Source organism: Amycolatopsis sp. NPDC043885 (assembly GCF_056435685.1).
Window position 1 is genome coordinate 1 of sequence record NZ_JBWKEA010000005.1, and the last position, 55,234, is coordinate 55,234.

At 68.8% G+C, this 55,234-nt stretch carries 56 protein-coding genes and 1 pseudogene (1 of these 57 cut by a window edge); 16 read left to right on the forward strand and 41 right to left on the reverse strand.

Going from position 1 to position 55,234, the window contains the following annotated elements:
• A pseudogene (locus AC069I_RS17400) lies at positions 1-287 on the reverse strand (IS1380 family transposase); the annotation flags it as partial.
• 217 nt (positions 288-504) lie between these two features.
• On the opposite strand from AC069I_RS17400, the gene AC069I_RS17405 reads away from it, so the two are divergent.
• Together AC069I_RS17405 and AC069I_RS17410 are read left to right on the forward strand one after the other, a co-directional pair.
• Positions 505-1,482, forward strand: a complete 978-nt coding sequence (locus AC069I_RS17405; RefSeq protein ID WP_478226041.1) for a GlxA family transcriptional regulator — start codon at positions 505-507, stop codon at positions 1,480-1,482.
• A gap of 63 nt (positions 1,483-1,545) precedes the next feature.
• Complete coding sequence (locus tag AC069I_RS17410; protein ID WP_478226040.1) at positions 1,546-2,535, forward strand: alpha/beta fold hydrolase; 990 nt, start codon at positions 1,546-1,548, stop codon at positions 2,533-2,535.
• 168 nt (positions 2,536-2,703) lie between these two features.
• On the opposite strand, the gene AC069I_RS17415 is transcribed toward AC069I_RS17410, so the two are convergent.
• Both AC069I_RS17415 and AC069I_RS17420 read right to left on the reverse strand, forming a co-directional pair.
• On the reverse strand, positions 2,704-3,654 hold the full coding sequence (locus tag AC069I_RS17415; RefSeq protein ID WP_478226039.1) for a DUF6528 family protein: 951 nt from the start codon (positions 3,652-3,654) through the stop codon (positions 2,704-2,706).
• A gap of 86 nt (positions 3,655-3,740) precedes the next feature.
• Positions 3,741-4,697, reverse strand: coding sequence for an Acg family FMN-binding oxidoreductase (locus tag AC069I_RS17420; protein ID WP_478226038.1), 957 nt, complete (start codon positions 4,695-4,697; stop codon positions 3,741-3,743).
• Positions 4,698-4,853: 156 nt separating this feature from the next.
• Between AC069I_RS17420 and AC069I_RS17425 the strand changes: the two genes are divergently transcribed.
• A complete protein-coding gene (locus tag AC069I_RS17425) occupies positions 4,854-5,150 on the forward strand; it encodes a dsRBD fold-containing protein (RefSeq protein ID WP_478226037.1) in 297 nt (98 codons plus the stop codon).
• 6 nt (positions 5,151-5,156) lie between these two features.
• On the opposite strand, the gene AC069I_RS17430 is transcribed toward AC069I_RS17425, so the two are convergent.
• Positions 5,157-6,908: a sensor histidine kinase gene (locus tag AC069I_RS17430; protein ID WP_478226036.1), complete on the reverse strand. Its 1,752-nt coding sequence runs from the start codon at positions 6,906-6,908 to the stop codon at positions 5,157-5,159.
• A 130-nt stretch (positions 6,909-7,038) separates the two neighbouring features.
• Between AC069I_RS17430 and AC069I_RS17435 the strand changes: the two genes are divergently transcribed.
• The gene (locus AC069I_RS17435; RefSeq protein ID WP_478226035.1) at positions 7,039-8,016 is read left to right on the forward strand and encodes an Acg family FMN-binding oxidoreductase; all 978 of its coding nucleotides are present in this window, start codon (positions 7,039-7,041) and stop codon (positions 8,014-8,016) included.
• 15 nt (positions 8,017-8,031) lie between these two features.
• Here AC069I_RS17435 and AC069I_RS17440 read toward each other — a convergent pair whose 3' ends face one another.
• Entirely contained in the window at positions 8,032-8,664 is a 633-nt protein-coding gene (locus AC069I_RS17440) for a response regulator (protein WP_478226034.1), read from the reverse strand.
• 188 nt (positions 8,665-8,852) lie between these two features.
• Between AC069I_RS17440 and AC069I_RS17445 the strand changes: the two genes are divergently transcribed.
• The gene (locus AC069I_RS17445; RefSeq protein WP_478226033.1) at positions 8,853-9,158 is read left to right on the forward strand and encodes an ANTAR domain-containing protein; all 306 of its coding nucleotides are present in this window, start codon (positions 8,853-8,855) and stop codon (positions 9,156-9,158) included.
• Positions 9,159-9,229: 71 nt separating this feature from the next.
• Entirely contained in the window at positions 9,230-9,634 is a 405-nt protein-coding gene (locus AC069I_RS17450) for a response regulator (RefSeq protein WP_478226032.1), read from the forward strand.
• A 172-nt stretch (positions 9,635-9,806) separates the two neighbouring features.
• Here the strand turns inward: AC069I_RS17450 and AC069I_RS17455 are convergent, their stop codons facing one another.
• The 3 genes from AC069I_RS17455 to AC069I_RS17465 are packed head-to-tail and all read right to left on the reverse strand — an operon-like array spanning position 9,807 to position 15,565.
• Entirely contained in the window at positions 9,807-13,757 is a 3,951-nt protein-coding gene (locus tag AC069I_RS17455) for a HAMP domain-containing protein (RefSeq protein WP_478226031.1), read from the reverse strand.
• Between the two features lie 21 nt (positions 13,758-13,778).
• On the reverse strand, positions 13,779-14,849 hold the full coding sequence (locus tag AC069I_RS17460; protein ID WP_478226030.1) for a PAS domain-containing sensor histidine kinase: 1,071 nt from the start codon (positions 14,847-14,849) through the stop codon (positions 13,779-13,781).
• Between the two features lie 32 nt (positions 14,850-14,881).
• Positions 14,882-15,565, reverse strand: coding sequence for a response regulator (locus tag AC069I_RS17465; RefSeq protein WP_478265844.1), 684 nt, complete (start codon positions 15,563-15,565; stop codon positions 14,882-14,884).
• A gap of 419 nt (positions 15,566-15,984) precedes the next feature.
• On the opposite strand from AC069I_RS17465, the gene AC069I_RS17470 reads away from it, so the two are divergent.
• Positions 15,985-16,251 carry a hypothetical protein gene (locus tag AC069I_RS17470; protein WP_478226028.1) on the forward strand — a complete coding sequence of 89 codons (267 nt, stop codon included), beginning with the start codon at positions 15,985-15,987 and terminating at the stop codon, positions 16,249-16,251.
• Positions 16,252-16,266: 15 nt separating this feature from the next.
• On the opposite strand, the gene pspAB is transcribed toward AC069I_RS17470, so the two are convergent.
• From pspAB to AC069I_RS17505, 7 genes are all read right to left on the reverse strand, one after another.
• Positions 16,267-16,824 carry a PspA-associated protein PspAB gene (gene pspAB / locus AC069I_RS17475; RefSeq protein ID WP_478265845.1) on the reverse strand — a complete coding sequence of 186 codons (558 nt, stop codon included), beginning with the start codon at positions 16,822-16,824 and terminating at the stop codon, positions 16,267-16,269.
• 148 nt (positions 16,825-16,972) lie between these two features.
• On the reverse strand, positions 16,973-17,671 hold the full coding sequence (locus AC069I_RS17480; RefSeq protein WP_478226026.1) for a GAF and ANTAR domain-containing protein: 699 nt from the start codon (positions 17,669-17,671) through the stop codon (positions 16,973-16,975).
• Between the two features lie 119 nt (positions 17,672-17,790).
• Positions 17,791-18,651 (reverse strand): spermidine synthase, encoded by an 861-nt coding sequence (locus tag AC069I_RS17485; protein ID WP_478226025.1) that lies wholly within the window; start codon positions 18,649-18,651, stop codon positions 17,791-17,793.
• On the reverse strand, positions 18,651-19,022 hold the full coding sequence (gene speD / locus AC069I_RS17490) for an adenosylmethionine decarboxylase (protein WP_340681572.1): 372 nt from the start codon (positions 19,020-19,022) through the stop codon (positions 18,651-18,653). The genes AC069I_RS17485 and speD overlap by 1 nt, the downstream gene beginning before the upstream one ends.
• Positions 19,012-20,154, reverse strand: a complete 1,143-nt coding sequence (locus AC069I_RS17495) for a type III PLP-dependent enzyme (protein WP_478265846.1) — start codon at positions 20,152-20,154, stop codon at positions 19,012-19,014. Before AC069I_RS17495 ends, speD begins: the two co-directional genes overlap by 11 nt.
• A 43-nt stretch (positions 20,155-20,197) precedes the next feature.
• On the reverse strand, positions 20,198-20,386 hold the full coding sequence (locus AC069I_RS17500) for a hypothetical protein (RefSeq protein WP_125683248.1): 189 nt from the start codon (positions 20,384-20,386) through the stop codon (positions 20,198-20,200).
• Between the two features lie 138 nt (positions 20,387-20,524).
• Entirely contained in the window at positions 20,525-21,709 is a 1,185-nt protein-coding gene (locus tag AC069I_RS17505) for an MFS transporter (RefSeq protein ID WP_478226023.1), read from the reverse strand.
• 93 nt (positions 21,710-21,802) lie between these two features.
• Between AC069I_RS17505 and AC069I_RS17510 the strand changes: the two genes are divergently transcribed.
• The 3 genes from AC069I_RS17510 (at position 21,803) to AC069I_RS17520 (ending at position 25,365) form a co-directional block, all read left to right on the forward strand.
• Positions 21,803-22,306 (forward strand): Lrp/AsnC family transcriptional regulator, encoded by a 504-nt coding sequence (locus AC069I_RS17510; RefSeq protein WP_478226022.1) that lies wholly within the window; start codon positions 21,803-21,805, stop codon positions 22,304-22,306.
• A 12-nt stretch (positions 22,307-22,318) separates the two neighbouring features.
• The gene (locus tag AC069I_RS17515) at positions 22,319-22,882 is read left to right on the forward strand and encodes an RBBP9/YdeN family alpha/beta hydrolase (protein ID WP_478226020.1); all 564 of its coding nucleotides are present in this window, start codon (positions 22,319-22,321) and stop codon (positions 22,880-22,882) included.
• Between the two features lie 98 nt (positions 22,883-22,980).
• Positions 22,981-25,365, forward strand: a complete 2,385-nt coding sequence (locus AC069I_RS17520; RefSeq protein WP_478265847.1) for an ATP-binding cassette domain-containing protein — start codon at positions 22,981-22,983, stop codon at positions 25,363-25,365.
• 44 nt (positions 25,366-25,409) lie between these two features.
• Here the strand turns inward: AC069I_RS17520 and ligD are convergent, their stop codons facing one another.
• Positions 25,410-26,348 (reverse strand): non-homologous end-joining DNA ligase, encoded by a 939-nt coding sequence (gene ligD / locus AC069I_RS17525; RefSeq protein ID WP_478226018.1) that lies wholly within the window; start codon positions 26,346-26,348, stop codon positions 25,410-25,412.
• A gap of 112 nt (positions 26,349-26,460) precedes the next feature.
• Between ligD and AC069I_RS17530 the strand changes: the two genes are divergently transcribed.
• Positions 26,461-26,979 (forward strand): TetR/AcrR family transcriptional regulator C-terminal domain-containing protein, encoded by a 519-nt coding sequence (locus tag AC069I_RS17530; RefSeq protein WP_478265848.1) that lies wholly within the window; start codon positions 26,461-26,463, stop codon positions 26,977-26,979.
• Here the strand turns inward: AC069I_RS17530 and AC069I_RS17535 are convergent.
• Both AC069I_RS17535 and AC069I_RS17540 read right to left on the reverse strand, forming a co-directional pair.
• Positions 26,918-27,253, reverse strand: coding sequence for a sporulation protein (locus AC069I_RS17535; RefSeq protein ID WP_478233436.1), 336 nt, complete (start codon positions 27,251-27,253; stop codon positions 26,918-26,920). The two genes, AC069I_RS17530 and AC069I_RS17535, sit on opposite strands and share 62 nt — an antisense overlap.
• 5 nt (positions 27,254-27,258) lie before the next feature.
• Positions 27,259-27,918, reverse strand: a complete 660-nt coding sequence (locus AC069I_RS17540; RefSeq protein ID WP_478226015.1) for a GntR family transcriptional regulator — start codon at positions 27,916-27,918, stop codon at positions 27,259-27,261.
• A 103-nt stretch (positions 27,919-28,021) separates the two neighbouring features.
• Here AC069I_RS17540 and AC069I_RS17545 point away from each other — a divergent pair, with 103 nt between their 5' ends.
• Positions 28,022-28,822, forward strand: a complete 801-nt coding sequence (locus AC069I_RS17545) for a carbon-nitrogen hydrolase family protein (RefSeq protein ID WP_478233435.1) — start codon at positions 28,022-28,024, stop codon at positions 28,820-28,822.
• A 106-nt stretch (positions 28,823-28,928) separates the two neighbouring features.
• Here AC069I_RS17545 and AC069I_RS17550 read toward each other — a convergent pair whose 3' ends face one another.
• The 3 genes from AC069I_RS17550 to AC069I_RS17560 all read right to left on the reverse strand — a co-directional run bounded on the left by AC069I_RS17550 (position 28,929) and on the right by AC069I_RS17560 (position 33,246).
• Positions 28,929-30,254: an alpha/beta hydrolase family protein gene (locus tag AC069I_RS17550; RefSeq protein WP_478265849.1), complete on the reverse strand. Its 1,326-nt coding sequence runs from the start codon at positions 30,252-30,254 to the stop codon at positions 28,929-28,931.
• On the reverse strand, positions 30,251-32,572 hold the full coding sequence (locus AC069I_RS17555) for a penicillin acylase family protein (RefSeq protein ID WP_478265850.1): 2,322 nt from the start codon (positions 32,570-32,572) through the stop codon (positions 30,251-30,253). Before AC069I_RS17555 ends, AC069I_RS17550 begins: the two co-directional genes overlap by 4 nt.
• Before the next feature lie 95 nt (positions 32,573-32,667).
• Positions 32,668-33,246: an ArsR/SmtB family transcription factor gene (locus tag AC069I_RS17560; RefSeq protein ID WP_340681560.1), complete on the reverse strand. Its 579-nt coding sequence runs from the start codon at positions 33,244-33,246 to the stop codon at positions 32,668-32,670.
• A gap of 249 nt (positions 33,247-33,495) precedes the next feature.
• On the opposite strand from AC069I_RS17560, the gene AC069I_RS17565 reads away from it, so the two are divergent.
• Entirely contained in the window at positions 33,496-34,704 is a 1,209-nt protein-coding gene (locus AC069I_RS17565) for a lytic transglycosylase domain-containing protein (RefSeq protein ID WP_478226010.1), read from the forward strand.
• Positions 34,705-35,066: 362 nt separating this feature from the next.
• Entirely contained in the window at positions 35,067-35,495 is a 429-nt protein-coding gene (locus AC069I_RS17570; protein WP_478226009.1) for a pyridoxamine 5'-phosphate oxidase family protein, read from the forward strand.
• Between the two features lie 44 nt (positions 35,496-35,539).
• Here AC069I_RS17570 and gcl read toward each other — a convergent pair whose 3' ends face one another.
• The 6 genes from gcl to AC069I_RS17600 form a co-directional block, all read right to left on the reverse strand.
• On the reverse strand, positions 35,540-37,234 hold the full coding sequence (gcl, locus tag AC069I_RS17575) for a glyoxylate carboligase (RefSeq protein ID WP_478265851.1): 1,695 nt from the start codon (positions 37,232-37,234) through the stop codon (positions 35,540-35,542).
• Positions 37,235-37,237: 3 nt separating this feature from the next.
• Positions 37,238-38,125: a 2-hydroxy-3-oxopropionate reductase gene (locus AC069I_RS17580; protein ID WP_478265852.1), complete on the reverse strand. Its 888-nt coding sequence runs from the start codon at positions 38,123-38,125 to the stop codon at positions 37,238-37,240.
• On the reverse strand, positions 38,122-38,949 hold the full coding sequence (locus AC069I_RS17585; RefSeq protein ID WP_478265853.1) for a hydroxypyruvate isomerase family protein: 828 nt from the start codon (positions 38,947-38,949) through the stop codon (positions 38,122-38,124). Before AC069I_RS17585 ends, AC069I_RS17580 begins: the two co-directional genes overlap by 4 nt.
• A 189-nt stretch (positions 38,950-39,138) precedes the next feature.
• Entirely contained in the window at positions 39,139-39,507 is a 369-nt protein-coding gene (locus AC069I_RS17590; protein WP_478265854.1) for a 2Fe-2S iron-sulfur cluster-binding protein, read from the reverse strand.
• Positions 39,504-39,656: a hypothetical protein gene (locus AC069I_RS17595; RefSeq protein ID WP_478226003.1), complete on the reverse strand. Its 153-nt coding sequence runs from the start codon at positions 39,654-39,656 to the stop codon at positions 39,504-39,506. The genes AC069I_RS17590 and AC069I_RS17595 overlap by 4 nt, the downstream gene beginning before the upstream one ends.
• Entirely contained in the window at positions 39,653-40,090 is a 438-nt protein-coding gene (locus AC069I_RS17600) for a hypothetical protein (protein WP_478226002.1), read from the reverse strand. The genes AC069I_RS17595 and AC069I_RS17600 overlap by 4 nt, the downstream gene beginning before the upstream one ends.
• 30 nt (positions 40,091-40,120) lie before the next feature.
• On the opposite strand from AC069I_RS17600, the gene AC069I_RS17605 reads away from it, so the two are divergent.
• Positions 40,121-40,522: a hypothetical protein gene (locus tag AC069I_RS17605; RefSeq protein WP_478265855.1), complete on the forward strand. Its 402-nt coding sequence runs from the start codon at positions 40,121-40,123 to the stop codon at positions 40,520-40,522.
• 241 nt (positions 40,523-40,763) lie between these two features.
• Here the strand turns inward: AC069I_RS17605 and AC069I_RS17610 are convergent, their stop codons facing one another.
• A complete protein-coding gene (locus AC069I_RS17610; protein WP_478226000.1) occupies positions 40,764-41,030 on the reverse strand; it encodes an ATP-binding cassette domain-containing protein in 267 nt (88 codons plus the stop codon).
• A gap of 211 nt (positions 41,031-41,241) precedes the next feature.
• Here AC069I_RS17610 and AC069I_RS17615 point away from each other — a divergent pair, with 211 nt between their 5' ends.
• Complete coding sequence (locus AC069I_RS17615; protein WP_478265856.1) at positions 41,242-42,495, forward strand: glycoside hydrolase family 99 protein; 1,254 nt, start codon at positions 41,242-41,244, stop codon at positions 42,493-42,495.
• 222 nt (positions 42,496-42,717) lie between these two features.
• Here the strand turns inward: AC069I_RS17615 and AC069I_RS17620 are convergent, their stop codons facing one another.
• The 13 genes from AC069I_RS17620 to AC069I_RS17680 all read right to left on the reverse strand — a co-directional run.
• Entirely contained in the window at positions 42,718-43,017 is a 300-nt protein-coding gene (locus AC069I_RS17620; RefSeq protein WP_478225998.1) for a hypothetical protein, read from the reverse strand.
• Positions 43,011-43,760, reverse strand: a complete 750-nt coding sequence (locus tag AC069I_RS17625) for a hypothetical protein (RefSeq protein WP_478225997.1) — start codon at positions 43,758-43,760, stop codon at positions 43,011-43,013. The genes AC069I_RS17620 and AC069I_RS17625 overlap by 7 nt, the downstream gene beginning before the upstream one ends.
• Positions 43,761-43,905: 145 nt before the next feature.
• Positions 43,906-45,225: an ATP-grasp domain-containing protein gene (locus AC069I_RS17630; RefSeq protein ID WP_478225996.1), complete on the reverse strand. Its 1,320-nt coding sequence runs from the start codon at positions 45,223-45,225 to the stop codon at positions 43,906-43,908.
• A 20-nt stretch (positions 45,226-45,245) separates the two neighbouring features.
• Positions 45,246-46,382 carry a saccharopine dehydrogenase family protein gene (locus AC069I_RS17635; protein ID WP_478265857.1) on the reverse strand — a complete coding sequence of 379 codons (1,137 nt, stop codon included), beginning with the start codon at positions 46,380-46,382 and terminating at the stop codon, positions 45,246-45,248.
• Positions 46,375-47,415 (reverse strand): saccharopine dehydrogenase, encoded by a 1,041-nt coding sequence (locus tag AC069I_RS17640; protein ID WP_478225994.1) that lies wholly within the window; start codon positions 47,413-47,415, stop codon positions 46,375-46,377. The genes AC069I_RS17635 and AC069I_RS17640 overlap by 8 nt, the downstream gene beginning before the upstream one ends.
• Positions 47,412-49,622 (reverse strand): iron-containing redox enzyme family protein, encoded by a 2,211-nt coding sequence (locus AC069I_RS17645; protein ID WP_478225993.1) that lies wholly within the window; start codon positions 49,620-49,622, stop codon positions 47,412-47,414. Before AC069I_RS17645 ends, AC069I_RS17640 begins: the two co-directional genes overlap by 4 nt.
• Positions 49,612-50,535 carry a beta-ketoacyl-[acyl-carrier-protein] synthase family protein gene (locus tag AC069I_RS17650; protein ID WP_478225992.1) on the reverse strand — a complete coding sequence of 308 codons (924 nt, stop codon included), beginning with the start codon at positions 50,533-50,535 and terminating at the stop codon, positions 49,612-49,614. Before AC069I_RS17650 ends, AC069I_RS17645 begins: the two co-directional genes overlap by 11 nt.
• A complete protein-coding gene (locus AC069I_RS17655) occupies positions 50,535-51,290 on the reverse strand; it encodes a thioesterase II family protein (RefSeq protein ID WP_478225991.1) in 756 nt (251 codons plus the stop codon). Before AC069I_RS17655 ends, AC069I_RS17650 begins: the two co-directional genes overlap by 1 nt.
• 18 nt (positions 51,291-51,308) lie before the next feature.
• On the reverse strand, positions 51,309-52,334 hold the full coding sequence (locus tag AC069I_RS17660; protein ID WP_478225990.1) for a C45 family autoproteolytic acyltransferase/hydolase: 1,026 nt from the start codon (positions 52,332-52,334) through the stop codon (positions 51,309-51,311).
• Complete coding sequence (locus AC069I_RS17665; protein ID WP_478225989.1) at positions 52,331-52,948, reverse strand: GNAT family N-acetyltransferase; 618 nt, start codon at positions 52,946-52,948, stop codon at positions 52,331-52,333. Before AC069I_RS17665 ends, AC069I_RS17660 begins: the two co-directional genes overlap by 4 nt.
• A complete protein-coding gene (locus tag AC069I_RS17670; protein ID WP_478225988.1) occupies positions 52,945-53,211 on the reverse strand; it encodes a phosphopantetheine-binding protein in 267 nt (88 codons plus the stop codon). Before AC069I_RS17670 ends, AC069I_RS17665 begins: the two co-directional genes overlap by 4 nt.
• Positions 53,201-54,748, reverse strand: a complete 1,548-nt coding sequence (locus tag AC069I_RS17675) for an AMP-binding protein (RefSeq protein ID WP_478265858.1) — start codon at positions 54,746-54,748, stop codon at positions 53,201-53,203. Before AC069I_RS17675 ends, AC069I_RS17670 begins: the two co-directional genes overlap by 11 nt.
• Positions 54,748-55,234 carry the 3' portion of a non-ribosomal peptide synthetase gene (locus AC069I_RS17680; RefSeq protein ID WP_478265859.1) on the reverse strand. 2,807 nt of this gene lie beyond the right edge of the window, so only the last 487 of its 3,294 coding nucleotides appear in the window; its start codon lies off the right edge, out of view — the gene reads right to left on this strand; its stop codon occupies positions 54,748-54,750. Before AC069I_RS17680 ends, AC069I_RS17675 begins: the two co-directional genes overlap by 1 nt.

Here is a 55,234-nt window from a genome sequence, read left to right on the forward strand (position 1 = left end):
CCGTGGGTGAACCCCCGCAGCCAGGACCCGCAGGTCGAGGGCGCCCGAAGACCCGTGAACAACCGGCGCATCCCGCCGTGCCGGATCACGTCCAGGTCCTCGATCGAGCCTGCCCCGGCGGCCATGCCCGCCACGACCGACAACGCTTTCGCGTCCGGGTTCGCGCCGACAGGAATCCCCAGGTCAACCCGCTGATCAATCAACTCACCCAGGCCAACGTCCTCGGCCAGCCGCAGCACCGGCACCAGCCCCGCGCACGACACGAGACCCTCATCATCGAACCTCACCGACACCGATCCGGCAGTATGAGATGATCGCATCCAGCAGATGCCCTCTCGCTCCGTGGTTTTTGTTCCGTCGCAAGAACAATCATCCCAAGCCAGAGGGCATTTGCGTACCCGGACACACCCCAAAAACCACACAACACCGGTGGATCCAGGTTCACCGTCCCAAATCCTTCATGAACACGTCCATCACCACTCGCGAATCTCTACAATCCGCCCCATGAGACGGCTGGCCGTGGTGGTCTTCAACGGGGCATCCCTCGGCGCGATGTCCTTCGCGTTCGGCGTGTTCGAAATGGCTTCCGCCTTCGGGGAGCTGCCCGACCTCGAACTCAAGGTGGTCGGTGGCGAACCGGGGACCGCGCTGCGAGGCGGCGGGCTGACCGTGCCGGTCCCCGAAGACCTCGGCGCGGTCCGGGACGCCGATCTGGTGCTGGTCCCGAACTGGCGGTCACCGATGGAGGATCCACCAAAAGCCGCCCTGGAGGCACTCCGCGCAGCACACGACCGGGGAGCCCGGGTGGCCGGACTGTGCAGCGGCGCCTTCGTCCTGGCCGCGGCCGGGCTGCTCGACGGACGCCCCGCGACCACGCACTGGGCGATGGCCCCGCTGCTCGCGGCCAGGTTCCCGGCGGTCCTCCTCGACGAATCGGTGCTCTACATCGACGACGGCGACATCCTGACCGCGGGCGGCGGCGCGGCGGGCATGGATCTCGGTCTGCACCTGATCCGCTCGTGGTGCGGCGCGGAGGTGGCGAACCGGCTGGCGAAGGGCATGGTCGTCCCGCCGCACCGGCCCGGCGGACAGGCTCAGTACATCGAGTCGCCGATGCCGGAACTCGACGACGGCGACCCGGTATCGGAGACGATGGCCTGGGCGCTGACCCGGCTGGACACGGCGCTCCCGGTCGACGAACTCGCCAGGCGGGCACATATGAGCAGGCGCAACTACGATCGCAGGTTCCGCGAGATCACCGGTGCCGCGCCCGGCACGTGGCTGACCCACCAGCGCGTCATCCGCGCGCAGCAACTGCTCGAATCCACCGATCTCCCGGTCGACGAGATCGCCAGGTATTGCGGGTTCTCCTCGTCCGCCGCGCTCCGCCCGCATTTCCGGCGGCAGGTCGGGGTCACGCCGGTGTCCTATCGGGAGACGTTCGGGACCAGGCTGGGCGTGCCCGAGCCCATCCTGTCCTGAAACGAACCTCGTTTGGCGAAAACACCGCTCACGGTCGGAACCCCGTCCGGCCACGATCGGGACATGACCGAAGACAGCCGTTCCTTCCTCAACCGCCGGTCCATGCTCACCCTCGGCGCGGGGGCCGCGGCCGCGCTGGTGGCCTCGGGTGGCATCGCCGAGGCCGGCCAGTCCGGCGCTCCCGACGACGCGGCACTCGCCCGCTCCCTCCCCGGCGGTTTCCGCAGCGAATACGCCCACGTCAACGGGGTCCGGCTGCACTACGTCGCCGGCGGCCGCGGCGAACCGCTGATCCTGCTGCCGGGCTGGCCCGAGACGTGGTGGCAGTACCGCAAGGTCATGCCGGAGCTGGCGAAACGGTACCGCGTCATCGCCGTCGACCTGCGGGGCATGGGCGGCTCGGGCAAACCCGCAGGCGGGTACGACAAGAAGACGATGGCCCGCGACATCTTCGAACTCCTGCGCACGCTGGGCCTCCGGCAGGCGCATATCGCCGGGCACGACATCGGCGCCATGGTCGCGTTCGCCTTCGCCGCCAACCACCCCGAGGCGACGAAGACCGTCACGCTCATGGACGTCTCACACCCGGACGAAAGCCTGTACCAGCTCCCCATGCTGGCTCCTCCCGGGCAACCGGTGAACGTCTGGTGGTTCGCCTTCAACCAGGTCGCGACCCTGCCCGAACAGCTGCTGACCGGCCGGTCACGCTTTCTCGTCGACTGGATGTTCGACCATCTCGCGGCCGATCCGGCCTCGATCGGGGCCAGGGACCGGGCGATCTACGCCGCCGCGTACGACCGCCCGGACGCGATCCGCGCGGGCAACGGCTGGTACCAGGCGTTCGGCACGGACATCGAGGATCAGAAGGCCTACGCGAGGATCACCGCCCCGATGCTGGGGCTGGGCTCGGAGTTCAATTACGACTACCTCGCCGCGGTCCTGCCGTCGAAGGCGGTCGACGTCCGGGTGCGGAAGGTCTCCGGTTCCGGGCACTTCGTCGCGGAGGAGCAGCCGCGGACGGTCATCGACGAGCTACGGACCTTCCTCGGGTGAGGCGTATACCCCGAATGGGTCGACACCGCCCGCTGAACGGACCGATTCACTCGGTCAGGTGAAAGACGCGGCCGCGCGTCATTCTCACGACGGGATCTCCTCTTCTCTGGTGTGTCGGTACCGGCCGGGCAGCCCCCCGAACGGCCGGTACCGACATGGAAGTTCAGCTCAACCGATCCACCAGCGGGCCTTGTAGATCCACGCGCCGTGCAGCGCCAGCTCGGCGCGTGGAAAGGCCAGCCGGACGGTGTCCGTGCACCACGTGCACAGGTGACCGTCCTGCACCGAGGCGGTCAGGATCTGCCCGGTCCGCGGGTTCGTCGACACACTCTTCACATGCGGCCGGTCGATCTCCCGCACGCCCGCGTAGCGCTGGGAGAACCCGCCACTCGTCTTCGAGAACTGGTACACCCCCGCTTCCGTGGTCACCCACAGCAGGTCCGGCCGACCCGGGACCGGCTGGAGGTCGTGCCCGCCCTTGCTCGGCACCGGAACGGAGCGCTGCTCGGTGAGCACAGGCGCGGCGGGCGTGCCGCCGACGTTCAACGCGACGAGCGCGTCGGTGCCCAGAGCCCACAACACGCTCCTCCCGGCGTCCCACACCACGCCGTGCGCGCCCACCAGCCGGTACTCCGTGTAGGCCGTCGAACGCTGCCCCTGCGAAGCGGTGTAGATCCGCACCCAGCCACCGGTGCTCGCCGCCACCGCGACGTTCCCGTCCGGCAGGAGTTCGATGCTGTGCGGGTTGGCGGGCCCGCCGACGTTCGCCGCCCAGTACGCCCGGTCACCCGCCGGATACGGCACGACGGCGGTGAAACCGCCCGATGCCGACGTCAGCAGGTACTTCTCGCCACCTCGCTCGGCGAGCTTCGCGTCGCTCGGGTTGCTCCACGAACCCGCCAGGTCCGCCAGCCCGTTCGCGGCGTTCGGCGCCCACGCCCAGCTCACCTTCCGGCCCTGCCAGGACGCCCGGTCCGCGGACAGGACCAGGATCCGCTTGGACGCCTGCTCGGTGATGACGATCGAACCGCGATCGCGAGCGCCCTCGTCCGCCACCGCCGGCGCGGACGCCGCGACCGAAAGGCCCACGACGGCCAGTGCCGCCAAGGATTTCCGCATGATCTCCATAGGGAGACCGAACCCGCCCCGGGTGACGGGCGGGTGGCGGCGGCCCGAAGCGTGGATGTCGACGAGATGACCCCGGATCAGAGGCTCGCCTCGGACCGCCGGAGCAGCACTTCGCCGACCTGACGGCGGGCCGTCATCGGCACCGGACGGCCGTACCCGAAGCGCAACACCGTGTGCGGCCGGCCGAGGTCGGCGAAGATCCGGTCCATCCCGGCCCGGGTCTCCGGGGTTTCGAACGGCCTGCCGACGAACGACGCCGCGAGGCCGGCGGCCGTCGCCGTCAGCAGTACCCGCTGCAGCACCATGCCCGCCCGAAGATCCGCGGCGGGCCCGGTGTCCGCGGTCAGCACCGCGCCGAGCACCGGCTCACCGCCTTCGGGCTCCGCGGTGAAGAAGGACTCCTGCGAGGCAGTGCGGTGAGCCGACGGCGGTCTGGTCGGCGCCGGGACGCCGTCCGGCGCGTTCGCCGTCCGCCTGGTCCACAACGCGACCTCCGCCTGGAACGCACCGTTGCGTGCCTGCGCGACCTCGGCCCGGTGCAGCACGCGCGCGACCGCGTTCGCCCGGTCACCACGACCGAACAGCTCCAGCAGTCCACCCTCCACGAGCGCGGCCGCCCGCAACGTCATCCGCGCCCACACGGGCACCGGCCGGTCCAGGAACGGACGACGGTTCGTGTGCCGGCGGAAGACGACCTCGGCCAGCCTCCGCTCCTCCGGCGAGGAGAACCGGTCGCCATCGATCTCGAGTTCGGCGAGCAGATCAGGCTCGTCCGGCTTCGGCACCACCCGCACCGAAAGGGTCTTGCCGTTGGACCGCAACGAAATCATCAGGTTGAACATCGCCGCACCGCACGACAGCCGCGCCTCGCGGGCGTCCGGGTCGGCGATCCGGAGCACCCTGGCGCGGTCGAGCCACACCTCGATCCGGTCCCTGTCGACGACGAACCGCCACGGCTGGGTGTTGAGCGGGGACGGCGCGCGGACGGCGGCCGCCACCGCCTGGTCGACATGAGTCGGCAACGGGATCTTCATCGTGGTCTCTCCGAAGACGAGGGTTGGTCCACCTTCGGCCGGGGTACCCGGCGACCGCAGCGGTCGCCGGTCACGAATTCCGAGGACTTTCGCCCCCGATTCCCGGGAGCGAGGACTTAGGACCCTGTGCCACGAACGGCGGCGATGGGAGTCTCGATGACCGGAACGGAGCCGACGATGACGGACAAGTGGACGATCGACGTTTCCCTGCAGCACGAGCCGTACCGGGTGCGCGCGGAAGCGTTGCTCCGGCTCGAGGACGGCGGCGAGTTCGTCGGTGTCGGAATCGCGGAGGCCGGGCTGAGAAACGGTTCGGCCTCCCAGATCGGCTCCTATCTCGCGGTGACACGGGCCCTTTCGGACCTCACCGCGGAACTGCTGGAGACCGTCGCCTCCGACGTCGCCCGCTCGGTCGAAGTGGACGGGATCCTCACCACGCAGTCGACGAACTGACCGCGGTCAGCGCAAGGGGGCGGACCACTCGACCCTGGTTCCGCCCTCTTCTTTCGCCTCCGCCCGGAACGTCCCGCCCGCCCTTTCCGCGCGGTCGCGCAGATTCCGCAACCCGCCGGGCCCGCCGGGCCCGCCGAGCTCACCGCCGATCCCGGTGCCGTCGTCGGTGACGACGATCCGCAGGACGTCGTCCTTCACCGCGACGCTCACCGAAACCCCGCTCGCCCGCGCGTGCCGGACCACGTTGCCGACCGTTTCCAGCACCACCGCTTCGGCGTGTTCGGCGAAGGCGAGCGGAATCGAGTCGAGCGGCCCGGACAGGCTGACCGTCGGATGGGTCGGGGTGTCGTCGGTGAGTTCGGCGATCGAGTCGTAGAGCCGGTGCCGCAACCGCACTCCCTGCTGGCCTGCCTCGCCGCCGTGGAGATCGAAGATCGCCGTGCGGATCTCGTGCACGATCTCGTGCATCTGGTCGATGCTCTCGCCGATCCGCCGCCGCAGTTCCGGCGAGTCCGCGCGGCGGTGGGTGCTCTGCATCGTGAGTCCGACCGCGAACAACCGCTGGATCACGTGGTCGTGCAGATCCCTGGCGATCCGGTCGCGGTCGGCGAGTACGTCGAGTTCCCTGGCCGTGCGCTGCCGCGCCGCCAGTTGCAGCGCGAGCGCGGCCTGGTCGGCGAACGAGGCCACCACGGGCAACTGGGCGAGTTCGAACGGGACGGCGCCCGGGTTCCGCACCGCCATCAGCACGCCGGACGTCCGTTCCCGCGCCCGGAGCGGCACCACGAGCGTCGGGCCGAGGCACAACTCCCCCTCGTCGCCGAGCACGAGTTCGGGCACACTGCGCGGGGTCCGGTCGCGGTAGACCGCCCCCGGCAACGAGGTGGCGACACTGATCCGCGTCCCGGTCAGCTCCGCCGCCCGCGTACCCGCGCAGACGGCGATGGTGAGTTCGTCGGCCTCGTCCTCCCCGTCCGGGCTGACGTCGAGCCGTCCGGGACCGGGCAGCGCCAGCAGGGTGAGGTCGGAACCGGTGAGTTCGAGCGCCCGGCCCGCGATCAGGTTGAGCGCGTCGACGGGATCGGTTCCGCCCAGCAGTTCCGTGGTCACCTCACTGGTCGCGGCCTGCCACCGCTGGCGGATCCGCGTCTGCTCGTAGAGGTGGGCGTTCTCGATCGCGATCCCGGCCGCGGCGGCGAGTGCCTGGACGACCACCTCGTCGTCGTCGGTGAAACTCTCCCCGCGTTTCTCGGTGAGGTACAGATTTCCGAACACCTCGTCGCGCACCCGGATCGGCACGCCGAGGAAGGAGTGCATCGGCGGATGGCAAGGCGGGAACCCGACCGACGCGGGATGCCGCGAAATGTCGGCCAGCCGCACCGGTTTCGCCTCGTCGATGACGAAACCCAGCAGCCCGTGCCCTTTCGGGAGATGCCCGATCTGTTCCTTCTTCTCGCCGTCGATGCCGAGATAGACGAATTCGGCGAGCGATCCGTCGTCCGCGATCACCCCGAGCGCGCCGTAAGTGGCTTCGCCGAGTTCGATGGCCGCCTGCACTATCCGGCGCAGCGTCGTGTCCAGCTCCAGCCCCGACGCGACCGCGAGCACCGCTTCGAGCAGGCCGTCCATCTTGTCGCGGGTGCCGATGAGCCGTTCGATGCGGTCCTGGAGGTCCCGCAGCACCTCACGAACGCGCAGCTGGGAAAGGGCGCCGGTGATCCGGTCGTCGCTTCCGCCCAGCCGGTCATGAGCCGACATCCTGCTGCGCCTCCGAAGATCGGGACGAGTCGCGGCCGTGGTGACTTTCTCCTCTTTCGGCCCCGTACCGCAGGCGGGGACCGTCTCACAAGACAACCTTATTGCCCGTGGCGCGGCGGCGGGGGAAACCATGACCATACAAGTCACCAGGGTCGGACGCTTGAACTCCGAACAGGTGAATTCCGTGCTCCGGTCGGCGACATTGGCTCCGTCGACGCACAACACGCAGCCGTGGCTCTTCCGGTGCACCGGCACCGGGATCGAAGTCCACGCCGATCCGCGCCGGATCCTGCCCGCCACTGATCCGGACGGCCGGGAAATCGTTCTCTCGTGCGGTGCCGCCCTGTTCACGCTCCGGACGGCGATTCACGCACTCGGCTTCCATCCGGCGACGACCCTGATGCCGAGCCGCGCCGATCCCGATCTGCTGGCGGTCGTCCGGCCGCTCGCCGAGCGCACGCCGGATCCGAAGGTCGTCCGGCTCGCCCGTGCGATCCCCCGCCGACGGACCAACCGGCGGCCGTTCCTGTCCGACGTCGTCCCGAAGACCACGCTCACCGCGCTCCGTCACGCGACCGAACTCGAGCACGCGTGGATGTCGAGCTTCGATGTCGAACAGTGCCGGCTGCTGCGAGACCTCACCGCCCGTGCCCGCCGCGAGCAACTCGCCGACCCCGCGTTCCTCGCCGAACTCGACCGCTGGACCGGCCTGGGCGCGAGCACTCGCGACGGGGTGCCGTCCTACGCGATGGCGGGCTCCCCCGCCGACGAAAGCTGGCTCCTCGACGAATTCGGCGAAGACCACAGCACCACGCTGCCTCTTCCGCTCGTGGTGGTGATCGGGTCCCTGACCGACGAACGGCTCGACCGGCTGCAAGCCGGCCAGGCACTGCAACGGGTCCTGCTGACCGCGACCTGCGCGGGCCTGGACGTGTCGTTCATCTCGCCGCCGATCAGGGTCCGCGGGGCCCGCGCCGAACTCCGGCGTCTCCTCGGCTGCGGCGTGTGGCCGCAGGTGCTGCTGCGGATCGGTTACGGGTCGCCGCTGCCGTGGACGCCCCGGCGCCCGCTGGAGGACATGCTGCTCGACACGCTCATTTCCGCTTGAGCCAGGCCGGAGGCTTCACTGCCGTCGCAGTTCCGTGGCCAACACGGCCGCCTGAGTCCGCCGCTGCATCCCGAGTTTCGTCAGCAGCCGGGACACGTAGTTCTTCACGGTCTTCTCCGCGAGGAACATCCGCTCGGCGATCTGCCGGTTGGTCAGTCCCTCGCCGATCAGTTCCAGCAGGGTGCGTTCCTGGTCGGAAAGCCCGGCGAGCGGTCCCTTCTTGGCGGCGTCGTCGCGGAACTTCGCCATCAGCGTCGCGGCGGCCCGCGTGTCCAGCAACGACCGGCCGAGGCCGACCTCCTTGACCGCCGCCACCAGGTCCATCCCCCGGATGTCCTTGATGACGTACCCGCTCGCGCCCGCCATGATCGCGTCCAGCATCGCTTGCTCGTCGGTGTAGGACGTGAGCATCAGGCATTTCAGCTCGGGCATCTTGGAGCGCAGTTCCCTGGCTAGCTCGACGCCGTTGCCGTCCGGCAGCCGCACGTCGAGCACGGCGACATCCGGCCGCAGAGCCGGAATCCTCGCCAGCGCTTGGGAAAACGTGGCGGCCTGCCCGACGACGCACAGGTCGGAGTCCTCCTCGAACATGTCCGCGACCCCTCGACGGACCACCTCGTGATCGTCGACCAGAAACACCCGGAGCATTCCGACCTCCACGGTTTCCCTCCTCGGATGAGAGCGTACGGCGCACGGCCGGTCACTGCGACAGGCCAAAGGGCCCTGTTCGGCGCCCGTTCGAGTGGCTGCCGCCGACCGGACCAGGTTCATTTGCATCATTCGAGTCAGGACGTTCTGTTCTTCCGGAGCAATCCGGCCGCTGCGACGATCACCTCATGTCCGAGATCACGTCTTCGCCGGCCCCCGCGGCCGGGTCTCCCGACCCGGCCGACGACCTCGTGGCCATGCGCAACCGCATCCGCTTCTACCGGGCCCGCGCCGAGCAACTCCAGTACGCGCTCGACCACCGGCTTCCCATCGAACAGGCGAAGGGAATCCTCGCCGAGCGTTACCAGATCGACATCGACGCGGCGTTCGAACTGCTGCGCTCGTTCTGCCGCAACAACAACATGAAGATCCACGACGTCGCCAGGACGCTCATCGAGCAGCCCAGCGAAGGTGACCGCCGGATCTCTTGCTGAGTCACGCCCAGTTCGGCGGGGGGCCCGCGACCACCACCGGAGCCGCAGACCGCGCGGGCTCGGAGCGGGTGATGAACCGAACGCCGCCCCCCAGACTCCGGGTGCTCGTCGCGGACGACAACCCGGTCATCGGCGACGCCCTGCGGGCCCTCTTGGAATCCGAACCTGACATCGAGGTGGTCGGCGTCGCGCTCGACGCCGGTGAAGCGGTCGCGCTCGCGGAGTTGCTGGCCCCGGAGGTCGCCCTGCTGGACGTACGGATCCCCGGCGGAGGCGGCGCGTGGATGGCGCGGGAGATCCGGCGCCGGGTGCCCCATACGCGGCTGATGGCGTTCTCCGCGCACAGCGACACCCGGTCCATCGCCCAGATGGCGTCCGCGGGCGTCACCGAATACCTCGTGAAGGGCAGCCCCAACACGGAGATCGTCGCGGCCATCCGCCGCGTCTGCGCGAGCAGCGCCAACGGGACCGAGTAGCCCGCCGCTGAGAGCCTGTTGGCGGAGCTGCGACGTGCCTCGCGAAAGGGACATAACGCGTGAACCCGCCTCGGCCGAAGGCCCCGCTATCGCGGTGGCAGGGCGCCTCTGTCGCCAACGTGAGAGGTAAGACCAGATCGCGCCCTGCCGACGCGAGTTCACCAACAGACACTCAGTCCGCGAGCCAGCGTTCCATGCAAGCCAGCAGTTCCTCGGCGTTCACGGGTTTGGTGACGTAATCACTCGCCCCGGCGGCGAGGCTCTTCCGGTCCCCTTCCATCGCTTTCGCGGTCACCGTGATGATCGGCAGACCGGCGAACTTCGGCATCTCGCGGATCGCCGCGGTCGTCGCGTGGCCGTCCATCTCCGGCATCATCACGTCCATCAGGATCAGGTCGATGTCGTCGTCGGCCAGCAGTTCCTCGATGCCCTTGCGGCCGTTGGGCGCGTGCACGACCGACAGTCCGTGCAGTTCGAGCATCCCCGAGATCGCGTACACGTTGCGGGGGTCGTCGTCGACGAGCAGGACCTTGCGCCCCTGCAACCGCGGCGAGCCGGCAGGCAGGCCGGGCGGCTGGTCGTCCGGCGACGGCACCGTCACCTCCGGCTGCCGCATCAGCGGCAGGATGCCTTCGAGTTCGCTGGCCGAGATGTGCAGCATGATGCGTTCCCGCAGCATGTCCAGCGACGGCAACAGCTCGACCGGATGCACCTTCGCGTGCCCGTGCAGCAATCGCTCCTGCGCCGCGCTGAGCTTGCGGGTCGCGTACGCCAGCACCGGGACCTCGACGGGGTCCGGCCCCTCGGCGAGCTGTTTGAGGAACGTCAGCGCGCTCGTTCCGGGAATGCTGGTGTCGAGCACGACGCACCGGTAGCTCTCGCGCTTCACCTCCTCGTACGCCTCCACCGGATCGGCCACCGCCCGTACCTGGACCGAGCCGTGGCTGTCCGCGACGTCGGCCGCGACACCGCGAGCGAGCAGGGTCAGCAGGCTGTTCCGCTCGCCCTCCACGACCAGGACCCGCCGCTCCGCGCCGACGTTGTCCACAGTGGACTCGTCGAGGCTCGCGGGCGCGGCGAACCTGGCCACCGGCAGGTAGAGCGTGAACGTGCTGCCCGTCCCCAGCGCACTGTCCGCCCGGATCTCACCGCCGAGCAGGTACGCGACCTCACGGCTGATCGACAGGCCGAGCCCGGTGCCGCCGTACTTGCGGCTGGTTGTGCCGTCGGCCTGCTGGAAGGCCCCGAAGATCGATTCGAGGTTCTCCTCGGCGATCCCGATCCCGGTGTCGATGACGCTGAAGGCCACCAGTGATTCGTGCGGGAGCGCCCCCGACGGCGAAACGACGGTGTCGACCAGTTTGACCCGCAGTTCGACGCTGCCGTCTTCGGTGAACTTGACCGCGTTCGACAGCAGGTTCCGCAGCACCTGCCGCAGCCGTTGCTCGTCGGTGAAGAGCAGTTCGGGCACGTTGGGTTCAACGGTGACCTGGAAGTCGAGCCCCTTCTCCGCGGTCAGCGGAAGGAAGGTGGTGCCAACGTAGTCGAGCAGCTGGCGCAGCGGGAACGGCTCGTGGTGGATGTCCATCTTGCCAGCCTCGACCTTCGACAGGTCGAGGATGTCGTTGATCAGCTGCAGCAGGTCGGTGCCCGCGGACTGGATCACCTTGGCGAACTCGACCTGTTTGGGCGTCAGGTTCTGGGTCGTGTTCTGCGAGAGGACCCCGGCGAGGATCAGCAGGCTGGTCAACGGCGTACGGAGCTCGTGCGACATGTTCGCCAGGAACTCAGACTTGTACTTCGAAGCCAGCGCGAGCTGCTGCGCGCGTTCCTCGATCTCCTGGCGCGCCTGCTCGATTTCGAAGTTCTTCACCTCGATGTCGCGGTTCTGCCGCGCGAGGAGTTCGGACTTCTCCTCCAGTTCCGCGTTGGAGACCTGGAGCTTCGCCTGCTGCGCTTGGAGTTCCTCCGAGCGGGCCTGGAGCTCCTCGGCGAGCCGCTGGGACTCCTCCAGCAGCGAGTCGGTCCGCGCGTTGGCGATGATCGTGTTGACGTTGACCCCGATGGTCTCCATCAGTTGTTCGAGGAAATCCTTGCGGACGGCGGTGAATTGGCCGAACGTGGCCAGTTCGATGACGCCGAGCACCTGGTCCTCGAAGACGATCGGCAGCACGATCAGGGTGACCGGCGGGGCGGAGCCGAGGCTCGACGAGATCTTCACGAAACCCGGTGGCGTCCGGTCGACCACGATCGGTTTCTTGGTCTGCGCGGCCTGGCCGATCAACGACTGCCCCATCGCGAACTCCGAGGGCGTGTCCGGGTCCTCGCTGTGCCCGTAGCTGGTGATGAGCCGCAGCCGGGTGCCGTGTTCACCGGATTCGGTGAGGAACAGCGTCCCGTGCTGGGCGCCGACCAGCGGGGTCAGCTCGTTCATGATGAGCGTGGCCACCACCCGCAGATCCCGGTGCCCCTGCATCAGGCCGGAGATCCGCGCCAGGTTGCTGTTGAGCCAGTCCTGTTCCTCGTTCGCCCGCGTGGTCTCGCGCAGCGACTGGACCATCGCGTTGATGTTGTCCTTCAGCTCCGCGACCTCGCCCTGCGCCTCGACGGAGATCGACCGGGTGAGGTCGCCGGTGGCCACCGCGCTGGTGACCTCGGCGATCGCCCTGACCTGGCGGGTCAGGTTGCCCGCCAGCTCGTTGACGTTCTCCGTCAGCCGCTTCCAGGTGCCCGAAACGCCTTCGACCTCGGCCTGGCCGCCGAGCCGCCCCTCACTGCCGACCTCGCGCGCGACGCGGGTGACCTCCGCGGCGAACGCGGAGAGCTGGTCGACCATCGTGTTGATGGTGGTCTTGAGCTCCAGGATCTCGCCGCGGGCGTCGACGTCGATCTTGCGGGACAGGTCGCCCTGCGCGACCGCGGTGGTCACCTGGGCGATGTTGCGGACCTGGCCGGTGAGGTTGTTCGCCATCGAGTTGACGTTGTCGGTGAGGTCCTTCCAGGTCCCGGCGACGTTCGGCACCCTGGCCTGCCCGCCGAGGATGCCCTCGGTGCCGACCTCGCGCGCCACGCGCGTGACCTCGTCCGCGAAGGCCGACAGCGTGTCGACCATCGTGTTGATCGTCTGCGCTAGCGCGGCGACCTCGCCCTTGGCCTCGACGATGATCTTCTGCGACAGATCACCCCTGGCGACCGCGGTCGCGACCTGGGCGATGGACCGCACCTGATCGGTCAGGTTGTCTGCCATGACATTGACCGACTCGGTCAAACCCTTCCACGTGCCCGACACCCCCTTGACGTCCGCCTGACCACCCAGCCGCCCCTCGGTGCCGACCTCGCGAGCCACGCGCGTGACCTCGTCGGCGAACGACGACAACTGATCCACCATCGTGTTGATCGTGTTCTTCAACTCCAGGATCTCGCCCCGCGCGTCCACGGTGATCTTCTGCGACAGGTCACCCTTCGCCACCGCCGTGGTGACCTCGGCGATCGACCGCACCTGATCGGTCAGGTTGCCGGCCATGAAGTTCACCGACGTCGTCAGATCCCGCCAGGTCCCCGCCACCCCGGGCACCTCCGCCTGCCCGCCCAGCCGGCCTTCGCTGCCGACTTCCCGCGCGACCCGCGTGACCTCGTCCGCGAACGACGACAACTGATCCACCATCGTGTTGATCGTGTTCTTCAACTCCAGGATCTCGCCCCGCGCGTCCACGGTGATCTTCTGCGACAGATCACCCTTCGCCACCGCCGTCGCGACCTCGGCGATGTTGCGGACCTGGCCGGTGAGGTTGCCCGCCATCGCGTTCACCGAATCGGAGAGGTCCTTCCAGGTCCCCGAAACCGAGGGCACCGCCGCCTGGCCGCCGAGCTTTCCGTCGGTCCCCACCTCGCGCGCGACCCGGGTGACCTCGGAGGTGAACAACGCCAGCTGATCGACCATCCCGTTGAAGACGAGCGCCATCTCGTCCATCAGGACGTCGTCCACCTGGGGCAGCCGGGTGCTGAAATCACCGTCGCGAACGGCTTTCAGGCCCTCCAGCAGCCGCTGCAAGCCTTGGTCGTCGATCGCCCCGCCCACCCGGACCGTCTCTCGTGATCCGCGCTTGCTTCCCGGTTCCGGCATCGAAATGGCTCCTTGTCCTGACTACCCGCGGAGAGGGCCCAACGGAATCCAGAAGGTCACCGACGTACCTTCGCCGGGTCTGCTGGAGATCCGAAACCAGCCTTGCGCCGCTTCGGCACGTTCACGCATCGACGCCATGCCGATGTGCTCGCCCGACAACGATTCATGCGCGTTCTCGCCGTCCGGTTTCATCCCATCGCCGTCGTCGGCGACCGTCACCAGCAGACCGCCGTCCTGACCGGTCAGCGAGACCGCGACGGAAGTGGCGTTCGCGTGTTTACGCACGTTCACCAACGCCTCCTGCAGGATCCGGAAGGCGGTGACGACGAGGTGGGGCGGCGGCTTGACGGCGAGATCGTGCCGCAGTGTGCATTCGAGCCCCCACCCCGCCACGACCTCGTCGAGGTAGTCGCGGACGGAAGCGATCAGGTCCTCGTCGTTCAACGCGGGCGGCCGCAATTGGGCGACGAGGATCCGCAATCGTCGGATCGCCCCTTGAATCGCTTCGTCGAGTTGCTTCAAAGCGGGATCCCGCCGTTGCGCGGCGAGCATCTGCAACCGCATGCTGACGGCTATCATCGACTGAATGGAATCGTCGTGAACATCCCACGCGATACGGCGACGTTCGGTTTCCTGTGCCCGGACCAAATGTGCGAAGGCCTGGCGGCGTTCGGTCCTTTCCTCCAGTGTTTTCCGGCGTTCGGTGAGATCACGGGTGACTTTGCCGAAACCGACGAGGCCGCCTTGTGCGTTCCGCAAGGCGGTGATCACGGTGTTGGCCCAGAACCGTTCGCCGCCGCGCCGGACGCGCCAGCCCTCGTCCTCGTGACTCCCCATCTCGGCGGCGACCAGCAGCTCCGAGGCGGGTTTGCCGTCGGCGACGTCGTTTTCGGTGTAGAAAACGGAGAAATGACGGCCGAGGATCTCGTCCTCGGAATAGCCCTTGATCCGCTCCGCCGCCGGATTCCAGCTGATCACGCGGCCCTCGGCGTCCAGCAGGTAAATGGCGTAGTCGACGACGCTGTGCATGAACAACTCGAAGAGCACAGCGCTGCGGTGATCAGGCGTCTGTTCCGATGGCAGCATGGCCATAGTGCAGCTTGGCACTCGGATACGTCTCCCCGCTACGGCCGTTCGAGGAGGCCATTCTTGCGCGCGTGCGCCACGGCTTCGAGTTTCGAATGGGTCCCGGTCTTCACCAGAATCCGCTGCACGTGATTCCGCACGGTATTCCGCGCCAGCCGCAGCTCTTCGGCGATCCGGTCGGTTCCCGCTCCTTCGGCGATCAGCCCGAGCACCTGTCGTTCCCTCAGGGTGAGTACCGGCCCGAGCCTGCCAGGGCTGCCCGCCCCCAGCATGGCCAGCGCGCCGCCGAGCAGCTCGGGGTCGATGACCACGTCGCCCGCCGCGATGGTCCGGATCGCCGTGACCAGTTCGTCGAGGAGACCGGATTTCAGCAGCAGCCCGGCCCCGCCGACCTCCAGGATCCTGGCGACGATGGCGCTGTTCGCGTCACCGGTGAGCACCAGCACCCTGCTCGACGGCGAGATCGCGCGGAACCCGGCGATCGCCTCGATCCCGTCGCCGTCCGGCAGCCGCCGATCGAGCAGCACGATGTCGGGCAGGTGCTCTTCCGCCGCGATCATCCCGTGCGCCAAGGACTCCACCGACGCCACCAGGTCGATCTCCGGGAATTCCCCGAAGGCCGCGCCCAGCGCTTCGGCCACCATCTTGTGGTCCTCGACGAGCAGCACCCGGATCGGGGCCGCCTCCGGGGGCGCGGGCTGCGGGGAGGTCGGGTTCGGCATGCACCTTCTCCGTCGATCGTGGTCTCGCCCTGACCATTGTCCGGCAGATTCCCGGAAATCAATCCCGCCCACGGCCGCATTCACCCTGGTGCGAATTCGCGTGCCCGAAGACGGACCACACCCGAAACCGGATCGCACGGTGTCTTCCGGCTTCAAGCACGCGAGATCCGGCTGGACACACGAGTCTTCCGCCCAGGCACACGTGTGGTCCGGCTGGAGACCGGCGCATCTTCCCACTGCCTCCGGTCCCGCCGTCGTTTCGAGGCCAACCCGTGACCCGTTGTACCCGTCCGGCGACCGCAGTGAGGTCTTTGTGCCCTCGATGGCACAACCTTCGGCGCTGACCGGAACGGCCCTCGGTGGCTCATCGTCGTACGCGTCGACTGCCGGACCGAGAGCACGGGAAGGGTGACCGGGACGTGACCACGAGGATCTGCGAGACCCGCCGCCATCCCGGCACGCACGCGGTCGCCCGCCGGGCGCGGGTCACGGCCGGCGGGCGGCTGCCGAGGGTCGTGGCCGAACCCGAAACGCACGCTTCGCTGCTCGACGACGTACTCACCGCCATCCGGCATCTCGACGGCGCGGCCCTGGCCACGCGGTCGCGGCGCCGTCTCCCGGGGTGGACCCCGCGGGACCGGCGCGTCCAGCGGCTGCGCGGCTGGCTCAGCGGCGCACCCGGCTGACCGGGCAGGCGCCCGTCACACCGGGCGCCACCGGCCGATGTCGGACTCCATCGGCACGATCCGGCTCAGCGACGAGCGGATCCTCAGTTCCATAGCCCTGTCCCGGCCCTGGGTCCCACGAGGCGCGTACGGATAGAAAGTGCCGCGCTCCCGGCGATAGACCATGGTCAGCTTGGGATGGCGCATGTCCCGCAGCTCGGCGAAGTCGACCGTCGTGTGCAGCAGCCAGGGCGCGAACCCGGCCTGAGCCAACCGCTCGTTGACGTCGGCGAGGTCGTCGAGCAACCAGCCCAGGTCGCCGTTCTCCCGCCAGCAGCGCACGATCGTCCGCCCGAGCGCGTCGTGATTGTCCACGTTACGACGGACGGAGTCCCCGGCGAGCCCGGCGACGATCTCCGCCTCCGTCCCCTGGCCCGGACGGCCCTCCGCGACGAAGCAAACCGTCCCTGATCCGGTGGACGCCAGCCCGTACCCGGACCGCAGTGTCAATGCCGCGGACCTGAACTCCAGCAACGGAAGCAGGCTCGGCCACACCGACCGGCTCCTCCCGCGCAGACCTCCCAGCGACGCCATGACCTCACCGCACCCCTCTGGTGCGTGAAGCCTTTCCGATGACGACCTCGCGCCCTAGGGCCGCACGGTCGCGCGTTGTCCGGGACAAGTCCCCGGTTCCGGTGACCAACGGCCCTACCAGCCCACGCTTGCCGTTTCCCGGCAGCCGTCACCGGCCTCGCGACCGGAGTTCACGGGCGTCCAGTGTGCCTTCGACGACGCCGCGCGCGACTTCCGACAGCTTCCTGTTCGTACCGCGGGCGAGGGAACGCAAGCGCTTGAAGGCGGTGCCGACATCGACACCGGCGCGTTCGGCGAGCATGCCTTTCGCCTGTTCGATGACGACCCGGCTTTCGAGCGCGGTCTGCAACTGCTCCGAAAGCGTCCGGTAGTGGCGCAATTCCCGCTGGCGCAAGAGGCACAACGTCGCGACGTCGGCGAGCGCCCGGCCAAGACGGCGGTCTTCGGCACTCAGGACCGCGGTTTCGGCACTGAGGAAGGCGATCGCGCCGACGGTTTCGTCCGCCGTCCGCAACGGCAGCGCGGAAACCGCGGCATAACCCTTCCCCGCCATTCTGGCGGCGTAACCCGGCCAGCGCGAAGCCTCCGCGGAAAGGTCGCGGACGGCGATGTCGTTCCCGGTTTCGAACGACTCTCGCGCGGGCCCTTCCGCCACCGCCGAGGGATGGCGTTCGAGTTCGAGACCCGGCAGGAAGACCTCGGTGGAATCGATCGGCAGCAGTCGCGTGCATTCGCTGGACAAGGTGTCCACCACCCGGTCCGGCCCGAGGTCTTCCGTGACACTCGCGGTCAAACTCGCGAAGGCGGCACAGACCGCGGGCTCCCGGTCCGTTCGCCAGCTGTTCACCCGAGCGATTCTGGCCTTCACCGCGATCACCGGCAACGCCCAGATGGAGGATCCTGTTCCGACGGCGTCACACACGGCGACGACCGTTGATCTCGGCTGGATAACGACGGGCGGGGTTCTCAGTACCGCCGCAGGGAAAACGGCGGCTTTGTATTCGCCCTCAACGCCTCTTCGTCCAAAGTGGACTCCCCGATGCCCGCCTTGCCGAGCTTTTCCGCGACGAGCGCGCCGGGCTCTTCGAGCGCGTCGGCCCTGCCGCTCAGGAACGCCCACTCGTGCTCGTCCGAACCGTAGTAGAGAACGGTACCGAAAGACTCGCTGAACCGGCGCCACGACGTGCTCAACGTCTGGTTGCGCCACAACGTCGGGCAACCCGCCTGACACCCGACCACTCCGCCGTCGGTGAGCAACGCCGTGCACCGGGCGAGGAAGTCGGCACCGTACAACCGGTTGTGCTGCGCCTCCGGATCGTCGTTCTCGTCCGGCAGGTCGATCACGACCACGTCGTAGGAATCCCCGCGCTCGCGCGCGTCGGCGAGGAACTCCCAGCCGTCGCGGTAGTGGATCCGGATCTTCCCCTCCCCGCGCTCGGCACGGGCCAGATCGTCGAGCGTGTAGCCGTAGGGAAGATGCTCGGCGCAGGCCCGCACCGCTTCGGCGTCGATGTCGACGTGATCGACCACCTCTGCGCCCGCGGCGACCGCGAGTTCGGAGGCGACCCCTTCGCTGGACCCGATGATCAGTACCCGCTCGACGCGTTCTGCGAGCAGCAGCGAGGGGATCATCAGCGCCTCGTGGTATACGAGCTGACTCAGTTCGGTGCTCTGCCTTTCGTCGTCGCAGAACAACGAGATCCCTTGCGCGGTGCGTCCGATGAGGACGTTCTGGAACGCGGTGCGGCCCTCGAACAGGACCTCCTCGACGTCCCAGTTCCGGGTGAGCCCCGCGCCCATCGGCTCGACGATCACTCGCTGCGCCATCAGTTCTCTCCTCGTTCCACGGTGGACATCCGGACGGTACCGGCGCCCAGCATCTTCGCCAGCAGTGTGACCGCGCGTTCCGGATCCGCCCGGTCCCCGCAGGTGAACACGTCCACGAACACCGAGCCGATCTCCGGATAGGTGTGCACCGACGCGTGCGATTCCGCCAGCAGCGCGAGCACGGTGACCCCTTGCGGGGCGAAGGAATGCGACACGACTTCGCAGACCGTCGCGCCCGCCTCGGTCACCGCTTCGGCGAGCGTCTTCTTGAGGAGCACGGCATCGTCGAGCAACGACGGCTCGATCCCCTCGAACTCCGCGAGTACGTGGCGGCCGGCGAACCGGCCGACGAGTGGTACTTCACCCGGCATCGGCGAACCTCCCCACACAATAGGTACGCAACGGCTCGATTCCGTTGAACGCGACGGACGAATAGCTGGCGGTGTACGCCCCGGTGCCCGGGATGTCCAGCCGGTCGCCGGCCTTCAACGACATCGGCAGGGCGCATGGCGTCCGCTGGTAGAGCACGTCGTCACCATCGCAGGTCGGCCCGGCGAGGACCACCGGTCCTTGCGGTCCCTTGACGCCGACGGCCTCCAGCCGATACGCGACGGCTTCGTTCTCGCACTCCGCCATTCCGTTGTACCTGCCGACGTCGAGGTAGACCCAGCGGCGTTCGTCGGCGGCGGCGCGAGTCGTCACCAGGACGACCTCGGTCCTGATGAGCCCGGCGTCGCCGACGATCACGCGACCGGGTTCCAGCAGCAACTCCGGCTCCGGCAGATGCTCCCGGCGTGCGGCGTGGATCACCGCGGCGTAGTCCGTCAGCGACGGCACGGGTTCCCGATGCTCGGTGGCGAACCCGCCGCCGATGTTGAGCCGCTCCAGTACGACGCCCGCGTCGGCGGCGACCTTGGCCGCGGTCGCGATCCCGATCTCCCAGGCGGCCGGATCCGGCTGCTGCGAGCCGACGTGGAACGCGATCCCCGGCCGCAGTCCGGCTTCCGCGGCCTGGCGGAGCAAGACCGCGGCCACCGCGGGCTCGCACCCGAACTTGTGGCCGAACGGCGTGACCGAGTCCGGGCCGCCGGTCAGGAGGCGGACCGAGACCAGCGAACCGGGCGCGTGCTCGGCAAGGTTCGCCAGATCACCGGCGGAATCCGTGGTGAGTTCACGGACCCCGCGCTCGTGAGCGAAGGCGATGTCCGCCGGTTTCTTGATCGTGTTGCCGTAGGCCAGGTCCGCCGCCCGCGCGCCCCGGGACAGGCACAGCTCGATCTCCGCCGTGCCCGCCACGTCGAAGCCCGCGCCGGTCGACGCCACGGCGTCGAGTACCTCGGGAGCCGGATTCGCCTTGACCGCGTAGCGGATCAGCGCGTCCGGGAAAGCCGCCGAGACCGCGGCCGCACGCTCCGCGACCAGGTCGGTGTCGACGACCAGGCACGGTGTCGGCGGCTCGCGGTCAGCCAGGAAGGCGCGGATCCGGTTCAGGCTTGCGGTCACACGCCCAGGGTGTCAAAGCCCGATCATCGGCTCCGAACCCGGGTCACGCCCGGACGTCACCCGAAGACTGCTCCGGCAGCTCCACGCCGTGCTCGGCGGCCAGTCGCTCCAGGTTGGCCAGATCGGCGCCGACGGCCGAGGCCCTGTCCTCGTCCGAGGCCTGCTTGGCGATCTGGACGTCTTCCCTCGCCTGCCGTACCCGGTCCCGCAGATTCACCGCGAACTCGCTCATCGTGCACCCCCGATCTCCCGCATCTTGTCTGCTTTCACCCTAGGACCCTCCGAATCGGTCACCCACGTGATCTGCGTCATCACGGGTTCGTTCGTGTCGGAGTGGAGCAGTATGACGGCAGGCCCCGGGTTTCGCAGATCAGCGGAGCCCGGCTTTTTCAACGGGTTCCGGCGCGGCCGCCCGTCGGCCGATCACCGCGAGCGGGACGAGAGCGCACAGTCCGCCCGCGACGGCGACCAGAACGTATCCGCCCAGGCCGAACAGCTGCCCGGCGAGCAGGCTCGCCGCGGCCGAGGTCCCCCAGACGAAGGCGTCGACGGTGCCTTGCGCCCTCGTCCGCTGAGCGGGCGGGAGATCGCGGCTGAGCATGCTGCTGCCGCCGACGAACACCAGGTTCCAGCCGTAGCCCAGCAGGAACATCGCGACCGGGATTCCCACGTGATGCGAATCCGGGGCGCCGATCGCGGTGACCGCCGCGACGGTGAGCGTGCCGATCCCGCCGAAGATCGCCGCGCGGCCGCCCCAGCGGTCGGTGATCCAGCCGGACAGCGGTGCCAGCGCGAACATCCCGACCAGATGGGCGCTCAGCACCCAGCCGACGACGTCCAGTCCCTGACCGTGCTGGTGCAATTGGACCGGCGTCATCGTCATCACCGCCACCATGGCCAGTTGCGCGCCGACCATCGCCACGAGCGGCCCGAGGATCACCGGGTTCCGCACGGACATCCGCTCCCTCCTCGGCACCCCCTCCGCCGGGGCGGCGAGGCCACGCGGCAGGGTGGCGACGGCGACCACGGCGATGGCCACGACGATCGCCCCTGCCGCGATCGGGCCGGACAGGGCGGGCAGGTCGGCGGCTTCCGCCCTCGCCGCGGCCGGTGCGATCAGTGCGGGCCCGGCTACCGCGCCGACCGTGCCCGCCCAGACCATTGTGGACAGTGCGAACCCCTTGCGGTGCTCGGGCGACAGGTCGGCGGCCGTGTACCGGGACAGCTGCGCGCCGCTGTTGCCGAAGCCGATCAAGGGCATCCCCGCCACCAGCGCGAGCACGGATCCGCCGAGCACACCGGCGAACGAGATCAGCGCGCCCGCCACCGCGGCGCCGTACATCAGCACCAGGACGAGCCTCCTGCCGTAGCGGGCGGCCAGTGCCCCCGACCACAGCGAACCCGCCGCGGAACCGAGTACCAGCACGGCGTTCGGCAGTCCGCTCCACGCTGCGCCGGCGTGCTCGACCACGATCAGCGCCGCCGTGGTGGACAGGCCGACGACCGCGGTACTGAGACAGGCGACGCCCATGAAGAGCGCGAACATCGGTTTCATGATTCAAACCTAGGGATTCCGGGCGCTCCGGCGAATAGGCTGACGAAGGCCTCGCGGGGGTGCGAGGCGCATCATGGAAGGAATCCGGGCGCGATGACCTTACGATCGGAAAGGGCGCTGGACGACCTCGACTGGCGGCTCCTCGAAACGCTCCAGAGCGACGGGCGGCTCTCGTTCAAGGAACTCGGCCGCCGCGTGAACCTCTCCGCCCCGGCCGTCGCCGAACGGGTCCGGCGGCTGGAGGAGGCGGGCGTCATCACCGGGTACCGCGCCCAGGTCGACGCCCGCCGCGCCGGGTACGGCCTCCAGGCGTTCGTCGAGATGCGCTGCTCGCTCGGCAGCTGCCTCCTGCGCACCAGCAAGTCCGAGGACTACCCCGAGGTGGTCGAGCTGCATCGGCTCAGCGGCGACCGCTGCACCATGCTGAAGGTGCGGGTCGTTTCGCTCGAACACCTCGAAGGCCTCTTCGAACGGCTGGGCGAACACGGCGAGATCCGGTCGTCGGTGGTGCTGTCGACCCAGTACGAGGGCAGGCCGGTCGGCCCGCCGGTCGAGGACTACCTGAAGGCGACGAAGAGCGAGGGCTGGAGCGTCTGAATACTGACGCCCATGGCACTTCTGTTCGTGGACGGCTGGTTCGGCCCCGAGCCCGGGGACTGGCAGTCGGTCTGGTGTGACCGTTATCCGGGGTCGAGGCGGTTCGAGCAGGACGACTGGCACTCGCCGGTTCGCGAGGCCTGGGTCGCCAGGCTCGACGAGGCGCTCGCGGAAACGACCACCCCGCCGGTGCTGGTGGCGCACAGCCTCGGCTGCCTGACCGTGCTGCACTGGCTCGCCGCAGGGGGTGACCGCCCTGTGCGCGGCGCCCTGTTCGTCACCCCTCCCGACGTCGAGGAGAACCCCGAGCCCGCGCTGGCCGGGTTCGGCCCGATCCCCCGCCTGCGGCTCCCGTTCCCGGCCGTCGTCGCCGCGAGCGCGAACGACCGCTGGATGACCCCGGCCCGCGCGCGGTCCTTCGCCGGAAGCTGGGGTGCCGAGTTCGCCGACATCGGCCTCGTCGGGCACCTCACCGGAGCGCACGGGCCGTGGCCCGAGGGAGAGAAGCTCCTCGCGGCCCTGCTTCGGGAAGACGGATCAGGAATCGAGAAGCACAATGCGCCCGAACTCACCTAGCGTGATCATCGTCGAGGACGAACAGCTCGAAGCTGGTTAGATCGAGCCCGGTGAGGCTGACGGAACGTACACGCGGCCCACATGAGGATGGAGAGAAGATGCGCAAGACCACCAGGCCGCAGCCGCCCGAGCAACATCCCGCCGACAGCCACGACCTGATCCGCGTGCTGGGCGCGAGTGAGAACAACCTCAAGAACGTCGCCGTCGAGCTGCCGAAGCGACGGCTGACGGTGTTCACCGGGGTTTCCGGTTCGGGCAAGAGCTCCCTGGTCTTCGACACGATCGCGGCCGAGTCGCAGCGGCTGATCAACGAGACGTACAGCACCTTCGTGCAGGGCTTCATGCCGACGCTGGCCCGGCCCGAGGTCGACGTGCTCGACGGCCTGACCACCGCGATCATCGTCGACCAGCAGCGGATGGGCTCCGACCCGCGCTCCACGGTCGGCACCGCCACCGACGCCCACGCCATGCTGCGCATCCTCTTCAGCCGGCTCGGAAAACCGCATATCGGCTCGCCGCAGGCGTTCTCCTTCAACGTCGCGTCGATCTCCGGCGCGGGCGCGGTGACCGTCGAGAAGGGCGGGCGGACCACGAAGGAACGCCGCGAGTTCAGCATCACCGGCGGCATGTGCGCCCGCTGCGAAGGCCGGGGGCAGGTCAACGACATCGACCTCACCGCGCTGTACGACGACACGAAGTCCCTCAACGAGGGCGCGCTGACGATCCCCGGCTTCTCCATGGACGGCTGGTACGGCCGCATCCTGCGCGGCTGCGGTTTCTTCGACCCCGACAAGCCGATCAAGAAGTACACCAAGCGGCAGATGAACGACCTGCTCTACAAGGAGCCGGTCAAGCTCAAGATCGAGGGCATCAACCTGACCTACTCGGGACTGATTCCCACGATCCAGAAGTCGTTCCTGTCCAAGGACCGCGAGGCGATGCAGCCGCATATCCGCGCGTTCGTCGACCGGGCGGTCACCTTCGCCACCTGCCCCGAATGCGACGGAAGCAGGCTCAGCGAGCTCGCGCGATCGTCGAAGATCAAGCGGATCAACATCGCCGACGCCTGCGAGATGCAGATCAGCGACCTCGCCGACTGGGTCCGCGGGCTCAAGGAGCCGTCGGTGGCGCCGCTGCTGGAGAAGCTCCAGCACACCCTCGACTCCTTCGTCGACATCGGCCTCGGCTACCTCTCCCTCGACCGGCCGTCCGGCACGCTTTCGGGTGGCGAGGCGCAGCGCACGAAGATGATCCGGCACCTCGGCTCCTCGCTCACCGACGTCACCTACGTCTTCGACGAGCCCACCATCGGTCTGCACCCGCACGACATCCAGCGGATGAACAACCTGCTCCAGCAGTTGCGAGACAAGGGCAACACGGTGCTGGTCGTCGAGCACAAGCCGGAGACCATCGCCATCGCCGACCACGTCGTCGACCTCGGGCCCGGCGCGGGTACCGCGGGCGGGACGATCTGCTTCGAGGGCACCGTCGAAGGCCTGCGCGCCAGCGACACCATCACCGGCAGGCACCTCGACGACCGGGCGTCGCTCAAGGACAGCGTCCGCAAGCCGACCGGCAAACTGGAGATCCGCGGCGCGGACCGCCACAACCTCCGGAACGTGGACGTCGACGTCCCGCTCGGTGTCCTCTGCGTGGTCACCGGTGTCGCGGGTTCCGGCAAGAGTTCGCTGATCCACGGCTCCATCCCCGCCGCCGAGGGCGTGGTCTCGGTCGACCAGACCCCCATCCGCGGCTCGCGGCGGAGCAATCCGGCCACCTACACCGGCCTGCTCGAACCGATCCGCAAGGCCTTCGCCAAGGCCAACGGGGTGAAGCCGGCGCTGTTCAGCGCCAACTCCGAAGGTGCCTGCCCGAACTGCAACGGCGCGGGCGTCATCTACACCGACCTCGGCATCATGGCGGGCACCGCGACGACCTGCGAGGAATGCGACGGCAAGCGGTTCCAGGCGTCGGTGCTGGAGTACACCTTCGGCGGCAAGAACATCAGCGAAGCGCTCGAAATGCCGGTCTCCGAGGCCGTGAAGTTCTTCGGTGAGGGCGACGGGCGCATCCCGGCCGCGCACGCGATCCTCAGCAGGCTCGACGACGTCGGGCTCGGCTACCTCAGCCTCGGCCAGCCGCTCACCACGCTTTCCGGCGGTGAACGGCAGCGGCTGAAGCTCGCGACGCACATGGGTGACAAGGGTGGCGTCTACGTCCTCGACGAGCCGACCACCGGTCTGCACCTCGCCGACGTCGAGAACCTGCTCGGCCTGCTGGACCGGCTCGTCGACGCGGGCAAGTCCGTGATCGTGATCGAGCACCACCAGGCGGTCATGGCGCACGCCGACTGGATCATCGACCTCGGCCCGGGCGCCGGCCACGACGGCGGCAGGATCGTCTTCGAGGGCACGCCGTCCGACCTCGTCGCGAGTGCTTCGACGCTCACCGGCGAACACCTGGCGGCCTACGTCGGCAAGTGACCCTCTGCCCCTCTCGCATTTAGTCCTCTAAATGCGAGAGGGGGTCACTCGCCGTCGGCGTCGAGGCCTTCGCGGTCCGCCCACTCGAGCAGGGTGTCGAGCGAGTACGCCGTGTCGTCGATGCCCGCGTGCAGGTCGCCGAGTTCGGCGAAGCGCGCGGGCACGGTGGCGATGGTGAACTCGCGCGGTTCGACGTCGTCGATCTCGTCCCACCGGATCGGGGTCGAGACGACGGCTTCGGGCACGCCACGAACCGAATACGCGCTCGCGATGGTGTGGTCGCGCGCGTTCTGGTTGTAGTCCACGAACAGCTTCGACGGGTCGCGGTCCTTGCGCCACCAGGTGGTGGTGACCTCGTCGGGCATCCGCCGCTCGACCTCGTGCGCGAACGCGAGCGCCGCCCGGCGGACCTCCTGGAAACCCCAGCGTGGTTCGATCCGGACGTAGACGTGCAGGCCGTGCCCGCCGGAGGTCTTCGGCCAGCCGGTGATCCCGAGCTCGTCCAGGATCTCCCGGACCGTGTGGGCGACCTTCCGCACGGTAGAGAACGGGCAGCCGGGCATCGGGTCGAGGTCGATCCGCCATTCGTCGGGTCGTTCGGTGTCGGCGCGGCGGGAGTTCCACGGGTGGAACTCGACGGTCGACATCTGCACCGCCCAGATCACGTCCGCGGGATGGGTGACGCACAGTTCGTAGGCGTGCCTGCCGGAGGGGAAGTCGACGCGGACGGTCTGCAACCAGTCGGGAGCACCGTTCGGCACCCGCTTCTGATGGACCTTCTCCCCCGAAACGCCGGACGGGAACCGATGCAGCATGCACGGCCGTTCCCGCAGTGCCCGCACGATCCCGTCGCCGACGGCGAGGTAGTACCGGACGAGGTCGAGCTTGGTCTCGCCGCGTGCCGGGAAGTAGACACGATCCGGATTCGAGACACGCACCGTCCGGTCGCCGACCTCGATCTCCACCGCCGAGCTTTTCGCCATACAGGGAAACTAACCCGAAAGCCGCCTATCCGCGCTCTGCCAGGATGAACGACATGGCACCACGGACACGCGCGGAGGCACTGCCACCGGCCCTGGCGCGATCTCCTGGCATGTGCCGAACAAGGGCGCGCTGCTCGACGCCGCGACCACGTCCGTCATCGCTGATGCGCCGGCCGTCGAAGCAACGGGCTCACCCCTGCGCGAGATCCGCGCCCTCGCGCTCGGCCTGTTCGACGCGGTCGACCGGCACCCCTGGCTTTCCCCGCTACTCTCCCGTAGCCCTCGGGGCTCCGTGACGCCGCGGATCTTCGAAAGCATCGGACAGCGGGTCGGCGCGCTCGGCGTCCCCGAAAACACCTGGTTCACGGCGACCTCGGCGCTGGTGCACTACATCTTCGGCGCCGCGGGCCAGCACGCCGCGAACGCCCGGGTGCTCGGGCCCGGGGTGGACCGTACCGAATTCCTCCACGCCGCGGCGGACGCGTGGGAAGACCTCGATCCGGGCGAATTCCCCTTCCTCCGGACAGTCGCCGCCGAGGCCCGCGATCACGACGACCGGATGCAGTTCCTCACCGGGCTCGATCTGATCCTCGCCGGGATAGCCGGCGCCGGTGGATCGCGGCGACCATGACCGCGAACACCGCTCCGAGAAAGGTCACGTCCACCGCGGGGACCCAGCGCACCTCGCCGCCTTTGAGCACGTAGGCCCCGACGGGTCGCGCGGCGAGGATGAAACCGCCGCCCTCGCCTTCCTTGTCTTGTTCGGCTCCGTGCCCACCGCCTCCGCCGCCGATCACGCTCGCGGCCGGGATGACCACGACGCCGTCCTTCTCGACGGGCTCGCCGTAGACACGCCGGACGGTGAGGTTGTCGCGCATGACGCCGACGACCTTTTCGAGTCCCATCGAGGTCAGCCTTCCTGTGGCAGCGCCGACATCACTTCGGACACCGGGCGCAGATGCTCCTCCAGCAGCCGCGACGCCTCTTTGACGTCATGGGCGTTCAGGGCGGCGACCAGGGCCCGGTGCTCCTCGTTGATCACCGTCAGCCGTTCCGGGCGTGCCTCCAGCGCGCGAACCGTGACCCGCTGCTGCCGTGAACGGAGCGTGTCGTACAGCTCGGTCAGGACGGTGTTGCCCGCGGCGTTCACGATGGCGCGGTGGAACCGGCGGTCGAAACCCGAAACGGCGAACCAGTCACGTTCGGCGCCGGAGCTCGCCATCGCTTCGATGAGTTCCGGCAGTTCGGCGGGGGCCCCCGCCGAGTTCGCGCAGAGCGCCGCGATGGCGTGCCCTTCGATCAGCCGCCTGCTCTGGTAGACCTCTTCCAGTTCCCTGGCGGTGACCGTGCGCACCTGGGCGCCCTTGCGGGGCAGGAGGCTGATGAACCGCTCGGCGGCCAGGCGGTGGAACGCCTCGCGCACCGGGGTCCTGGAGACGCCGACGACGCCGGAAACCCACATTTCGTCGAGGAAGCGGCCGCCCTCCAGCTCGCCCGAGATGATTCCGTCGCGCAGCCACGTGTAGACCCGCTCGCGCGCCGGGCCGCCCCCTTCGGCGGTCACAGTCATCTCGTTCCCCCTCTATTCCCTTACTTTCCGCGACAGAGCCTACACCTGGACCACTCAAGTATCCATCATGTATACAAGAGTTCCACTGATTGGAAGGGGTCCCATGGTGCACGTCGCGGTGGCGCAGTTCGCGCCCGGCAACGACAAACAGGCCAACCTCGCCCGAGTCGCCTCCCTCGTCGGCGAAGCGGCCGACCGCGGTGCGCGGGTGGTCGCGCTGCCCGAGTACTCGCTGTTCACCGTACCGACGATGAGCCGGGAATTCGTGACCTCGGCCGAAGAACTCGACGGGCCCTTCGTCACCGAGCTGCGCGGCCTCGCGAAGGACCGGCAAATCACCGTCGTCGCGGGCATCAACGAAGCACTCCCCGGCGGCGAGCGGATCTCGAACACGCTGGTGGCGGCCGGCCCCGACGGCGCGATCGTCGCGCTCTACCGCAAGCTGCACCTGTACGACGCCTTCGGTTTCCGCGAATCGGAACTGGTCCGGCCCGGCGACATCGAGGCCCCGGAGACGTTCGAGGTCGACGGCATCACCTTCGGTCTTCAGACCTGCTATGACCTGAGGTTCCCGGAGGTCACCCGCCGCCTGGTCGACGCGGGCGCGGACGCGGTGCTGCTGCCCGCGGAGTGGATGCCCGGTCCGCTCAAGGAGGACCACTGGACCACCCTGGTCCGGGCCAGGGCGATCGAGAACACGATCTACCTCGTCGCGGCGGGGCAGGCCGCGCCCGCGGGTTCGGGACACAGCATGATCGTCGACCCGATGGGCGTCGTCGTCGCCTCGCTCGGCGAGCGCACGGGGACCGCGAGCGGCGAGGTCTCCGCCGAGCGGATCTCCGAGGTACGTGCCAAGAACCCGGCGCTGGAACTGCGCCGGTTCGCCGTCACCCCGAAGTCCTGAGTATCTTCTGACCCGGAGGTCCGTTCGTGAAGACACGCCCTCGGGCGTGGTGACGCGGCTTCCGTTCGCCTGGGTGCCGGGTGGCCGCCCGGCACCCAGGCTCATTTCACGGCACCAAAAGTCCCCAGTGGACGGCCCAGGGGACGAACAGCACGGTCCCGGCCAGCAGCAGGCCGACGCGCACTCCCGCGCCTTCCTTCTTCCGCCACCACGAAACCGCGGTCACCGCTCCGGCGACGACGACCCCGACCGCGATCAGCTGCAACGCGAGCCACGGCAATGTCCGTCCGAAAAGGACCGGGCCCGGCGCCATCGCCGCCCCGATCGTCAGCACGACGTAGTAGACGAGAAATCCCACCGTGCCGAGCAGGCCGGCCGACGCCAGCCAACGCGCGGGCCTGCCGAGCGGAACCTCCTTACGACGGCGGAACAACGCTGTCACCGGGTAGGCCGCGAACGCCAGCAAAGCCAGCGCCCAGACCCCGATCTGCACCCACGGCGCCTCGTACCAGGCGAGCGGCGCCAGTGCCGCACTTTGGCTCGCCTGGACCGGAGGCGGGTCTGCCGACGGCCCGCCCTTCGCTCCGTTCACCCAGTTCGCGACGAGGTCGAGGTAGCCGGGAGCGAACCCGTCGAGCTTGTCGAAACCATCGGTGGTCCGCCGGAGCCCGTGCTGCGCTTGCGGGAACACCTTCAGCGTGTACTGCCGGTTCCCGGCCCTGTCCAGCGTTTCCCGGAAGATCCGGACGGCCTCGCCGGGCGGGGTGAGCCGATCCAGCTCGCCCCACAGGCCGAGCACCGGCTGCAGCACCCTCTCCAGCACCGGAACAGGGTCGTATCCGGCCTCAGGGAACACGCCGGCGCCCGCGAGGGTGCGCATGTTCGTCGACGACACCATGTCCACCATCGAACCGGTGACCCCGCCGCGGCGCAGATAGGTCTCGAAGGCCCACGACTGCTGGCGGTCGGGCGAAACGCCGTTGGCACCGACGGTGACCACGAAGGCGACGTCCTTCGACTTCGACGCCGCCAGCGGCGCGACCCAGCCTCCCTCGCTCAGTCCCCACACGCCGACGCGGGCCGGATCCACCCCCGGACGCGAACGCAGCGCCTGGACAGCGGCGAGAGCGTCGTCGGCCAGGACCGAGTAGTCCCGTTCGAACAGCGAATAGCCCTCGGTCCGCTTGTCGTAGATCAGGGTCGCGATCCCCGCCTTGGCGAAGGATTCCGCCTCGGCGCGGTAGTCGTCCCTGTCGTGTTCGCCGGATCCGTGCACCATGACGATGCCCGGCGCCGGACCGCCGCCCTCCGGCGCGACCACCGTTCCCCGCAAGGTGACCCCGTGGCTGGTGAACGAAACTTCGCCGTCCGGAGCCGCGGCGGGCACCGGTGCCGAGACCGCCACGACGGCCGCGAGCAGCGCGGCGATCATCGCCTGCTCACCCGGACGACCTCCAGCGACGGCGACGCGAGGATGTCCTTCTCGCAGTACCGTTCGGTGACCCACTGCTTGCGCGAGTACAACTCCGTCTGGTCGCTGTGGTGTGCGGACTCCGGGTTCGCGGACTGCGAGTAGGTCAGCAGCGTCGTCGTGTCCGGGCAGCCCGTACCGTCGAACGCCACAACGTGCAGGTACGTCCCGCCGTGCGTGAACTCGGTGTAGCCGCGTGCCGGATCCCAAGGTCCGCCCAGGGTGTCGTAGACGCCGCGGCCCGCGGTTCCACCACCCAGCGGGATCTTCCGGCCGTCACGGACGATGTAATGGTTGTCGCCGTACGGCGCGTCGAGCGGAATCTTCGCCGCTCGCAACTCCGCGACGGCATCGGAAAGCGCCTTGCGGACCGCCGCGTTGCCCGTGTCGAGGGTGTTCGGCGTGCGGACCGGGTCCTTGACGTCGAACGGAACCTTCCAGATCGATGGCCCCACGCGATCCACGGCCGACCAGAACCGGTCGAACAGCAGAGCGCCCCTGCTCTCCACGTCCGAACGGCCGTCCCAGCCCGCCAGCGCGGCGCACGCGGCCTCCATTCCCGGCATCGTGCGGCACATCGTGACGACGTCGGCCCGCACGAGTTCGGCGGCGTGGTCCCGGTGCGAGAACATCAGGTCCCGCATCGCCTGCCCCGTGAAGCCGCCCTTCTTCAGCTGATCGGCGATCTCGACGAAGCTGCCACGGGTCCGCATGTTCTGTTCGTAGCGGACCGGGCCCACGATCCTGGGGAAACCGGTCGTCGCGGCCGAGGGGTTGGGCAGCCAGTAGCTGTCGTTCGAGTTCGCCACGTAGTCGGACCGGCTCAGGCTCGGCAGGCTGGACGGGCCGAAGACGCCAGGTCGTAGCGCGTCGCGATCCCGGCCCCACGCGCAGGCCGTCTTGGCACCGTTGAGCACCGCGACGCCGTCAGAGTCGAACAGCTCCTTGCCCAGTGGCGTGTTGCAGCGCGCCGCCTTCTCGTCGGTGACGTGCGGGACGCCGTGGATCTGGCTGAACTCCACCCGGCCGCGGTCGTCGGTGGCGAGGATGTTCATCCACGGCAGACCTTGGGTCTCGCGGACCGCGCCGATCATCTCCCCCGCCGTCCGGCCGCGGGCGATCGCGAACATCGAGTTCGTCATCCCGAGGTTCGTGGCGTTGGCGTCCGCGATGGCGAACGCGCTCGACGCCGTCCACGGCAGTTCCCGCTGCCCGAGCCGGGTCGTCACCGGGCCGTACCGCGTCGTCCACTGTGGACGTACGACCCGCTCCAGAGTGCCGTCCGCCTTGCGCGACAGGACACTCACGTCGTGGCGGCGCATCCGCTCGGGCTTCCCGTCGACCAGATACGTCGTCGGCGAGCCGGGCGCGAGCTTCAGCTCGAACAGCGTGTACGTCCGCGTCGTGTCGGTGGCGGTTCCACTCCAGGCGGCGGTTTCGTTGTGTCCCAGCCACATGAGCGGAATACCGGGGATACCGGCTCCGCTGACGTTGAGCTTGCCGGGCAGCGTCACCTGCGACTGCCACAGCCTGGTCCCGCTCAGCTGCCACGGCAGGTGCGGGTTGGCCAGCGAGACACCACGTCCGTTCGCCGACGCCGCCGAGCCGATCGCGATCGCGTTGCTGCCGATCCCGGTCTCCCCGAGCATCTGTCCGGCACCACCGCCCGCGGGCGGCGCACCCGGCAGCGACGCGGTGATCGAGTCCGCGACGCCGCCCTGTCCGAAGATCATGCCGACCGCGTGGCTGTGCCGGTAGACGTCGAGTTCGGTGATCGGCTTCAGCCAGCCGGCGCCCCGGCAAGCCGGGTCGGTGATCTCACCGGCGCGGAGGTACTTGTTGACCCCCTCGACGTAGCCGCGGATCAGTTCGCGGACCTCTCGGTACGGCCCGCGCGGTGCGGGCGCCGAAAGAAGCCGCTCGATCACGCCGCTTTCGTTCAGACCTTGGAAGTACAGGTCGCTCGCGAGGTTCGTGCTCGCCTGGCTCACCCCGCTCGTCGGCGGCGCGTCCGGCCCCAGCCAGCGGGAACGCTCGGCCCGAGTCGTGACCGCGACGTCCGCGATCGCGCAGATGTTGTCCTTGGCCGCGGCGAACCCCTGCCCGAAGCCCAGGTTCACCCAGTCGTTCGCGACGATACGCGGGATGCCGTATTCGGTGTAGCGGATGGTGGCGTCCGCCCGGGTTGCCCCGTCCGGCGGTTGCGCGGCCGCCGCGGTCCCCGCCGCGAGCAGGCTCGCCGCGGCGCAGACGGCCGCGATTCTCTTCCAGAGCAGCATGCTGCTCCCCCTTGTCTGTGGAGTCGTTCGTGAAGACACGCCGTCCGGCGTGGTGACGCGATGCCGGTGGTCGAGTGGCCGCTCTCCCACCGGTTTCACTTCCCTTCGCCCACCTCCCCATCGGCATCCGGGAACGCCGTCCAGCGCACGAGCACCTTCCGCGCGTCCGGGCCGGGTTCCGGCCGCCAATAGCGGCGCAGCAGGTCCAGGTACTCGTCGAAGAACTCCTTGAGCTCTTCGAGGTTCAGGTAGACCGAACCGCGTGAGAAGACCAGCGCGTCACCCCATTCGCCCAGCTCACCGCGGCGCTCGAGGAAACGCGCCAGCTGTTCGAGGTCTTCGGTGAACGCGGCGCGCTGCGCCTCGTCGAACACGGCGCGCATCTCGTCGTTCTGCTCGCTGTGCCGGGGCCAGCGGATGTCGCGCGGCCGGGCACGCCACCAGCGCTCCTTGCCGTGCGCGAGTTCCGGCGCCTCGTCGACGAAGTCGTACTTCGCCAGTTCCCGCAGGTGGTAGCTGGTCGCGCCCGAGCTCTCCCCCAGTTCCTTGGCCAGCTTCGTCGCCGTCGCGGGTCCGCGGCCCAGCGCCTCCATGATCCGGCGGCGCAGCGGGTGCATCACCGCCTTCAGCACAGCGGCGTCGGCGATCTCTTCGGGTGGCGGCGGACCGGTCATGGCACCAAGGTAGCCGTGCAAAGGAGATTGTGCAAAGGTCTCTTTGCACGCGGTTCAGGTCACCCCGAGGAGCGAGCGGGGATTCTGCTGACGATTCGGTGAACTCAGCGTGAAATTGACAACTTCACTACGAAGGTCTTGTGCCGGGCGGACGAAAACTCGACAGGATCGCGGGTTTTTCGTTGCGCCGTCCCCGAAATTCGGTGATATCGGATAGTTTTGCCCGGAGTCGACCTTGCGGGAGAGAACATGCCGAAGCACCGCCCTCGACAGACGGACAAGTTGTCCGCCCGGCACCGGACGGCCTTCGCGCTCGCCGGCGGGGCGCTCGCCGTCCTGCCCGCGGTCACCGCGTCGGCAGGCCCGGACGCCCCGGTCGCCGCGCCGAAATCGGCCGCACCGCAGAACCAGGCCGCGGCCTGGCAACCGCCGGCGGGCACGGTCCCGGAGATCGCCGTCGACGGCAGCCTCCCCCAGCCGCCCACGCCGGACCCGCTGACCGTCCCCGGCCACAGCGGCAACGTCGGCGGCGCGTTCGCGCCGTCGGGCGCGCTCGGCATCCCCGCCAGCATGATGAAGGCGTACAAGAACGCGGCCGACATCCTCGCGAAGGAACTGCCCGGCTGCCACATCGACTGGGCTTTGATCGCCAGCATCGGCCGGATCGAGTCCAATCACGCACGCGGCGGCTACGTCGACGCCAAGGGCAACACCCTCGAACCGATCCTCGGCCCGCAACTCAACGGCGCCGGGCCGTTCGCCGCGATCTCCGACACCGACGGCGGCAAGTACGACGGTGACACGGTGTGGGACCGCGCGGTCGGACCGACGCAGTTCATCCCGTCGACGTGGAAGGGCTACGCCTCCGACGGCAACGGCGACGGCGAGTCGAACCCGAACAACATCTACGACGCGACGCTGGCCTCGGGCCGGTACCTCTGCTCCGGCGGTGTCGACCTGACGTCGGAACAGACCCAGCGCGTGGCCGTGTACCGCTACAACCACTCACTGTCCTATGTGGACACCGTGATCCGCTGGGCGGTCGCCTACCGCGGCGGCGTCGCGACCACGCCGGACAGCCAGGTGCCCGTCGGCGCTCCCGACTCTCCGGACGTCGCCGCCGGCACGCCCGGCGGCGAGGTCCCGGTGCCGACCCTGCCCGGCACTCCCCCGCCCGGTACGACCACGCCGCCGCCGACGTCGCAGCCCGGTACGTCGCTCCCGCCGAGCAGCACCACACCGCCGAGCAGTACTTCGCCCTCGAAGCCGACCAGCACCCCGCCGTCGTCGACACCTCCCTCGTCGACACCGTCTTCGTCGACACCGCCTTCGAGCACGCCTCCGTCCTCGACGACGCCCCCGCCGTCCAGCACGTCCTCGGCTGCGCCGTCCTCGACACCGGCCGGGAACACCGGCGAGACGAGCCCGACCAGCACCACCACTTCACCCACCCCGTGACGCTCGTCAGTGGTAAGGACGGTTAGGGCCAGCCGTGTCTTAGGTACCTACTGGCGCCTGGATGAGCTTGCGCGGGCCGGTCCGTGAAGGCCTCCTTGCCTACCTTGAGGGTAGGGAAGGAGGCCTTCACTACCGCTGGGACCGCCACGCTCGCTTAGTAGGTTCTGCCGGTGCGCGGGTGGCGGTTTCGCGTGTTCGGGCGGACGACTCGCGGCGGAATCGGCCGCGGGTCGTGTCGTCCATCCAGTCACGCGTGTCGTCCGGTCAATCACGTAACATCGCCGGCTCAGCGCCCGGAATGGCCTGAACCCGTTCCGCGTTACCGCTTCTCGTAGCCACCAACCGAGAGAAGCGAGACACGGATGTCGTCATTCGTCATGACCGCCGAAGAACGGGAAGCCTTCCTGAGCGAGGTCCACATCGGGGTCTTGGCCGTGGAACGGGAGGGCCGGGCGCCGCTGGCCGTGCCGGTCTGGTACGACTACGAGCCAGGCGGAGAGCTCCTGATCTGGATGGACGGCGGCTCGGTCAAGGACAAGGCGATCAAGAAGGCGGGCAGGCTCAGCCTGGTCGCGCAGACGGAGACCTTCCCCTACAAGTACGTGACGGCCGAGGGTCCGGTCATCGCGAACGACACGCCGCCGACCAGGGAGCAGGCGCTGAAGATCGCGCACCGCTACCTGCCCGGCGACGAGGGCACCAAGTACGTCGACGGCGCGCTCAGCGACAACTCCGTGCTGGTCCGCGTCCGGCCGGAGAAGTGGCTGAGCAACGATCAGAGCAAGGCCTGACCGCATGACGGTGTCCCGGCGGGCCGGCCGCCGGGACACCGTCATCAGCCTGCGATCGGTTCGAACTCGACGACGCTGTCGAGTGCCTTGCCCATCGCGGCGTTCCCTTCGCGTTCGATCATGATCTCCACCAGCACCGGTCGCGACGTCCGCTCGGCCTCCTTGCGCGCCCATTCCAGCGAAGCCCGGATATCGCCAGGCTCGGTGACACGGGTACCGGAGCAGCCGTAGGCCTCCATGACCTTCACGTTGTCCGTGCCGATCTTGTCGTAGTGGATGTCGACCTCGAAGTTCATCTCGTAGCCGGTCTCGGCCTGCCGGATGAGCCCGAGGTACTCGTTGTTCAGCATGATCAGCACGAACCCGACGTCGTACTGCGCGGCGACCGCCAGCTCCTCCACCAGGAATTGGAACGAGTAGTCCCCGACGACGCCGACGACCTCGGCCTCCGGTTTCGCCTTCTTGACCCCGATCGCCGCCGGGATCTCCCAGCCGAGCGGCCCCGCCTGGCCACACACCTGGTAGTGCCGCGGCTTGTGCGCGCGCTGGAACTGCCCGGACCAGATCTGGTAGAGCCCGATCGCGGTGACGAAGTAGGCGTCCTCGCCGTAGAACTCGTTGATCTCCTTGAACACCCGGGGCGCCTTGATCGGTGTGTCCTCGAAGTCCTCGCGCCGGGGCAGGCTCCCCTTGAGCTCGCCGATCCGCTGTGGCCACGCGCGATCCCGCACCGGCGAACGCTTCGACGCCGCCTCGATCAGCGCGTCCAGGAAGGCGCCCGTGTCCGACACGATGCCGAGATCCGGTCCGAACACCTTGCCCAGTTGCGTCGGCTCGATGTCGACGTGGATGAACTTCCGGTTCCCGCGGTAGACGTCGAGGTCACCGGTGTGCCGATCGCCGAACCGCGCGCCCAGCGCCAGCACCAGATCCGCTTCGAGGAAGGCCGCGTTCGCCCAGCGTTGCGAGGTCTGGATACCCGCCATGCCGGCGAACAGTTCGTGGTCCTCGGGAAAGGTCCCCTTGCCCATCAACGTCACGCCGACCGGGACGCCGAGCAGCTCGGCCGCGGTCCGCAGCCGGTCGCTCGCGTCGCCGAGCACCACGCCGCCACCGGCGAGGATCAGTGGCCGTTCGGCGGCCAGCAGCAGATCCAGCGCGCGCTGGACCCTGGCCGGTGACGGCGTCGCCCTGGTGACCGGCAGCGGCGAGTCGATACTGGAGTCCCACTCGATCTCCTGCCGCTGGACGTCGATCGGCAGGTCGATCAGCACCGGCCCCGGACGGCCGGACCGCGCGATCCGGAACGCCTCCCGGAACACCCACGGCAGCTGGGCCGCCTCCTTGACCTGCACAGCCCATTTCGTCACCGGTTTGGCGATCTCGACGATGTCGACGGCCTGGAACGCCTCGGTGTGCAGCTTCCGCGAGTCGGCCTGCCCGGTGATGCACAGGATCGGGATCGAGTCGGCCTGCGCGGTGTAGAGGCCGGTGATCATGTTCGTCCCGGCGGGCCCGGAGGTGCCGATCGCGACGCCGACGTTGCCGGTGGTCCTCGCCCAGCCGTCGGCCATATGGGTCGCGCCCTCTTCGTGGCGCACGATCAGGTGCTCGATACCGCTGTCCTGCATCGCGTGGTACAGCGGGAGGATCGCGGCGCCGGGGCAGCCGAACGCGGTGCCGACGCCCTCACTGACCAGAACGTCGACGACGGCCTGCATGGCGGGGATTCTGGGCATGCGTCACTCCTTGTTTTCCGCGCCGGACAGCGTTTCGACGACCTTCAGCAGCGCGGAGTGATCGAGCGAGCCGTGGCCCATCGCCCGTCCGGCGGCGACGAGCTGGGCGACCAGCCCGGTGAGCGGCAGCGCGACCTCGGCCTGCCTGGCGGCGGCGAGCGCGATGCCCATGTCCTTGTGGTGCAGGTCGATCCGGAAGCCCGGCGCGAATTCCCGCGCCACCATGGACTTCCGCTTGAGTTCGAGAATCCGGCTGCCCGCGAGGCCGCCCGCGAGGACGTCCAGCCCGACACCGGCGTCCACGCCGGAGGCTTCGAGCAGCACGATGGCCTCGGCGATCAGCCCGTAGGTGCCGCCGACCACCAGCTGGTTCGCGGCCTTGACGACCTGGCCGGCGCCGTGCGGCCCGACGTGGACGATCGTCTTGCCGACCGACTCCAGGATCGGGAGCGCCGCGGTGAAGTCCTCGCCATCGCCACCGACCATAATGGACAGTGATGCCTGCTCGGCTCCGGCCTGGCCACCGGAAACGGGCGCGTCCAGCACCCGGATCTCCCGTTCCGCCGCCCGCTCGGCCACCTCGACGGAGGTCTCCGGCCGGATGGTGCTCATGTCGATCAGCAGGGTGCCCGGTTTCGCCGACTCCAGCACCCCGCCCGCCGCGAGCACGACGGTCTCGACCTGAGGATGGTTCGGCAGCATGGTGATGACGACCTCCGCGCCCGCCACCGCGTCCGTCACCCCGTTCGCGGCCCGGCCGCCCGCGGCTTCCAGCCTCGCGAGCGCGTCGGCGTTCGTGTCGAACCCGCTCACCTCGTGGCCGGCGGCGACAAGATGTCCCGCCATCGGCCCGCCCATGATGCCCAGGCCGATGAATCCCAGCTTGGTCATGCCAGTCCCCTTCGTTCGAAAGGCAGCCACGACAGCGAATCCGCGCTCGGCCCGTCGGGCTTGTACTCCACGCCGACCTGCCCGCGGTATCCCGCCGTCTGCAGCTTTTCCAGGTATCCCTCGATGTCCAGCGTTCCGGTACCCGGCTGGTGACGCCCTGGGGAATCGGCGATCTGCACATGGCCGATCCGTCCGGTGTGGACGGTCGTGACCGTGTCGAGGTCGTCACCGTTGACCGCCAGGTGGTACAGGTCGGCCAGCAGCTTCACGTTGTCCCGCCCGAGTTCGTCGAGCACCTTCAGTACGTCGCCCGCGGTTTTGAGCGGGTACTTCTCCGCCCCAGACAACGGCTCCAGGACGATCTCCGCGCCGATGCGCGCGGCCGCGTCCGACGCGAGCGCCAGATTCGACAGGCCGAGCTTGTCCTGCCCGGCCGGATCCGCGCCGTCGATCCGGTTGCCGTAGAGCGCGTTGAACCGCCGGCAGCCGAGCCGCTCGCCCAGGTCGATCGCCGAAGCGATACCGCGGGCGAACTCGTCCTCGCGGCCGGGCCAGGTGACCAGGCCGCGATCGCCGCCCGCCATGTCACCGGGGAAGAAGTTCAGCCCGGTCACCGCGACGCCCGCCCGCTCGACCGACGCCACGAAGGCGTCGACCTCGGCGGCGTCCGGCACCGGCGTCTCGAACGGCCACCAGTACTCGACCGCGGTGAAACCCGCCGCGCGCGCCGCCTCCGCACGGTCGAGCAGCGGCAGCTCGGTGAAGACCAGCGACAGGTTCAGCACGTACGGCAGCGCATGACGCGAACCGGCAAGATCAGCCATCGAAACCTCTGCAATTTCGCTCTGCGGAAACTTTCTTTCGTATATCGAGAATAGCTTGCTGGCCTGCCCTCGGTCAACGGGCGGTATACCGGCAGAGGGACGTCGAGCGCGGGTGGCCGTTCGGTACAGGTGGTCGTGAGTGGCGATTCGGGTTCTCACCCGAATCGCCACTCACGACCCACTCGACCATCACCGGCAAGCGTTCGCCGGTTCGAGGGTGTCGCCGTAACAGAACGTCGGGATGTTCTTGCCCGCCGCCGCGCAGGCGTCGAGAATCGTCGATCCTTCGGGAACGCGGACGATCTCGCCGTCCACAGTGAACTCGACGAGCCGTCGCGGGAGTCCTATTTCGACGATGGTCATGACTGCCCCCTCCGGCGCGCCCAGCCGGTCGATCGTCGACTCGATGGCGTTCCAGGCGGTCTGGGCCGGCCCGCAGCTGGACGAATCACGCATCACCTGGCCGACTTCGCGCAGCAGCGCGAGATCGTCCCCGCCGGTGCCGAGCCCGCGGCCGCCGACGATCCGGTGCAACGCCTCCTCCTGCCGCACGGTCACGATCCGGCACGGCACGCACTGCCCGCCGCGCGGGCGTCCTCCATGGTCAACGGCAGGGCGGTCTCGTCCGGGCGCACGAAACCACCCACCGCGCCGCCGAGCAGGATCGCCCGGAGCTCCCGCCCCTCGGGCCAGGTCGAGCAGTTCACCGAGCGCCGTCCCGACGGCACCTCGTACACGCCAGGACGCCGGACAGGCAGAACAGTTTCGGCCCGGACGAACGCTCCGTCCCGATACGGCGGTAGGCGTCGAAACCCTCGGTGAGGATCAGCGGGACGTTGACCAGGGTCTCGACGTTGTTCACCACCGTCGGCTTGCCGAACAACCCCGTCTCCACCGGGAACGGCGGTTTGGTCCTCGGCTCGCCGCGGAAGCCTTCGATCGAGTTGAAGATCGCCGTTTCCTCGCCCTGGAATCCGCGTTCGCGGGCGATGTCGATGGCGTTGCGCGGCACCTTCAGCGCGCGTGGATACTCACCGCGCGGGTAGACGTATCCCTTCCGCGCCCCGATGGCGAACGCGGCGATCGCTGGTCCTCCGTCGCTCCCACCGTGACAAGGTACGGCGGCCAAACTGGCGGCCATGGGCACTGCGGTGCATCGGCACAAGGGGCTATGGATCGTGCCGTTCGCACCGGGCTTCAACGCACGGAAGATCGGTGGCAGGCGAGTGGTCGACCGGAGAGCGGTGAAACGCTGCGGCGCCAGCACACGGCCGCGATCACCTCGTCTCCGGACGCTCTCGGTCTGATCAGCTGGAACGAGTTCAGCGAGAACTCCCATGTCGAGCCCAGCGTCCGGGATGGCGACCGCTACCTGACCGTACTGCGAGACATCACAGGCACACCCGCGCCACGCCTGAGCCCACTGGCGGAAGACTCCAGCGGCACGGGCGCTTCAGGCAGGTCCCCGACCGGGCCGGTCGTGGCGGGCGGAACGATCCTGCTGCTCTGCGTCCTGCTCGTCCTGACGATCCGGCGACGGCACCGACCCGAGCGATCATTTCAGATCTGCTGAACCAGCACTGACCTGAAGCGGTCAAGCCGCTCGACGTTCCCTGCCCGGAAATCGACTGGCCGATTTCCGTACATCTCCACGGTCATCTTGATCTGCGAAAAATACATGTCGCACGCAGCAGCACAAGCACGACCATATGCTCGAGCCCACGACACGTTCGCCCGGTCAGCCAACGAATTTCAGGCTGAGGACGCTGGAGGTGCCGGTTCGTTGAAGAGCAACCCCATAGATCTGGCCGTGTTCACCGGCACGCTGCTGGGCAGCGGCTTTTTGCTGGTGTCGGGCGCCCCACCGGGCACACTTCGAAGGCACAGCCGACTGCCTTTCGCAGCGCCTCATGACTGAGTTCGGGCAGGGGTACGCCGTCGAGCAGTACCTGTCCTCGCTCCGGGTCGCGCAATCTCGCCGCCAGCGCGGCCAGCACGGATTTACCCGCGCCGGACCGACCTGCCTCCGGGAACGACCAGATCGATGCCCGCCAACAGCGTCCTATCCCCGGCGAACGCACTCACGCCCCGGAATTCCACCTTCCCAGGGCCGTCGAGCAGAGTGCGCCAGCCGTATTCGATGGGGACGGCAAGGACTTCACCCGTCCGCGCGGCACCGGCGCGGGCCCTTGCGAACCGGCCGAACACCCTGAGGCCGCCGAGACCGCCCCCATGACCGCGCTCAGAACATTCTTGCATTCTGATGTCAGGTTGCCGACGAAGGAGTTCGCAATGTCTCTGTCGCGTCGAACACTGCTCGGCTCAGCCCTCGCCGCACCCGCTTTCGGCTTGCTGCCCGCCACCGCCCAGACCGCCTATCCCCTCGGTGACGTCGTCGGCAAGGTTACTGTCGGCTATCAGGGTTGGTTCGCCTGCCGGGGTGATCACTCTCCCATCAATGGCTGGTGGCATTGGAGCGACGACTGGAGTCGACCGCCATCTCCATCCCTCAGTTCGGTCAAGTCGTGGCCCGACGTGCGCAACTACATCAACACCTATCAGACCGCGTTCCCGAACCTGGGCGATGGCCGGCCCGCCACGCTGTTCTCCAACTATGACAGCCAAACCGTGGATATCCACTTCCAATGGATGCGTGAAAACGGCTGCGACACGGCGGCTCTCCAACGCTTCAACCCGACCGGGGGTGAAGGCCCCATCCGGGATGCCGTCACCGCGCACGTACGGGCGGCCGCCGAGACCACGGGTCGAATGTTCTACATCATGTATGACGTGACCAACTGGACGAACATGCAGTCGGAGATCAAGACCGACTGGCTGACGAAGATGTCGGCCTACACCTCGTCCTCAGCTTACGCGCATCAGAACGACAAGCCGGTCGTCGGCATCTGGGGATTCGGGTTCAACGATCCCGCCCGCCCGTGGGGACCTGAACCCTGCCAGGACGTCGTGAACTGGTTCAGGGCGCGAGGCTGCTACGTGATGGGCGGTGTACCGACACACTGGCGCACCGAGATCGAGGATTCCCGGCCCGGTTTCGGCGGTGTCTACCGGTCGTTCGACATGCTGTCGCCGTGGATGGTCGGCCGGATCGCCACAGTCGCCGATTCGGACCGTTTCCACACCGCCGTGAACGTGCCTGACCAGGCCGAATGCGATGCCCACGGCATCGACTACCAGCCGTGTGTGCTGCCCGGCGATCTCAATCAGCGCCAGCGCGTACACGGTGACTTCATGTGGCGCCAGTTCTACAACATGGTCCGGCTCGGAGCGCAAGGCATCTACATCTCGATGTTCGACGAGTACAACGAGGGCAACCAAATCGCCAAGACCGCGGAGACTTCGGCTGACGTTCCCGCGGGTTCGGGTTATCTCGCTCTCGACGAAGACGGGACTCGCTGCTCCGCCGACTACTACCTGCGGCTCACCGCGGACGGCGGCCGCATGCTCAAGGGACAACTCCCCTTGAGCCCCACCAGGCCGACACTTCCGACGGCCGAGTCGCAATCGTCGTTCGGCCCGGCGTAGATCAGCATCGCCGGCACTACCCTCCGCCCGGTTTGTTCGCCGCTACACGGCGCGCGCCTTGTCTCGGAGAGCACGGCGCAAGGCTTTCAAGGTCAAGTTTCAGACCTTGAAGCATGGCCGCATCGCGCCATCGACCATCAGAGAACATCGCGATCTTCACGATTCCACAAACATCCCCAGCCCCGGCGGGTTTCTGCACCACCAGCAGAGCCGCCGGAGAGCTCATCGTTGCTGGAGAGGGAGTCGGTGCCAGGGCAGTCTGCGCGACTTGTGCGCCTCCCGTACCGCGAAGAAAGCCCAGAACAGGAGTGATCCCACACAGAAGGCGGCGAACAGCCAGAACGACCGTAGGACATCCCCCCACGTCGTCCCGCTCCGCCAGTGGATGAGCACCACGGTGAACAGGATTAAGACCGTCGCATACACGGCCAGCCAGATGCGGCGGTTCCACTGGCGCAGGATCGCGCCGTGTAGGAACCGCACCGGCACCAGGCCGATGACCAACGTTTCCAGGCTCAGCACAACGATCTGCGACAGCAGGGTTCGAGCGCGACCAGCGCCGCGGGTGCACCCGGCTTCTCGGCGGCGGCCCTGACGCCGAACTGCCAGAACAGCCACGCGCACGCGGCAAGTGCCACCAGCACGACCACACCACGCAGCACTGCCTCCGCCTTCACCCGGACGTGCCGGGTACCTCGGGCGCGCACGATGGTGTATCCCAGAAGCAGTCCATACACGTAACCCGGTTGAAATGAAAAGAATCGCGACACCGCCGCGCAGACAATGGCGATCACGAGAGCCATACCGATGACCCGCAGCCGGGCCGCGTCGCCGCCGAAGGCGCTCCGCAGCCGCTGCTCGATCGCATACTCGTAGGCCAGCACCACGAACGGAATCGCGATGAAATAGCCGAACGCGACGGGGGCGAACTGCCGCGGCGACGTGACGTTCACCTGGACCGTGGTCATCAGGAGCGCTGCGACTCCCGCGAAGGCGACCACGACCGGCCACGAGGTTGCGCGCGCCGGGCGTTCCTTCGGCAGGAACGGCAGCCATCGACGGATGGCGCTCTCGTTCTCACGGTAGGTGGTGTTGAACAGCTCACGATACCGCCTCGCAGCAAAGCTGCGCAGGCGGGAATGAATGGCAACCTGCGCGAGCGCCCGGACAGGCTCCTGCGGCATGCACGGCAGGAGCCACTCTGACCATCGAAACCAGGGGACACTTTCGAGATGCACATCGATCGAGGGCAGACCGCTGATCATGCGACGCCGGAAGTCTCGCTCGACCGCGACATGACCCTCGAATAGCCAGAACGCGCCAAGCCGGCCAGCACGAACACAGGCGAGGCGTCAGTGACAGGCCCTACTCGAAACTTCGAGGACGCGTCGGAGGTCGGTGGCGGGGCCGTCAGCCGGGCATGACTTCGATCGAGATCGCGGCGCGCACTCGCTTCTCCAGTTCATCCAGATCGTCGGGCGTGGCCGCGTCGATGAAGAAGCTGACGGACCGATCGTCGGAACTGGCCAGTGGCACCAGTTTCGCTCCCCGTGGCTGGTGTACCAGGACCGCACGCAGGGTCGGGCCGTCGTCCGGGGTACCGGGCAGGATGTCCGGCCACACGCCGCTGGCGCCGATCCACACGGGTTCGACATCCGGCCATTCGACGGTGACGTCGGCCAGTTTCCCCGGCACATGCTCGAGGTAGACCTGCCGGGCGTAGCGGGTCGGCCGCGGATACGAGGCACGCTCGCCGAGAGCGATGCGAATGATCTCCGGTTCCAGCGGGGCGCCGGTGGCCAGGTGATAGAGCACCAGAAGACCGTCACCGGGAGTCCGGCCGGCGATCTCCATCAACCGGGGCACCCCGTCCTCCCCGACGCGCCATTCGGAGTGCGCGATGCCGTCGGCAAATGCCAGGGCGCCGAGCAGCGCGCGGTTCGCGTCGAGGACGGTATCGCGGACGCTGTCGTCGGCGGTGGGAACGCTGTGCGCGAGTTCGACGAATGTCCGGGCGTGCGAGTCGGTGGTTTCCTTGCCGGTGACCGAGGCGAAGATTGTTTCTCCTCGCTGCACGAGGCTTTCCACCGAGTACTCCGGGCCGTCGACCTTTTCTTCGACCAGGACGACCTCATGGCCGGGATAGCCACTGAGGCGGCGGCGCAGCTCCTCTTCACCGTGCACGGTCTCGACCCCGGAGCTGGACGCGCGACCCGCTGGTTTGACCACCGCCGGGTAGGTGACGCCAGACAGATCCGCGGTTTCCCGGTCTCCCGCGGGGATGGTCAGTGACGCCGGGCCGAGCTCCGGGGCATACCAGCGTTGCAGGAACTTGCTGCGGCAGGCGCGGCTGGCGCGCAGGCCGGGTGACGGGACGCCCAGCGCGTCACAGAGCAGGCCGGTCGGCTCGGCCAGATAGTCCCCGACGGCGTAGGCGCCCACGATGTCGTACGTGGTCCGCCACACGGTGGCCTGTGCGATCGCCCCCGCGAGAAAGGCGCCCTGCACGGTGAAATCGCCCGAAACGTAGCCGATTTCGGTGATCTGCGAAGCAGGGTTGTCCGGGTCGCCGATCGCGGCGGCCGCCTGCTCGCGGTAGGACTCGGCGGTGATCACCAGGACCCGCAGGTCGCGTCGGGTCACCTCGTCGAGATACAGCGGGTTGCGCCGGATCACCGGGAACGAGCCGGTGAGGATGACGGCGCCGGGCTTACCGGTCCGCTGGGTCATGCTGCCTCCTCTGGTCGGTCTCAGCTGTCGGTGCCGGCGATGCGGATCGGAAGGCCCCAGGAGGCGAGTTTCTCGATCCACTGCCCGGCGGTGGCCGGGTCGGGGGCGCCCTGGACGAGCCCTGCCGGCAGAGCTCCGTCGAGCAGTTCTCCGATGCCGAGGGCGAGCGGCACGGATACGCACCGGGCCATGGCGCTGGCGCCGGGCTCACCGATGAGGTCCAGCGAATACCGGCCGGCCCAGGTGCGTCCGTCCTCGCCGCGGACGGACAGTTCGACCGCGAGCACCACCCGGTCCCTGTCTTCCGCGCGTGTCGGGTAGCGGGTGGCAAGTTCCTCCGCGAGTTCGGTGATCCGGTCGGCGTCGCCCTCGCGCAGCTCGGCGAACACCTTCTCCCAGGCGTCGAGCCAGCCGTTCAGGCGGAGGGTTCCGCGTACGAAGGTGTCCAGCCGCCAGCTCTCCGGTATCCCGTACTGGCGGATGTAAGGCAGGCTGTCCCGATTCGGGTACACCTCGAATCTTTCCCCGTCGAGATCGAGCGGCCGCGCTACCTCCCACGGCTGGTTCGCGATGTGCTTGTCGCCCGCCTCGACGTAGTGCGCCGGGGTGAGCAGGGCGGTCAGCACACCGCGGGGTGCCCAGCTGAACCGGTACCGGAACTCGTTGGGCTCGGCGGGCACTCCGCCGCAGTAGGAGGTGAACGCGGCGGTGGCCGTCGTGTCCGGCCCCAGCGCCCGCGCCGCCCGCTCGACCAGGACGTCGGCGAAGAGGTGGTCGATTCCGGGATCCAGCCCGATTTCGGTGAGCACCGTGAGCCCGGCCGCGGCCGCCTTCCCGGCACCGTTGCGGATCTCGTCCGAGGCGTAGCTGCTGCAGGCGAAGTGCGCGCCGTTGTCCAGGCAGAGACGCAGCAGCCGCGGATGTTCGGTGCCCGGCAGCATCGAGACGACGACGTCTCCTTCGGTGACCTCCGCGGCCAGTGCTTCCGAGGTGAAGCGCCGAGGTTCGCCTTGCGCTCCGAGACGAGCGAGGCAGGCGGCCGCTTTGGCTTCGGTGCGGCCCCAGAGCAATACGCGTGCTCGCTCGGCGAGGGCGGTGAGACCGGGCCCGGTGGACAGGCCGGTGCCGATCCAGTGCACGGTCGGGGTGTCAGGCATGGTCTTCCTTCCGATGGAGGGCGTGGGAGGCGCAGGCGGCGGTGAACGCGGCTTCGGCGCGGCGCCAGACGCCGGAATCGCCGAGGACGGCCAGATGCGGCGCCAGGTCCGCGGCGAAGTCCACGGTCGCTTCACGGGGAAGCAGTGACGGCAGGTTGTCGATCGCGATCACGTCGAGTCCGTCCAGCGGGAGCGCCGGGTCCTGCCAGGTTGTGGTCCGGTCGTAGATCGGCAGGGCGTGGCATGGCGATCCGACATCGCAGGTGACGTCGGCGACCACGGACAGCCGCCGGGGGCGCCGGAGCGTCTCGGCGGTCAGGAACGGGGAGATCGGCCCTGTGGCGAGGACCGCGTTGACGAGGACGTCGTGGTCGAGCAAGGCTGCGACGTCGAGGTTTTCGGTCTCCGCGAGATCCCACCGAGTCACTTCCGCGCCCGCCGCGACGAGCGCGTCCCCGGCCCCGCTCCCGCATCGGCCGAGGGCGCCGATGACCAAGGCCCGCAAGGGTTCCTCATCCGCGGCCAGAGCCTTGTCGAGGTTTCCGCGGGTGGTCGGCGTCAAGGGTTCGACCAGGTCACCGCGGTGACGCAGGACGGCGAGCGCGGCGCCGACGTAGCCTGCCCAGTACCCGAAAGCGGCGACCCGGCGACCTCGCTCGTCGACGAGGCTTTCCAGATCCAGCAGCGTTCCGCCGCCCTCGGCGAATCTGCGCAGCAGGTTCGCGGCTCCCGGCTGGTTCTTGTAGGCGTGCCCGAAGAAGACGTGCCGGTGCCGCAAGAGGTCTGGCCGGTCGGGCAGTTCCTTCAGGCCCACCACGTGCACGTCTTCCGGGGCGTCCGGCCAGCTCCCCGGCGGGACCAGCGCGCAGCCCACCGCCGCGTACTCCTCGTCGCCGAACACGCGCCGCGATGAGCGCTCCACGCTGACGGCGACGCCCTCGCGGAGCAGCTTCCCGGCTGTTTGCGGAGACAGCGGCGCGCGCCGCTCGGTCGGCCGGGACTCTTCGCGCATCAGCAACGTCAACTCGGTCACAACACCAGCTCCGCACTGTCGTCTTCGGTGGATGCGGCCACCGCGACGTCACGAAGCAACGGCTGTTCGAGGAAGTAGGCGAAGGAGGCGTATCCACGCCAGATCCGGCGCCACTCCCCCGCCACAGCTGCTTCGCCGCTGGTGCGCCGCACCCGGTCCAGGTAAGCGACGATGATGTCGGCGGCCTGTTTGGCATGCCCGGCGGAGAAGTTGTCGATGGTCAGGTGCGCCTGCTCGTAGCAGTCGTCGAAACCGTGGTGACGCAGCTTCTGGATCTCGTGCAGCCGCATCTCGCCGGAGCCGAACATCTCGATCGCCAGGTTGTAGCCGAGGATCTCGTTGTAGAACCGGTCGGGGAACAGGCACATCGACAGCTGCTGCAACGCGAAGCCGTACATGTCGTCGGGCAGTTCGTCCTGGTCGGCGAACTCCTCGGTACGGATGTGCGGCAGGTCCCGGCCCTGGCTGACCATCGCGCGGCGGGTCAGGGTGAGGTGGTTCTTGCGCAGGTCCCCGTTGCCCATCTCGTCGGCGTGGATGCGGAACAGCATGCCGTCGCTTTCGCGTTCCCGGCGGCCCAGCCTGCCGACGCGGTGCAGCCAGGCGCCGTCGATCAGGTAGGTCAGCTGGTAGGTGCTCTGCCGGAACAGGACTTCGTCCACGTCCGGGACCTCGCGCAGTGGCTCGTACGGGTCCACCAGCTTCTCCCAGTAGATCTTCTCCGCGCGCGCGTAGAGCGCGTCGGCGTCGTACTCGAAGAAACTCGCGTCGGTGTAGCGGCCGCCCGCGCCGTGTTCGAACAGCACCTGCGCGTCGGCGAAACAGCGCTCCGCGCGCTCGATGGCCACCGGCATCGTGCTGGCGTGGTTCTCGATGTTGACCAGCCGATGGAAAAGGTCGCGGTCGTCGGCGGGCGGCGAGTCGTCGAACACCACGTCGCCGGGTGCGGCTTCGGCGAACGCGGCCGACCAGCGGGCGGCGAGTTCGTCGCCGACCGTGTTGAGGCGCACGGTGATCGGCGGCCGGTCACCTTTGTGCACGGTGGCGGCCCATTCGGCGAGCACCGCGGCTTCGGCCTCGTCGAAGATGCCGAACATCGGCCCGCCGAACCGGGTCGCGGCGAGGAACCAGCAGTCGCCGTCGTCGCGCTCCACCAGATACGGCGAGTCCCGGAATTCGGTGAGGAACGCGGCGAGTAAGCCGGGGTCCGTGTCGCCGGCGGCGCGGCCGAATCCGGCGAACACGTCCACCAGGTGCCGGTCGCCCAGCGAGACCCGGCCGTGCTGGCGGCCGGCCAGCGGCGCGTGCCGGGAGATCACCTCGGCGACCCGCGACTCCAGCGTCTGGGTACGGCGGAACTCGGCGAGTTCGGTGAGCAACCGCACGTGCTCGCGTTCGCACGACAGTGTCAGCGCGACGGCGGCCAGCACCCGCTCGCGGTCTTCCGGGCTCGCTTGGGCGGCGTATTCGCCGAGCAGGTCGTCGAGATCGTCCGCCGGGATCGGTGGCGGGGTGCCCAGCAGCAGATCGTCGACACCCAGCCGGTGGAAGGCGTGGTGCAGGCCGACGACCTCGGGCAGGAAATTGCCCGGCAGCACCGCGAGCGACAGCGGGAGGCAGGCGAGCAGGATCGTCGCGGGGCGGGCACCAGCACGGTCGAGGAAATCGGCGGCGGCGACGTCCGGCAGCGCCGCCCCCTCGTCTTCCAGCGCCCGCGCCCGGCGGTGCTGCGCGGATGCGAGCGGCTCGCCGCCTCCCGCCAGGTCGAAGTGATGGGCGAACAAGCGGTTCACCACGACGGCGGGCTGGGTGGCGGGCTGGGAGACCGCGTCGAGCCAGCAGCCGTCGAGCAGGGCGATCACCCCGCGCTGTCGGAGCAGCTCGGCACGGATCCCCGGCTCGGTCGTGGAGAGGGATTCCAGCGCGGGCCCCAGATCGGCTCGAGCCTGCACGATCAGCTCACCGGCGGCGCCGGGCAGATCGTCGACCGGTTCGCGCGAGTGGCCGAGGAAGGCGTGCAGGAGACGGCGGGCGAGGAGCAGAGTAGCTTCGGATTCGCGTTGCTGGAGAAGCGTGCGGAACATCTCGCGCGGGCCGGCGGCGATGATCGCGTCGACGGCGCCGTCGGTGCCGGGCGTGAAGTGGAACGGCCGGCAGGGCAGGGAAGTCGTGGTGTCGTCGGGGACGAGAGTCGGCTCAACGGCCATCGATCGCTCCTTCCGGTGTGCGGACCAGGATCCCGATCCGGGAGCCGGGCACGCTGGAGGCCAGCAGGTAGTGCCCGCCGGGGCGGACGCGGCCCGCCGTTTCGCGGTCGGCGAGATTGATCAGCGGGTCGGCGGCGAAGCAGTGCCCGACGCGGCTGATGTTCGTCGTGTCGAGCTGGCCGGGGCCGAAACCGGCCTGCCGTTCCTTCATCACCAGCAGCGGAAGGTAGATGTTGCTGTGCAGCAAGGCATCCAGCTCACCGACGTCGATTCCCCGGGTACCGAGGAGTTGCTCGTTGACCTGTTTGGCGAGGTCGGAGCTGATCTCGGACGACCAGTCCAGCGACGCCGTCTCCTGGGCGGACGAGCAGCCGAGGACTTCGTAGGCGCCGCCGTCGGCGTCGACGAGGCAGGCGGCGCCACCGTCGCTGAACAGCGCGTAACCGGTGATCCTCGTGTCTTCGTCGAACACCCGGTCCGCCGTGACGACGAGGACGCGCCGGAACCGCCCGGCGGCGACCAGTGCGGTCGCGACGTCCAGACCGGACAGCAGGTTGACACACCGGCCCATGCTCGTGCCGTAGACGGGGATGTCACCGAGACCGAGCCGGGTCAGCACCCCCCGGATGAAGGTGCCGTGTCCTTCCGGCGGTCCCGGCAGGTAGGTCGAGCAGAGCACCAGGGCCTCGACCGTTCCCGGGTCGGTCCCGCCGGCGCGCAGTGTTTCCGTGGCCGCGTCCACGGCGAGGTCGTCGAGTCCGCGTTCGGTGCGGAACACGCTTCCCCAGCCCCACAAGGCGGGTTCGAGGGCGAGCCCGTACTGCTCGGCCTTGGTCTCCAGGCCGGGCAGGTCCGCGTGGTCGATCTCCTGCTCTCCGAGGACGTAGCGAGGTTCGCCGAGGTAGACCGGCATCAGATCACCTCCACGTGTGTCACGGATTCGGCGTGCGCGTTCAGCACCGACACGACCGGGCCCGGGTCGGGATCGAAGTAGAAGTGACCACCGGGGACGCGGACGTGCTCCGGCGGCTCGGCGCATTCGATGTCCCACGGGGCGATCTGCGCGGAGCCGACATGCGGATCCTCGGTGCCGACGATGATCGAGACACCGATCTCCAACGGTGGTGCCGTCCGGTAGCGATAGCCCACGGCCAGGTCGAAATCGGCTTTGAGGCCGGGAAGCAGCAGGGCCAGGACGTCCTCGTCCGCGACGACGTCGGGTGGGAACTGGCCGAAGAACACCAGCGCCTCGGCGAATTCGGCGCCGTCCAGCCCGGCGATGCCGCGCACCCGCTCCGAAGGCAGCAACGAGGGGGCGGAGATGCCGGACGCGGTCAGATGACCGACGGCGGGAACATCCCGTAGCCTGCGGGCGACCTCGAAGGCCAGCAACCCGCCGAAACTGTGGCCGAACAGCTGCGCAGGGCGCGGATCGCGGTCGACCTCATGGGCGATCGCCTCGGCGATCCGGTCGGCGAGTTCGTCGAACACGGGGAGCGGTTCGTGCGCGCGGTGCGCCTTGCCCGGGGGGCAGACCGCGACGACGTCGGCGTGGCCGTCGAGCAGCGGCTGCCAGTCGAGGTAGGTACGCGGGTCTCCGCCGGCGTAGGGGAAACAGAAGACCCTGGCGGGGCGATCACCGCCGCGGGTGAGGAACCAGTCGGGCACCGGGTGTCTCCTCTCGGGTCACAGCGCGAAGGATTCGGTGGACGAGGCGGCCGGGTCGCCGGGGCGCACGTGCAGTTCCCCGCGATCCGGGCGGAGCACCACCGCGGCGACGGTCCGGTCGCGGCGGATGTCACCGTCACCCGCGACGCGCAACGGTTCGCGGGCCAGCAACGCGAAATGGTCCTCTGTGGACGCTCGCGCCGGCAGTCCGGCGAGCCGATCGACGCAGGTTTCGAGCCGTCGGACGGAGAAGTTGCGCGCGAAGACGGTCAGCTCGTCCCGCGGGACGAGGTCCGGATGCAGGAAATGGTTGGTGTGCGCCACTTCCGTTCCTTCGCTCACCCGAACGTCGTCGTCGGCGATCTCCACCCACGCGGTCGTTTCCCTGTCGCACAGGGTCAGCGACCGTGAGCTGGCGAGCCGCAGATCACGCACCGCGTCAACGGCTTCGGTGACACTGTCGCAGGTGTCGAGCAGATGCCGGATCGCGAGGTAGGGCGACGGCCCGTGCCGCCATTTCCCCGCCAGCACCAGGTTCAGCCCGACTGCGAGCCCGGCGCTGTTGACCCCGAGATAGCCGAGCAGGCCGCCGAAACTGAGCACCAGCGACCGCCGCGGTCCCGCCCGGACGTCGAGTACCGCGATGTGGTCGTCGAGATCGCCGTTGAGGTCGACCGTCTGCGCGAGCACCGGTTCGGATCCTGTCCGGGCGTACGTCGTGCAGTCGCCCATCGTCGGCAGTTTCCGGTAGCCGAGCACCTCACGGCGCATCTGCAGCAGCACCGCTTCGTCGTGGGAGATGCCGGCGCCGTCGGCCAGGCCGCGGATCTCCTCTCCCAGGTCCGGGAGCTGAGCGTCGATCGCGCGGGCGTACTCGGTGAGGTCGGGACGTAACGCGTCGAGGTCCAATGGATCGGGTGAAAGCGCGTTGAGCCGGGCGAACCGGTCGCCGAGGAACGCCCGCAGTTCCCTCCTCAGTGCCTCGCCGTGGGCGCGGCCGCGGGTGCGGGGGTCACCGTGGGCACGGACCAAAGGGACGGTCACGAGCCACGCTCCTTGCCCTTCTTCCCCGCCAGCAGGGTGGCCGCCACCTCGGGCCATTCGGCGCGCAGGACGCTGTAGTAGACGGCGTCGCGGCGCCGATTGCCCGGCATGGGGTTGAAGCTGCGCAGGATGCCTTCCTCGACCGCGCCGATGTTGCGCAGCCCCTGGCGGGCCTGTTTGTTCAGCGCGTCGGTCTTGAACTCGACCCGTTCGGCGCCCAGCCGTTCGAAGGCTTCGCGCATCATGAGGTACTTGGCCCAGTGGTTGACACCCTTGCCGTGGAACTTCGTCCCCAGCCAGGACCAGCCGATCTCGAGCCGCCCCGCGTCCTGGTTGATGCTGCAGAAGCTCATGCTGCCCGCGATCAGCCCGGACGTCCGGTCGGTGATCACGTACACGACCCGGTCGCCGTTGGCCTGGTCGGCGACCGCGGCGTCGAAGAAGGCGTCGAAGTGTTCGTCGGTCTCGATGAGCTGGACGAAGTAGCGCCAAATCGCCGGGTCCAGTGCCTGTGTGCGCAGTGGTTCGCGATCGGTCTCGGCGATCGGCCGCAGCAGCACGTGCTCGTCGGACAGTTCGGTGCGGGCGGCGTCCGCCCAGCGCGGCCCGGTCATTCGGCCACCGCCCCGGCGAGCGCGTCGGTGACGTCGCGGAGCGTCTTCATGGCGGCCACGTCCGGCTCGGTGAACGTCTCCAGCGCGACCCCGGTGTCGTCGCAGGCGGACATCAGGAACATCACCTTCTGCATCGAGGTCAGCCCGTAGCCGTCGGCGAGATCACGGTCCGGGTCGAAGTCGGCGGGTTCGACCGGCTTGCTCAGCACGCGGGACAGGTTGTCCCGCACCGCGTCGTCGATGGTGGACAGGTCAGCAGACATGCACGCTCCCTTGGTCGTCGTGGATCTCGTCGTGATAGCGGTCGGCGATACGCGACCGCAGTGGCTTGAACTGCGAGGTGAGCAGTCCGTTGGCGGAGCTGAACGGTTCGGCGGCGACGACCACCTTGCGGATCTGCTCGTCGGCACCGAACGCCGCGTTGGTGCGGGTGAGCTGTTCGGTGATGGCCGCTTCGTCGGCCGGAAGCGAAGCCGGGGACACCACGGCCACCAGATAGCTCTGGGCAGGGCAGAACAGCACGCATTCGGCGATGGCGGGACTGGTGCGCATATGGTCTTCGACCGGGCGCACCACCACCTTCCGGCCGTTCTCGAGCACGATCACGTCGTCGGCCCGCCCCTTGATGTAGAGGAAGCCGTCGTCGTCCACTTCCCCCAGATCGCCAGTGCGAACCAGGTCGGGCTCGGGAAACACCCGTTCGGACGCGCCGGGCGGCGCGAACTCGTATCGGTCGCACACCGGGAACCGGCTGCGGACGCTCACCACGCCGTCGTCGCCGATCAGGACTTCTTTGTGCGGGAGCACCTTTCCGACGCTCCCCTGGCGATGCGCGCCGGGATGGTTCTTGGTCACGACGCAGGTCTCGTTGAGGCCGTAACCTTCGTAGATGGGCAGTCCCGCGTCGGTGAAGAACCGCAGGACGTCTTCGGCCGCCGGCGCGGAACCGGTCCACAGGTAGCGGACGCGGTCACCGAACACTCGGCGAGCACCGTGGGCCAGCGCCTCCGACGACGGGGTCTCCGGGCCCGACCTGGCGACCTGGCGCTCGATGAAGGCCTTGGCGGTGGCGAAGAACCCCGGCACACCCATCACCACAGTGGGCGCGACCCTGCGCAGCGTGGGGAAAGCGGCCTCGTAGGTGCTCAGAGTGACGTCGTGTCCGTAACGGAACGCCGAGTAGACCCAGTACCGCTGTTGCAGGACCGCCAACGGAAGGAAGACGAACAGATCGTCGTCCGCGCCATGCCGGAAGATCTCCTGCACGGCGGCGATACCGGCGTCGATGCTGCCGACCGACGCGGTCATGCCCTTGGGCTCGCCGGTGCTGCCCGACGTGAGCTTCAGGGTCGTGACGTCCTCCGGCACGTAGCGCACCGGTTCGGGCGCGACGGCGTCGCGGTCCGCGGCCAAGGCCCGGACGTCCGTCAGCGGATGGACCCGGTCGCCATCCGCGTCGGCGAAGAGCACCGTCAGGCCGTACCGGACGGCCAGTACGGGATCGGCGTCGAACTTCGCCGGATCGAACCCCACGGTCACCGCGCCGACGCGCAGGGCCGCGAGGTCCAGCAGTACCCACTCCAGGCAGTTGGGCGCGAGCACGCCGACACGGTCGCCGCGCCGGACACCGAGGTCGGCGAGGGCGCGGGCGACCCTGCCCGCCATCTCGTACACCTCCCGCAGCTCGAACTCCTCGGTCCTGTCGAGCCGCGCGACCCGCAATCGGTGACCGGGTTCGGGCGGGGCCGCGATGATGGCGTTCAGCAGCCCGTCCGGGATCCTCGTTCCGGGGGTGGTCATCAGCGGTCCCCCTTCTTCCTCGGAGCGGCGGCGATCATCGCGGCCATGCGGCGCACGGTGTCCAGTTCGGGCAACCGGTCCAAGGTGAAGCCGACACCGAACCGTTTCCGGACACCGGCGAGGATCCGGGCCGCGACCAGCGAGTCGCCGCCGAGGTCGAACAGGGTCGTGGTGGCGGCCGGCACGTCTGCTTTGAGCACCTTCGCCCACAAGAGCGCGACCTCGTGCTCCAGTTCGGTGTCCGGTGGCGCCTCGGCGGCGGCCGCCTGGCCGGGCTGGTGTTCCTGCAGCTTCGCGCGGTCGACCTTTCCGTTGCGCGTCAAGGGAAACGTGTCATGCCAATAGACTCCGGAGGGAACCATGTACTGCGGCAGCACCTCGCGCAGCCGCGCACCGAGGTCGCGGGCGGTAGGCCGCTCGTCCCCGGCGGGCACGAGATGCGCGACAAGGCGGTCTCCCCGCCCGGCGGACTCGCGGGCCACCACG

What these genes read in the sequence shown, in the direction of transcription:
- AC069I_RS17450 (WP_478226032.1), top strand. Translation starts at nt 9,230, where the DNA reads ATGAACCGAACGCCGCCCCCCAGACTCCGGGTGCTCGTCGCGGACGAC.
- AC069I_RS17405 (WP_478226041.1), top strand. Translation starts at nt 505, where the DNA reads ATGAGACGGCTGGCCGTGGTGGTCTTCAACGGGGCATCCCTCGGCGCG.
- speD (WP_340681572.1), bottom strand. Translation starts at nt 19,022, where the DNA reads ATGCCGGGTGAAGTACCACTCGTCGGCCGGTTCGCCGGCCGCCACGTA.
- AC069I_RS17420 (WP_478226038.1), bottom strand. Translation starts at nt 4,697, where the DNA reads ATGAAGATCCCGTTGCCGACTCATGTCGACCAGGCGGTGGCGGCCGCC.
- gcl (WP_478265851.1), bottom strand. Translation starts at nt 37,234, where the DNA reads ATGCCCAGAATCCCCGCCATGCAGGCCGTCGTCGACGTTCTGGTCAGT.
- AC069I_RS17670 (WP_478225988.1), bottom strand. Translation starts at nt 53,211, where the DNA reads ATGTCTGCTGACCTGTCCACCATCGACGACGCGGTGCGGGACAACCTG.
- AC069I_RS17555 (WP_478265850.1), bottom strand. Translation starts at nt 32,572, where the DNA reads ATGCTGCTCTGGAAGAGAATCGCGGCCGTCTGCGCCGCGGCGAGCCTG.
- AC069I_RS17675 (WP_478265858.1), bottom strand. Translation starts at nt 54,748, where the DNA reads ATGACCACCCCCGGAACGAGGATCCCGGACGGGCTGCTGAACGCCATC.
- AC069I_RS17505 (WP_478226023.1), bottom strand. Translation starts at nt 21,709, where the DNA reads ATGAAACCGATGTTCGCGCTCTTCATGGGCGTCGCCTGTCTCAGTACC.
- AC069I_RS17410 (WP_478226040.1), top strand. Translation starts at nt 1,546, where the DNA reads ATGACCGAAGACAGCCGTTCCTTCCTCAACCGCCGGTCCATGCTCACC.
- AC069I_RS17535 (WP_478233436.1), bottom strand. Translation starts at nt 27,253, where the DNA reads ATGGGACTCGAAAAGGTCGTCGGCGTCATGCGCGACAACCTCACCGTC.
- AC069I_RS17565 (WP_478226010.1), top strand. Translation starts at nt 33,496, where the DNA reads ATGCCGAAGCACCGCCCTCGACAGACGGACAAGTTGTCCGCCCGGCAC.
- AC069I_RS17560 (WP_340681560.1), bottom strand. Translation starts at nt 33,246, where the DNA reads ATGACCGGTCCGCCGCCACCCGAAGAGATCGCCGACGCCGCTGTGCTG.
- AC069I_RS17465 (WP_478265844.1), bottom strand. Translation starts at nt 15,565, where the DNA reads ATGCCGAACCCGACCTCCCCGCAGCCCGCGCCCCCGGAGGCGGCCCCG.
- AC069I_RS17440 (WP_478226034.1), bottom strand. Translation starts at nt 8,664, where the DNA reads ATGCTCCGGGTGTTTCTGGTCGACGATCACGAGGTGGTCCGTCGAGGG.
- AC069I_RS17430 (WP_478226036.1), bottom strand. Translation starts at nt 6,908, where the DNA reads ATGTCGGCTCATGACCGGCTGGGCGGAAGCGACGACCGGATCACCGGC.
- AC069I_RS17615 (WP_478265856.1), top strand. Translation starts at nt 41,242, where the DNA reads ATGTCTCTGTCGCGTCGAACACTGCTCGGCTCAGCCCTCGCCGCACCC.
- AC069I_RS17635 (WP_478265857.1), bottom strand. Translation starts at nt 46,382, where the DNA reads ATGCCTGACACCCCGACCGTGCACTGGATCGGCACCGGCCTGTCCACC.
- AC069I_RS17580 (WP_478265852.1), bottom strand. Translation starts at nt 38,125, where the DNA reads ATGACCAAGCTGGGATTCATCGGCCTGGGCATCATGGGCGGGCCGATG.
- AC069I_RS17570 (WP_478226009.1), top strand. Translation starts at nt 35,067, where the DNA reads ATGTCGTCATTCGTCATGACCGCCGAAGAACGGGAAGCCTTCCTGAGC.
- AC069I_RS17630 (WP_478225996.1), bottom strand. Translation starts at nt 45,225, where the DNA reads ATGACCCAGCGGACCGGTAAGCCCGGCGCCGTCATCCTCACCGGCTCG.
- pspAB (WP_478265845.1), bottom strand. Translation starts at nt 16,824, where the DNA reads ATGGCGTCGCTGGGAGGTCTGCGCGGGAGGAGCCGGTCGGTGTGGCCG.
- AC069I_RS17600 (WP_478226002.1), bottom strand. Translation starts at nt 40,090, where the DNA reads ATGGCCGCCAGTTTGGCCGCCGTACCTTGTCACGGTGGGAGCGACGGA.
- ligD (WP_478226018.1), bottom strand. Translation starts at nt 26,348, where the DNA reads ATGGCGAAAAGCTCGGCGGTGGAGATCGAGGTCGGCGACCGGACGGTG.
- AC069I_RS17650 (WP_478225992.1), bottom strand. Translation starts at nt 50,535, where the DNA reads ATGCCGGTCTACCTCGGCGAACCTCGCTACGTCCTCGGAGAGCAGGAG.
- AC069I_RS17460 (WP_478226030.1), bottom strand. Translation starts at nt 14,849, where the DNA reads ATGGCCATGCTGCCATCGGAACAGACGCCTGATCACCGCAGCGCTGTG.
- AC069I_RS17520 (WP_478265847.1), top strand. Translation starts at nt 22,981, where the DNA reads ATGCGCAAGACCACCAGGCCGCAGCCGCCCGAGCAACATCCCGCCGAC.
- AC069I_RS17485 (WP_478226025.1), bottom strand. Translation starts at nt 18,651, where the DNA reads ATGGCGCAGCGAGTGATCGTCGAGCCGATGGGCGCGGGGCTCACCCGG.
- AC069I_RS17455 (WP_478226031.1), bottom strand. Translation starts at nt 13,757, where the DNA reads ATGCCGGAACCGGGAAGCAAGCGCGGATCACGAGAGACGGTCCGGGTG.
- AC069I_RS17625 (WP_478225997.1), bottom strand. Translation starts at nt 43,760, where the DNA reads ATGATCAGCGGTCTGCCCTCGATCGATGTGCATCTCGAAAGTGTCCCC.
- AC069I_RS17540 (WP_478226015.1), bottom strand. Translation starts at nt 27,918, where the DNA reads ATGACTGTGACCGCCGAAGGGGGCGGCCCGGCGCGCGAGCGGGTCTAC.
- AC069I_RS17435 (WP_478226035.1), top strand. Translation starts at nt 7,039, where the DNA reads ATGACCATACAAGTCACCAGGGTCGGACGCTTGAACTCCGAACAGGTG.
- AC069I_RS17605 (WP_478265855.1), top strand. Translation starts at nt 40,121, where the DNA reads ATGGATCGTGCCGTTCGCACCGGGCTTCAACGCACGGAAGATCGGTGG.
- AC069I_RS17645 (WP_478225993.1), bottom strand. Translation starts at nt 49,622, where the DNA reads ATGGCCGTTGAGCCGACTCTCGTCCCCGACGACACCACGACTTCCCTG.
- AC069I_RS17415 (WP_478226039.1), bottom strand. Translation starts at nt 3,654, where the DNA reads ATGCGGAAATCCTTGGCGGCACTGGCCGTCGTGGGCCTTTCGGTCGCG.
- AC069I_RS17510 (WP_478226022.1), top strand. Translation starts at nt 21,803, where the DNA reads ATGACCTTACGATCGGAAAGGGCGCTGGACGACCTCGACTGGCGGCTC.
- AC069I_RS17545 (WP_478233435.1), top strand. Translation starts at nt 28,022, where the DNA reads ATGGTGCACGTCGCGGTGGCGCAGTTCGCGCCCGGCAACGACAAACAG.
- AC069I_RS17515 (WP_478226020.1), top strand. Translation starts at nt 22,319, where the DNA reads ATGGCACTTCTGTTCGTGGACGGCTGGTTCGGCCCCGAGCCCGGGGAC.
- AC069I_RS17585 (WP_478265853.1), bottom strand. Translation starts at nt 38,949, where the DNA reads ATGGCTGATCTTGCCGGTTCGCGTCATGCGCTGCCGTACGTGCTGAAC.
- AC069I_RS17550 (WP_478265849.1), bottom strand. Translation starts at nt 30,254, where the DNA reads ATGATCGCCGCGCTGCTCGCGGCCGTCGTGGCGGTCTCGGCACCGGTG.
- AC069I_RS17665 (WP_478225989.1), bottom strand. Translation starts at nt 52,948, where the DNA reads ATGACCGGGCCGCGCTGGGCGGACGCCGCCCGCACCGAACTGTCCGAC.
- AC069I_RS17500 (WP_125683248.1), bottom strand. Translation starts at nt 20,386, where the DNA reads ATGAGCGAGTTCGCGGTGAATCTGCGGGACCGGGTACGGCAGGCGAGG.
- AC069I_RS17445 (WP_478226033.1), top strand. Translation starts at nt 8,853, where the DNA reads ATGTCCGAGATCACGTCTTCGCCGGCCCCCGCGGCCGGGTCTCCCGAC.
- AC069I_RS17425 (WP_478226037.1), top strand. Translation starts at nt 4,854, where the DNA reads ATGACCGGAACGGAGCCGACGATGACGGACAAGTGGACGATCGACGTT.